52 protein-coding genes, 2 tRNA genes, 1 pseudogene and 1 riboswitch (2 of these 56 cut by a window edge) are annotated in these 57,001 nt (G+C 59.7%); of the genes and pseudogenes, 21 read left to right on the top strand and 34 right to left on the bottom strand.

The features are described from left to right. Nucleotides 1–645 carry the 5' portion of a mycothiol conjugate amidase Mca gene (gene mca, locus Q4D83_RS03895; protein ID WP_303173154.1) on the bottom strand. 237 nt of this gene lie to the left of the window's left edge, so 645 of the gene's 882 nt are visible here — the first part of the coding sequence; the start codon lies at nucleotides 643–645; its stop codon lies off the left edge, out of view. Between the two features lie 112 nt (nucleotides 646–757). Here mca and Q4D83_RS03890 point away from each other — a divergent pair, with 112 nt between their 5' ends. From Q4D83_RS03890 to Q4D83_RS03880, 3 genes are all read left to right on the top strand, one after another. Then, on the top strand, nucleotides 758–1,186 hold the full coding sequence (locus Q4D83_RS03890; protein ID WP_303173153.1) for a DUF4307 domain-containing protein: 429 nt from the start codon (nucleotides 758–760) through the stop codon (nucleotides 1,184–1,186). A 193-nt stretch (nucleotides 1,187–1,379) separates the two neighbouring features. Then, nucleotides 1,380–1,901, top strand: a complete 522-nt coding sequence (gene greA / locus Q4D83_RS03885) for a transcription elongation factor GreA (RefSeq protein ID WP_146325081.1) — start codon at nucleotides 1,380–1,382, stop codon at nucleotides 1,899–1,901. Between the two features lie 97 nt (nucleotides 1,902–1,998). Beyond that, nucleotides 1,999–2,580 (top strand): hypothetical protein, encoded by a 582-nt coding sequence (locus tag Q4D83_RS03880; protein ID WP_303173150.1) that lies wholly within the window; start codon nucleotides 1,999–2,001, stop codon nucleotides 2,578–2,580. Between the two features lie 112 nt (nucleotides 2,581–2,692). Here the strand turns inward: Q4D83_RS03880 and Q4D83_RS03875 are convergent, their stop codons facing one another. Further along, nucleotides 2,693–3,514 (bottom strand): Bax inhibitor-1/YccA family protein, encoded by an 822-nt coding sequence (locus Q4D83_RS03875; RefSeq protein WP_303173149.1) that lies wholly within the window; start codon nucleotides 3,512–3,514, stop codon nucleotides 2,693–2,695. Between the two features lie 87 nt (nucleotides 3,515–3,601). Beyond that, complete coding sequence (locus Q4D83_RS03870; protein ID WP_303173147.1) at nucleotides 3,602–4,696, bottom strand: AraC family transcriptional regulator; 1,095 nt, start codon at nucleotides 4,694–4,696, stop codon at nucleotides 3,602–3,604. A gap of 265 nt (nucleotides 4,697–4,961) precedes the next feature. On the opposite strand from Q4D83_RS03870, the gene Q4D83_RS03865 reads away from it, so the two are divergent. After that, a complete protein-coding gene (locus Q4D83_RS03865; protein WP_303173146.1) occupies nucleotides 4,962–6,647 on the top strand; it encodes an alpha/beta hydrolase in 1,686 nt (561 codons plus the stop codon). 615 nt (nucleotides 6,648–7,262) lie between these two features. Then, entirely contained in the window at nucleotides 7,263–8,249 is a 987-nt protein-coding gene (locus Q4D83_RS03860; RefSeq protein WP_303173144.1) for a hypothetical protein, read from the top strand. A 273-nt stretch (nucleotides 8,250–8,522) separates the two neighbouring features. Here the strand turns inward: Q4D83_RS03860 and Q4D83_RS03855 are convergent, their stop codons facing one another. The 3 genes from Q4D83_RS03855 to Q4D83_RS03845 form a co-directional block, all read right to left on the bottom strand. Then, a complete protein-coding gene (locus Q4D83_RS03855) occupies nucleotides 8,523–8,879 on the bottom strand; it encodes a hypothetical protein (protein ID WP_303173143.1) in 357 nt (118 codons plus the stop codon). A gap of 142 nt (nucleotides 8,880–9,021) precedes the next feature. Continuing rightward, a complete protein-coding gene (locus Q4D83_RS03850) occupies nucleotides 9,022–9,414 on the bottom strand; it encodes a hypothetical protein (RefSeq protein ID WP_303173142.1) in 393 nt (130 codons plus the stop codon). Next, complete coding sequence (locus Q4D83_RS03845) at nucleotides 9,404–10,225, bottom strand: hypothetical protein (protein WP_303173140.1); 822 nt, start codon at nucleotides 10,223–10,225, stop codon at nucleotides 9,404–9,406. Before Q4D83_RS03845 ends, Q4D83_RS03850 begins: the two co-directional genes overlap by 11 nt. Before the next feature lie 441 nt (nucleotides 10,226–10,666). On the opposite strand from Q4D83_RS03845, the pseudogene Q4D83_RS03840 reads away from it, so the two are divergent. Beyond that, a pseudogene (locus tag Q4D83_RS03840) lies at nucleotides 10,667–10,857 on the top strand (tyrosine-type recombinase/integrase); the annotation flags it as partial. Nucleotides 10,858–10,932: 75 nt separating this feature from the next. Here Q4D83_RS03840 and Q4D83_RS03835 read toward each other — a convergent pair. From Q4D83_RS03835 to Q4D83_RS03805, 7 genes are all read right to left on the bottom strand, one after another. Beyond that, a tRNA-Leu gene (locus Q4D83_RS03835) sits at nucleotides 10,933–11,006 on the bottom strand. Between the two features lie 24 nt (nucleotides 11,007–11,030). After that, entirely contained in the window at nucleotides 11,031–11,996 is a 966-nt protein-coding gene (locus Q4D83_RS03830) for a Ppx/GppA phosphatase family protein (protein WP_303173138.1), read from the bottom strand. Next, complete coding sequence (locus tag Q4D83_RS03825) at nucleotides 11,993–12,556, bottom strand: DUF501 domain-containing protein (RefSeq protein WP_303173136.1); 564 nt, start codon at nucleotides 12,554–12,556, stop codon at nucleotides 11,993–11,995. Before Q4D83_RS03825 ends, Q4D83_RS03830 begins: the two co-directional genes overlap by 4 nt. A gap of 66 nt (nucleotides 12,557–12,622) precedes the next feature. Continuing rightward, on the bottom strand, nucleotides 12,623–13,114 hold the full coding sequence (locus tag Q4D83_RS03820; RefSeq protein WP_303173135.1) for a septum formation initiator family protein: 492 nt from the start codon (nucleotides 13,112–13,114) through the stop codon (nucleotides 12,623–12,625). A gap of 304 nt (nucleotides 13,115–13,418) precedes the next feature. Further along, nucleotides 13,419–14,696: a phosphopyruvate hydratase gene (gene eno / locus Q4D83_RS03815; protein ID WP_303173133.1), complete on the bottom strand. Its 1,278-nt coding sequence runs from the start codon at nucleotides 14,694–14,696 to the stop codon at nucleotides 13,419–13,421. A 210-nt stretch (nucleotides 14,697–14,906) separates the two neighbouring features. After that, nucleotides 14,907–15,704: a lytic transglycosylase domain-containing protein gene (locus Q4D83_RS03810; protein WP_303173131.1), complete on the bottom strand. Its 798-nt coding sequence runs from the start codon at nucleotides 15,702–15,704 to the stop codon at nucleotides 14,907–14,909. After that, on the bottom strand, nucleotides 15,680–16,270 hold the full coding sequence (locus tag Q4D83_RS03805) for a MazG nucleotide pyrophosphohydrolase domain-containing protein (protein ID WP_303173129.1): 591 nt from the start codon (nucleotides 16,268–16,270) through the stop codon (nucleotides 15,680–15,682). Before Q4D83_RS03805 ends, Q4D83_RS03810 begins: the two co-directional genes overlap by 25 nt. Nucleotides 16,271–16,333: 63 nt before the next feature. Here Q4D83_RS03805 and Q4D83_RS03800 point away from each other — a divergent pair, with 63 nt between their 5' ends. Further along, nucleotides 16,334–17,809 (top strand): amino acid permease, encoded by a 1,476-nt coding sequence (locus Q4D83_RS03800; RefSeq protein ID WP_303173128.1) that lies wholly within the window; start codon nucleotides 16,334–16,336, stop codon nucleotides 17,807–17,809. A gap of 63 nt (nucleotides 17,810–17,872) precedes the next feature. Here the strand turns inward: Q4D83_RS03800 and mfd are convergent, their stop codons facing one another. Further along, entirely contained in the window at nucleotides 17,873–21,601 is a 3,729-nt protein-coding gene (gene mfd, locus Q4D83_RS03795) for a transcription-repair coupling factor (protein WP_303173583.1), read from the bottom strand. Nucleotides 21,602–21,622: 21 nt separating this feature from the next. Next, a complete protein-coding gene (locus Q4D83_RS03790; protein ID WP_303173126.1) occupies nucleotides 21,623–22,255 on the bottom strand; it encodes a TetR/AcrR family transcriptional regulator in 633 nt (210 codons plus the stop codon). Nucleotides 22,256–22,391: 136 nt separating this feature from the next. On the opposite strand from Q4D83_RS03790, the gene Q4D83_RS03785 reads away from it, so the two are divergent. Next, nucleotides 22,392–22,463, top strand: a tRNA-Gln gene (locus Q4D83_RS03785). 102 nt (nucleotides 22,464–22,565) lie between these two features. Here Q4D83_RS03785 and Q4D83_RS03780 read toward each other — a convergent pair. The 3 genes from Q4D83_RS03780 to Q4D83_RS03770 all read right to left on the bottom strand — a co-directional run bounded on the left by Q4D83_RS03780 (nucleotide 22,566) and on the right by Q4D83_RS03770 (nucleotide 26,552). Continuing rightward, nucleotides 22,566–24,104 carry a peptidoglycan DD-metalloendopeptidase family protein gene (locus Q4D83_RS03780; protein WP_303173124.1) on the bottom strand — a complete coding sequence of 513 codons (1,539 nt, stop codon included), beginning with the start codon at nucleotides 24,102–24,104 and terminating at the stop codon, nucleotides 22,566–22,568. 165 nt (nucleotides 24,105–24,269) lie between these two features. After that, the gene (locus Q4D83_RS03775; RefSeq protein ID WP_303173122.1) at nucleotides 24,270–24,515 is read right to left on the bottom strand and encodes a hypothetical protein; all 246 of its coding nucleotides are present in this window, start codon (nucleotides 24,513–24,515) and stop codon (nucleotides 24,270–24,272) included. Between the two features lie 9 nt (nucleotides 24,516–24,524). After that, nucleotides 24,525–26,552, bottom strand: a complete 2,028-nt coding sequence (locus Q4D83_RS03770) for a cation-translocating P-type ATPase (protein ID WP_303173120.1) — start codon at nucleotides 26,550–26,552, stop codon at nucleotides 24,525–24,527. 290 nt (nucleotides 26,553–26,842) lie between these two features. Between Q4D83_RS03770 and Q4D83_RS03765 the strand changes: the two genes are divergently transcribed. The 7 genes from Q4D83_RS03765 (at nucleotide 26,843) to Q4D83_RS03735 (ending at nucleotide 33,885) form a co-directional block, all read left to right on the top strand. Beyond that, nucleotides 26,843–27,181, top strand: coding sequence for a DUF5713 family protein (locus Q4D83_RS03765; protein WP_303173119.1), 339 nt, complete (start codon nucleotides 26,843–26,845; stop codon nucleotides 27,179–27,181). A gap of 83 nt (nucleotides 27,182–27,264) precedes the next feature. Further along, nucleotides 27,265–28,737 carry a bifunctional UDP-N-acetylglucosamine diphosphorylase/glucosamine-1-phosphate N-acetyltransferase GlmU gene (glmU, locus tag Q4D83_RS03760; RefSeq protein WP_303173117.1) on the top strand — a complete coding sequence of 491 codons (1,473 nt, stop codon included), beginning with the start codon at nucleotides 27,265–27,267 and terminating at the stop codon, nucleotides 28,735–28,737. Between the two features lie 12 nt (nucleotides 28,738–28,749). Beyond that, nucleotides 28,750–29,727, top strand: coding sequence for a ribose-phosphate diphosphokinase (locus Q4D83_RS03755; RefSeq protein WP_303173115.1), 978 nt, complete (start codon nucleotides 28,750–28,752; stop codon nucleotides 29,725–29,727). A 208-nt stretch (nucleotides 29,728–29,935) separates the two neighbouring features. Next, nucleotides 29,936–30,544: a 50S ribosomal protein L25/general stress protein Ctc gene (locus Q4D83_RS03750; protein ID WP_303173113.1), complete on the top strand. Its 609-nt coding sequence runs from the start codon at nucleotides 29,936–29,938 to the stop codon at nucleotides 30,542–30,544. A gap of 147 nt (nucleotides 30,545–30,691) precedes the next feature. Beyond that, entirely contained in the window at nucleotides 30,692–31,294 is a 603-nt protein-coding gene (gene pth / locus Q4D83_RS03745; protein WP_303173111.1) for an aminoacyl-tRNA hydrolase, read from the top strand. Nucleotides 31,295–31,602: 308 nt separating this feature from the next. After that, nucleotides 31,603–32,361 (top strand): cyclase family protein, encoded by a 759-nt coding sequence (locus tag Q4D83_RS03740; RefSeq protein ID WP_303173109.1) that lies wholly within the window; start codon nucleotides 31,603–31,605, stop codon nucleotides 32,359–32,361. Between the two features lie 51 nt (nucleotides 32,362–32,412). Continuing rightward, complete coding sequence (locus Q4D83_RS03735) at nucleotides 32,413–33,885, top strand: serine hydrolase (RefSeq protein WP_303173108.1); 1,473 nt, start codon at nucleotides 32,413–32,415, stop codon at nucleotides 33,883–33,885. A gap of 25 nt (nucleotides 33,886–33,910) precedes the next feature. Here the strand turns inward: Q4D83_RS03735 and Q4D83_RS03730 are convergent, their stop codons facing one another. Both Q4D83_RS03730 and Q4D83_RS03725 read right to left on the bottom strand, forming a co-directional pair. After that, nucleotides 33,911–35,353, bottom strand: coding sequence for a glyceraldehyde-3-phosphate dehydrogenase (locus Q4D83_RS03730; protein ID WP_303173107.1), 1,443 nt, complete (start codon nucleotides 35,351–35,353; stop codon nucleotides 33,911–33,913). A 179-nt stretch (nucleotides 35,354–35,532) separates the two neighbouring features. Further along, a complete protein-coding gene (locus tag Q4D83_RS03725; RefSeq protein ID WP_303173105.1) occupies nucleotides 35,533–36,540 on the bottom strand; it encodes a nitronate monooxygenase in 1,008 nt (335 codons plus the stop codon). Nucleotides 36,541–36,645: 105 nt separating this feature from the next. Between Q4D83_RS03725 and Q4D83_RS03720 the strand changes: the two genes are divergently transcribed. After that, nucleotides 36,646–38,280, top strand: a complete 1,635-nt coding sequence (locus tag Q4D83_RS03720) for a peptide chain release factor 3 (RefSeq protein WP_303173104.1) — start codon at nucleotides 36,646–36,648, stop codon at nucleotides 38,278–38,280. Here Q4D83_RS03720 and Q4D83_RS03715 read toward each other — a convergent pair. Next, entirely contained in the window at nucleotides 38,277–39,161 is an 885-nt protein-coding gene (locus tag Q4D83_RS03715; RefSeq protein ID WP_303173102.1) for an alpha/beta fold hydrolase, read from the bottom strand. The two genes, Q4D83_RS03720 and Q4D83_RS03715, sit on opposite strands and share 4 nt — an antisense overlap. Here Q4D83_RS03715 and Q4D83_RS03710 point away from each other — a divergent pair. The 4 genes from Q4D83_RS03710 to Q4D83_RS03695 all read left to right on the top strand — a co-directional run bounded on the left by Q4D83_RS03710 (nucleotide 39,160) and on the right by Q4D83_RS03695 (nucleotide 42,811). After that, a complete protein-coding gene (locus Q4D83_RS03710; RefSeq protein WP_303173100.1) occupies nucleotides 39,160–39,387 on the top strand; it encodes a hypothetical protein in 228 nt (75 codons plus the stop codon). The two genes, Q4D83_RS03715 and Q4D83_RS03710, sit on opposite strands and share 2 nt — an antisense overlap. Next, entirely contained in the window at nucleotides 39,330–40,022 is a 693-nt protein-coding gene (locus Q4D83_RS03705) for a DUF4253 domain-containing protein (RefSeq protein WP_303173099.1), read from the top strand. The genes Q4D83_RS03710 and Q4D83_RS03705 overlap by 58 nt, the downstream gene beginning before the upstream one ends. A gap of 552 nt (nucleotides 40,023–40,574) precedes the next feature. Further along, on the top strand, nucleotides 40,575–41,795 hold the full coding sequence (locus tag Q4D83_RS03700) for a DUF6882 domain-containing protein (protein ID WP_303173098.1): 1,221 nt from the start codon (nucleotides 40,575–40,577) through the stop codon (nucleotides 41,793–41,795). An 8-nt stretch (nucleotides 41,796–41,803) separates the two neighbouring features. After that, a riboswitch (FMN riboswitch) is annotated at nucleotides 41,804–41,973 on the top strand. 97 nt (nucleotides 41,974–42,070) lie between these two features. Continuing rightward, nucleotides 42,071–42,811 carry a nicotinamide riboside transporter PnuC gene (locus Q4D83_RS03695; protein ID WP_303173097.1) on the top strand — a complete coding sequence of 247 codons (741 nt, stop codon included), beginning with the start codon at nucleotides 42,071–42,073 and terminating at the stop codon, nucleotides 42,809–42,811. On the opposite strand, the gene Q4D83_RS03690 is transcribed toward Q4D83_RS03695, so the two are convergent. The 12 genes from Q4D83_RS03690 to Q4D83_RS03635 form a co-directional block, all read right to left on the bottom strand. Then, entirely contained in the window at nucleotides 42,808–43,860 is a 1,053-nt protein-coding gene (locus tag Q4D83_RS03690) for an enoyl-CoA hydratase/isomerase family protein (RefSeq protein WP_303173096.1), read from the bottom strand. The two genes, Q4D83_RS03695 and Q4D83_RS03690, sit on opposite strands and share 4 nt — an antisense overlap. A 101-nt stretch (nucleotides 43,861–43,961) precedes the next feature. Beyond that, nucleotides 43,962–44,873, bottom strand: a complete 912-nt coding sequence (ppk2, locus tag Q4D83_RS03685; protein ID WP_303173095.1) for a polyphosphate kinase 2 — start codon at nucleotides 44,871–44,873, stop codon at nucleotides 43,962–43,964. 27 nt (nucleotides 44,874–44,900) lie between these two features. Then, nucleotides 44,901–45,224 carry a putative quinol monooxygenase gene (locus tag Q4D83_RS03680; RefSeq protein ID WP_303173093.1) on the bottom strand — a complete coding sequence of 108 codons (324 nt, stop codon included), beginning with the start codon at nucleotides 45,222–45,224 and terminating at the stop codon, nucleotides 44,901–44,903. Nucleotides 45,225–45,284: 60 nt separating this feature from the next. Then, nucleotides 45,285–46,238, bottom strand: coding sequence for a zeta toxin family protein (locus Q4D83_RS03675; protein WP_303173091.1), 954 nt, complete (start codon nucleotides 46,236–46,238; stop codon nucleotides 45,285–45,287). Then, on the bottom strand, nucleotides 46,192–46,509 hold the full coding sequence (locus Q4D83_RS03670) for a hypothetical protein (RefSeq protein ID WP_303173089.1): 318 nt from the start codon (nucleotides 46,507–46,509) through the stop codon (nucleotides 46,192–46,194). The genes Q4D83_RS03675 and Q4D83_RS03670 overlap by 47 nt, the downstream gene beginning before the upstream one ends. Before the next feature lie 331 nt (nucleotides 46,510–46,840). Next, nucleotides 46,841–47,527: an alpha-ketoglutarate-dependent dioxygenase AlkB gene (locus Q4D83_RS03665; protein WP_303173087.1), complete on the bottom strand. Its 687-nt coding sequence runs from the start codon at nucleotides 47,525–47,527 to the stop codon at nucleotides 46,841–46,843. Nucleotides 47,528–47,536: 9 nt separating this feature from the next. Then, entirely contained in the window at nucleotides 47,537–49,333 is a 1,797-nt protein-coding gene (locus tag Q4D83_RS03660) for an ABC-F family ATP-binding cassette domain-containing protein (RefSeq protein ID WP_303173085.1), read from the bottom strand. 2 nt (nucleotides 49,334–49,335) lie between these two features. Continuing rightward, nucleotides 49,336–50,277 (bottom strand): 4-(cytidine 5'-diphospho)-2-C-methyl-D-erythritol kinase, encoded by a 942-nt coding sequence (locus tag Q4D83_RS03655; protein WP_303173083.1) that lies wholly within the window; start codon nucleotides 50,275–50,277, stop codon nucleotides 49,336–49,338. After that, nucleotides 50,274–51,146 carry a 16S rRNA (adenine(1518)-N(6)/adenine(1519)-N(6))-dimethyltransferase RsmA gene (rsmA, locus tag Q4D83_RS03650; protein ID WP_303173081.1) on the bottom strand — a complete coding sequence of 291 codons (873 nt, stop codon included), beginning with the start codon at nucleotides 51,144–51,146 and terminating at the stop codon, nucleotides 50,274–50,276. The genes Q4D83_RS03655 and rsmA overlap by 4 nt, the downstream gene beginning before the upstream one ends. A 36-nt stretch (nucleotides 51,147–51,182) precedes the next feature. After that, nucleotides 51,183–52,328, bottom strand: a complete 1,146-nt coding sequence (locus tag Q4D83_RS03645) for a resuscitation-promoting factor (protein ID WP_303173078.1) — start codon at nucleotides 52,326–52,328, stop codon at nucleotides 51,183–51,185. Nucleotides 52,329–52,572: 244 nt separating this feature from the next. Further along, nucleotides 52,573–53,412: a TatD family hydrolase gene (locus Q4D83_RS03640; protein ID WP_303173076.1), complete on the bottom strand. Its 840-nt coding sequence runs from the start codon at nucleotides 53,410–53,412 to the stop codon at nucleotides 52,573–52,575. A gap of 54 nt (nucleotides 53,413–53,466) precedes the next feature. Next, entirely contained in the window at nucleotides 53,467–54,933 is a 1,467-nt protein-coding gene (locus Q4D83_RS03635) for an aldehyde dehydrogenase (protein ID WP_303173074.1), read from the bottom strand. 380 nt (nucleotides 54,934–55,313) lie between these two features. Between Q4D83_RS03635 and Q4D83_RS03630 the strand changes: the two genes are divergently transcribed. After that, complete coding sequence (locus Q4D83_RS03630) at nucleotides 55,314–56,717, top strand: FAD-binding oxidoreductase (RefSeq protein WP_303173073.1); 1,404 nt, start codon at nucleotides 55,314–55,316, stop codon at nucleotides 56,715–56,717. Nucleotides 56,718–56,723: 6 nt separating this feature from the next. On the opposite strand, the gene Q4D83_RS03625 is transcribed toward Q4D83_RS03630, so the two are convergent. Next, on the bottom strand, nucleotides 56,724–57,001 hold the 3' end of the coding sequence (locus tag Q4D83_RS03625; protein ID WP_303173072.1) for a hypothetical protein. It continues 1,048 nt past the right edge of the window; the window shows 278 of its 1,326 coding nt (coding positions 1,049–1,326); its start codon lies beyond the right edge, outside the window; its stop codon occupies nucleotides 56,724–56,726.

The following is a 57,001-nucleotide window of genomic DNA, read 5'->3' as shown; positions in this document are numbered from 1 at the left end:
AATGTCCGCCCGATGCGCCTGCCAACGCTCCAACAGCGGACCGTACGGGCTGGGCTTGCCCTCACGCAACAGCACATCGTGGAACATTTGCATACGCTGGCGAATAAACCCATGCGTGTAATACAACTTCAACGGCGTCCACGCGGGCCCCACCTCCGGCGCGTACGCAGCATCGCCAGCGAGCTCCCAAGCCTTCATTGACACCGCATGCACCTTCAGGTGATCCGGATGGGGGTAGCCACCGTTCTCGTCGTAGGTCACAATCACGTGCGGACGGAACTCGCGGATAACCTGTACCACGTCGCGCACCACAGTCTCGTCGTCTTCCAGCGCGAAACATCCCGCAGGCAACGGGGGCAACGGGTCACCCTGCGGCAAACCGGAATCCACATAGCCCAACCAGCGGTGCTGCGCCCCCAACGCCGCAATCGCCGCAGCCATCTCCTCGCGCCGAATTTCTGTAATGCGCTCCGCAACTCCCGGATTATCCATCGCCGGGTTGAGAATGTCCCCCCGCTCGCCGCCAGTACAGGTCACGATCATCGCCTCGTGCCCCTCAGCAACATAGCGAGCTACAGTCGCAGCACCCTTACTGGACTCATCGTCAGGATGAGCATGGATCGCCATGAGGCGCAGACTGTTCACGAAAAGCACGCTCCTTACACGCCGTTGTTGGACCACTCCTAGACAATCCTAGGCCACGGGCGGGAGTTACTATATATACCGACTACTGGAACACGCACCCGAAGGAACGCCGATGTCCAACACCCGCCGCAGCGACCGCTACGCCACCGACCCCACCAAGGGAAACGTGAGCGGCAAAATCATCGCCGTTGGTTCCGTCATCTTCGTGATCCTAGCGATCATCGTGGCGTTCCAGTACTTCCAAAAAACGAACAGCGCTACCGTCTCCGCAACCCAAAGCGGGTTCGAACGCATCGACGATAATACGTTGCGCATTTCGGTGGATGTGACGCGGAAAAACACCGACGAGGCGACCTATTGCATCGTCACCGCACTCAACTACGACAAGGCGGAGGTAGGCAGGCGCGAGTTCCGCATCGAACCCGGCGGGGACCGCACCGAACGCTTCCAGGTGGAAATACCCACCCGCGACGTGCCCGTTGCCGGCACTGTGTACGGTTGCCACAACAATGTGCCGGCATATCTCACAGAAGGGTCTTAGCGCCCAATTGTGCTAAGATTCACGCGAAGAAGGCTGCCCCGCATGATGCCGTACACCTTTCCGCGCACGATGCGCGCAAATCGTGTGCTTAAAGCGTGCTTTCGGCGTGTGCTCGAAGCTTGCTTAGCAGTGCTCAGCGGGGCGTTGCACTGTGACACGACGGTTGCCAAACGAAAAGGTTTTTACACACACCATGGCTGAGATCCAGAAGCAATACATCACGCCGGAAACCAAGAAGAAGCTGGAAGAGGAGCTCAACGCGCTCATCGCCCACCGCCCGGTCGTTGCCGCTGAAATCAACGAGCGCCGTGAGGAAGGCGACCTCAAGGAAAACGCCGGCTATGATGCCGCCCGCGAGATGCAGGACCAAGAAGAAGCCCGCATCAAACAAATTTCCGAAATCTTGGCTAATTCCACCACGGAACGCGCCGGGCTGGAAGAAGGCGTCGCGCACGTCGGTTCCGTGGTGCACGTGTACTACAACGGTGATCAGAACCAGAAGGAAACCTTCCTGATTGGTACCCGCGCCGCCGCTTCCGACAACAAGGATTTGGAAACGTATTCGGAACACGCACCGCTGGGCGCCGCGATTCTGGGGGCACGCGAAGGTGACACCCGTGAGTACACCGCACCAAATGGCACGGTCATTTCCGTGACCATTGTGTCTGCGGAGCCTTACAATTCTGATAAGGCAGCAACTCTTCGCTCCAGCTAAGCTTTACCACAGTGTGAAGTGTCTGCCGTCCACCAGCGTGGGCGGCATTCTTTGTGCCTACTCATTTTCTGCCCAATTCCTAGGAACCGACATATCCATGCGTTTGTATGCCATCGCTCTCACCGCAGCTAGCCTCGCTTTCCTTAGCGCGTGTACGTCCCCACCCGGCGAAATTGACTCCGACCGCCGCATAGATACCGCCCCAGACGTCGCCGCGCCGACCTCCACGCAGAAGACACTCACCAGCCCAGCCAGCCGCGCCAGCACCGAAAGCTCCTTATCGACGTCCCCCACTACCGAATCAACCAGCAGCACCACCACGTCCGAAACCACTGCGTCAACCCCCACCTCCTACATGGTGCACGCCTCCCACGGCATCCCCGGCGTGATCGACTGCGTGGGTAGCCCCACGAAACGCCCCTCCTCACTGTCCTTGTCCTGCTCCCACACTGGGGATCGGCTCAAAGACATCACGTGGGAAACCTGGAACGAAACCTCCGCGCAGGGCACCGCCATCCGCGAAACCAAAATCTGCGGGGGCACCGTGTGCAAAACCAAGGACGCGAAGGGACAAACCTCCGAAACTGAAGTCAAGGTGGAACTTTCCGCACCCACCATGACCTCCCAAGGGCCCGCCTTCACCCTCATTACCGTCAACGGCGCCAGCATCGTCCTCTAAGTCCCGCCACGAGCGGAACAATCTCACAGCGCGCACGGACGCGCGAAAACGCCCCGCTTGCAAGATCCTCGCGGATCCTTGTCAAGCGGGGCGTTGCTGGCGTAACGGCCGGTTAGTTGCCGCGGAAATAGCTGAGCAGGCGGAGGATTTCGGTGTAGAGCCACACCAGGGTCACTGCGAGGCCAAGCGCCACGCCCCACGCCATCCGGGCCGGCGCGCCAGAGCGGACCAAGCGATCAGCAACATCAAAGTCCTGCAGGAAGCTAAACGCTGCGAGACCAATGCACACCAGAGAGAAGATGATTGCCAGCGGGCCGCCGTTGGTCAGCGGGTTCATCCCAGTGACAAAGAACAACATCATGTTGCCCAGCGCCAGCACCAGCACGCCGACCAAGGCGGCCGTCATAATGCGCTGGAAACGCGGCGTCACCTTCACCGCGCCGGTCTTGTACACGTACAACATGCCGAGGAACACGCCGACGGTGCCGATCACCGCCTGGCCGATCATCACGCCAGCGTCGGCGGATTTGCCAACGAGAACGCCGGAGAATACTAACGAAATGCCACCAACGAACAGGCCCTCAAAGAAAGCGTAGGTGAGGGTGATCGCTGCGGAACCGTACTTCTTACCGAACGTACCAATCAGCACCGTGATCAAACCGCCGATAGCGCCGACGATCGTGAGCAGCATCGCCAGCGGCGCGCTCACATACATAGCGATACCAAAGTTCAGCACTGCCATCACCACAATCACGGCGAGAGTGATGCCGGTCTTGGTGATGACATCATCAACAGTGATGGGGCGCTCAGCCGTGGCGGCGCCTGCGGAAGGGTACTGGGAGTATGGGTCCGCTGGGTAGCCCTGGAACGGATTCTGGACGGCCCGCTGCCTGGAGCCAACCAGCGAACTGAATACAGGGTTACTGCTACGCACTTGGAGTCCCTGTTCCTTTCTTGGGTCATGGGGAAAATGCTTACAACCCAATCAACGCACCAGCGACGAAATTAGTTCCCAACCGGGTTAGATTCCCCGCTGATACTCCCGCGGGGTAACCCCCTGAGCGTACTTAAATGCCCTGCTGAACGCGCTATGCGTGCCGTATCCAACGGCGATTCCAACATCTTTGGGGCGCTGCCCTCGACGCAATAAATCTCGCGCACGTTCCATCTTTTTCGCTAATACTTCTGAAGTTCCCAGGGTGCGATGCACCCGATAATCCACTGCAATAGCTCGAAGGCTCGGCTGGCTTACAAACATCTCCCCCTTCGGCAGTGGGAACAGGACTGAGCCGGAAGCGACGTCGATACGCGCGCTACTGTCGGCGGTCAGCGTGGCGGTGTCTCCAGCCGCCAAAAACCGGCAATAGCTGCCGTCGACTAACGTTGCGGTCCCGCGCTCTACCCACCACACAACATCGATATCGCTTGCGAATACGGTGTAGGACTCACAGGCGGGCGGGGAGCCAACATCCCCCATGCCAGCCGCGCCGGTGGTAAACGCAGACGGCGGACACCCAGTGTGCCGACGGAACGCGCGCGTAAGGCTGCTTGTTGCCGAAAACCCAACCAAGTTTGCTGCGACCGCTACGGAAAACCCCAAGGTCAACAGCTCCACGGCGGCAGATACCCGAACGCCTGCGCGCCACTCGCTAAAGGATAGTCCGGTGCCCGCAATAAACTGCCGCTGAATGGTACGGGAGCTTACGCGCAACTGCGCAGCGAAATCCTCAAGCGAAGTCTGATCAGCAACGTTTTCCGTCAACCACGTGGCTACCTGCCGCGCCTCCGCGGCAGCAGGCATGGGCGGCGACGCAGCTGGCACCTCACACACAGTGGCGATTTCAGCCGGGAGCACATACTCCGGATTCGAAACGGCGAGCGAGAATTCGCGGAGCATCACGGTCCCCCAGCCTGGGCCGAACACCACTCTGCGCGGCGCGAGCGAACGCACCGTATCAGCGGGCAGCGGCAGCACTATTCCCTGCTGCTCAACGATCGTAGCCGCGCTTGCATAAAGCCCAGTGCCCGCGCGTATCTCCATCACCTCAGCCCCCGTGCGAAGAGTCGCCGAACCCTCATGGCACCAAAACAGCGTGGGTTGCGGAAACGCAGACATAACCATCCTTTTGAATTAGGTAACGCTAACCTGAATAAGTATAGCGGACTAGGTTCCCACGAGCGCAACACCCAACCCACACACCACGCACCGCCAGCATAAATCCACCAACAATAAGAAATTTTGAATGGAACACAAAATTCTGCCGTTAATTTTGCGCAAATTTTAAATATGTTGCCAGGTCCGCATAATTGGGAATTGAGGGCCACTTACCGTGTATGCTGAACTGGTATTTTGTCACTTCTCCTGAATAGAGTTGTTGTCGATGTTTCACAACAAAGGTGCCTCACCACGCACCGCAATATTGCGAAAACTAGCTGCGCTTCCCTTGGCTGCCACGTTGTTGCTTGCCGGATGTGCCAGCGAGTCCACCATCGGCGGCAATGCCCCAACGTCTGCGATGGGTGCTGGCCCCGACGGCGGGCCATTGCGAATAATTTCCAATCCGGACCTCACTGCGGAATGGCAAGCCGAAAATTTCAAACGTAACTATGAACAAAATATTAAATGGCGCGAGTGCGGCCCCAAAGACGGCTTAATTCCCGAAGTTGAACAAGCCCTAGAAGCCGTAAATGTCAACACCAAGGAAGTGAAATGTGGCAGCATCGCCGCACCACTTGACTGGACGGACCCGGAAAACCTGCAATCCGTTGAACTTGCGGTAGTGCACATTCCATCCACAGGCGATAAGCCAAAAGGCACGCTGCTGGGCAACCCCGGAGGCCCCGGCGCCACCGGCCGCGATTTCATGATTGGCATGACAGTGTCGCCCGGCTTTGACAAGCTTCTTGCAGAATACGACCTGCTTGGTTTTGACCCGCGCGGCATCGGCGCCTCCCAGCCAATCCAATGCCAAGATTCGGAATATACAAACTCCACCCTGCGCATCGGCGATTGCATTGGCAAAAACCCACTCGCCCATTACATGGGCACCTCCTCAGTAGCGCGCGATATGGAATTAATGCGCGCACTCATGAAGGACGACAAACTCAACTACCTCGGCTATTCCTACGGCACAATGCTGGGCGCAACGTATGCCACCCTGTTCCAAGACAAAGTTGGCCGCATGGTGCTTGACTCAGCCGAAGATGCCGGCTGGGCGACCCCGATTCACCGCTTTGAACAACAAGTAGCCATCTCCCGCGCGATTGTGCACCTTGGGCAAACCTGCGAAGCGGAATACACCAAAGACGGCACCCTCAATACCTGCCCGTTCGTGGATGAGCAAAGCGTCGCCGACCTTATCAAAAAACTCGACGAGCAGCCGCTACACGGCGACGAAGGCGCCACTCTCACGGGACACGACGTGTACAGCTACCTAACAAGCACCTTGTACCGAAGCGCATTCGACCGGAAGATTTCCATAGCGGCGCTGAACTTAGCACTCGAAGGTGACGGCGAAACCATCAAACTCATCGCAGATTCGATCGCCTCCGGCGGCGCAGCCGTAGACACCTCCGGAACGATTGTTACCTGCCACTCCTTCCCCAACGATCCGGATATTCCGGGATTGTTGGAGCACGTCAACCGCATAGGCATGCCATTACTGCTGGGCGGCCCCGACATTGATGAGCAAAACCTCTCGGACCTTGCAGACCTCGGCTGCTTCGCCCTGCCGGAAAGCGGCCACGACATTTACGAGGAATTCCACGCACCCAACGCCGCCCCCATCCTGGTCATCGGCATCACCGGCGACCACACGACGCCGTTCCAATACGCGGAAGCGTTGAACAAACAACTGGAAACCTCCACCCTGCTGACCGTAGATGCCCAAGGCCACGCCGCATCATTTCAAGGACGCTCCAGCTGCGTGGACGACAAGGTAGTCACCTACTTCCTCGACGGCACACTCCCAGCAGCAGGAACCGTCTGCGAAGACGATCCCGTAGAAGAATCGGAGCAAAACACCGAAACTGAAACTGCGGAAACCCCAACCACCCCAAATTCATAGCCCGAGCCAAAACCTCAGCTCCCCGCATGTTGGATCGCCACCACAAGCATCCAGCGCGCGGGGAGCTTTATTATTCATCCCCTAATACCCCGCACCATCACCTCGCGCGACGACTCCCTCCAACGTGGTGCCCCCAGTCGGACTCGACCCAGCTGCTATTTTCAGCATAAATGGCGTTTGAACTGGGGGTTTGCCGTTTTCGCACCGGGTAGCGGGTTTTATGTTTTCCCAAGCAGTAGCCCCTAGGTTAGCTAGACTTCGCAACTTTCTCCGTCAAAACTCCGTCACGGAAACACCCCACTAAACCCGGGTCAACACCACCAAAACACCACGGCTACCCACCCAACGGCCGAGACACGACCCCCTATGCCCGCCTGCCCTCCAGGCGACCGTCTCACCGGTCAGCCCACTGGACAATCGAAGCTGAGAAAACGCTGATTTTGGCCCTATTGCCAGCGGAAATTAGTGGACAATGGAGTGGTCAATGAATACGACCATTCAGGGACGTCACCCGCAGACAGATGAACTGCGCACGTTCACCATCTTAAGGGGATGCGCTTTAGCCTAGACGCAAGAAAACCTACGCTTCCCCTTAGGTAAAATTAAGGAATGGTAATGAAGGAAGAACCAAGCACGGACTGGCGCATCCAAGATGTCATCTCCCTCCGATTTGACGGGGAGAACACAAACGGGACCGCAGTCCACGAACTCCGAGCAGAACACGTCGCACAAACTCTGCTCGGATTAACTGAACTCACCGAAGACTTCGAAAAAGCCGGCGTTTTCCACCCAGAAGGTCCTATAAAATCTGAAATACTCATTCGCCCAGCGAAAGAGGGATCTTTCATTATCGAAGCGATGAGATTCATAACAGAGAACCCTGAAACGGCAAAAGAAATCGCCTACACCGTTGTCGGCATCCCCACAGTCTCTCAACTCATTCAATGGTCCGTCAAAGCAACCAGTGACCAATTGGTCGATGCCAGCCCTCTTGACGACGGCAGCTACAAAGTGAAGTGGCGCAATGATTCGGTTGACATCATTCCCGCCAAAGCATTTATGGAACTGAATAAAAAGACGGTTCGACGCCGCAAACAGCTCCGAAAAATCATGGCACCACTTACCGACCCCCGAATCACTGAGCTCAACGTCACACCCGCGAAGGATAACCCTGACGTTAAGCGCGACGAGCACTACACGCTAACGAAGGCCGATTACATTCGTGTCAACCCCGAGGACGAAATTGAAGAATCATCCAACATCATCACTCACGAAGGCACTCTCGCAGTCGCGGACCTAGAAGGAGGCGGGGCCTGGTCTGTGCGCGTCGGGGACACCCGTAAGAAAGTCGAAATTAAAGATTCAGTGTTCCTAGAACAGGTCAGGCATGGAGAAAAAGTGAATAACGAAAATCTATACACGATGATGATCCAGGAAGATAGAGTAAAAAAGAACGGCAAGACCACGTCAACCAAGTGGACTATCTTGCACATCAAGCGGAAGGAGGCCCACGGTGACGACCCCAATCCCAATGGAGACAATCCGCACAACGATACAGAAAAACAATCAGACCTATCGCCGTCGGCTGACGATAACCAGTAGCTGGCTTCTCTTTGCAGGAACCGTCTCCCTCATCACAGCTGGTGTGCTTATCACGTTCACCCAAGTACCACTTTGGGTTGCCTTGCCCGCAGTAGTTGCAGCTTTTGAAGGCGCACGTGGCCTCCTACAAGTTCGACGCGCGAAAAGATTCCCGTAACCCACGCTCCAAAAGGCGCGCACAAAAAGATAGGGAACCCTCTCCACCGGCCACACAACCAGCAAAGAGAGTTCCCTCATGTTCATTCCTCCCCACGCCCCTCCCAACCAATCGCCTCAGCCACCTGCCCCGGAATCTTCGGCGCGCCCGGCGGCGGCGCGTTGGTGCTCCGCCTGCGTTGCGCGTTCCTCCGCTTTTTGCAGTTCGGTTTTGTTCGCATCCTCAAGCTTTTTCAGCGTTTCGGCGGCGGCTTGGTTGTCTTTGGCGCGGCGTTCCCATTTGCGGGTCTGCGCTTTCCAATGCTCCGCGGTGCTTTCCGCACCCTGCTCGGATTCAGCCCCAGAACTATCCGCATCCTGAGCCTGTGCAGCCCCAGAGCTGTCCGCACCCGCTGAAGTATCTGCCGAGGCTGGGGCCGCACCAGCGTTTTCGCCCTCAACCCGCCGAACCCACACCGGACCCCGTGTCTTCATAATTTCCTCCTATTTATTTCCCTTTTCGGCAAAACGCCCACCATTTCGGCCGGGCGCATAACAAAACCCCACAACCAAACCAGTTGTGGGGTTCTCGTGCGTTGCCGGGAATCGAACCCGGCGAAATCACCAAATCAACGCTTTAAGCCGCATCTATACCTTCGAACTGATCCTCATACGGGTCGAAAATTTCCGCAGACTCCGCTCCATCAGATCGACGCATATGCTCTAGCCCATCCACAAAGTCCTCCAGACCTCCCCAGAAGAGCTCTACATCCCAGTCCGTATCACGAACGAGTTCGTCAAAAACCAAGGAAAGTAGCTTTATCTCTCGATCCTCAGAAGATTTAGACCCGCTGACATAAAACTCTCCGTAAGCCCGCCTATCGTACTCCGGAACGTCAACAACGCATATGCAAAAAGGATCAAGGCCCGACGCTTCCGCTACACGACGCACTATATCCCGACCTAAGGATAAAGCAGCTTCCCGGTCACCGGAGAACCTACGAATAATCACACAAGGATCAACGGACATCTGACTCTCCTTCCCAGAAAAACACGCGTTCTTTACCTACAGCTACAGTTCTAGCAATTTTGTGACCATCATTTAAAGCAGATTTGCGGACAGCCTGAAAAACTTGGGCATCATCAACATCAACACCACGGTAATCAATGATCACCGTGCCCGCCTGCAACGCGCCAGACCTTACGTTTGCCTCGAACTTTTTGAAACTACGTAAAACCTTCACATCAGCAGTCAAATACCCATCGATAAGAAAATCAGGTGTAGAAAGCTTACCCGTGGCTTTTAACAACTTATCGTGTATTGCCGCGCTTTGGCTCGCTGGAGTAACGAAATCTACAGTTCTAGCACCGTTCGCTAGCCGCCAGTCACGGACTTTGGCTTCTCTATCTACAGAAACTGAGTTAACCAAATCGCGAGGATCCGTCAGCAAACCCAAGCTCTTGATCTGATCTGCCGATAACGCCTCACTAGACTTCACCGCATCCAAAGGAGATGCGATAACCCTGAAAGCATCCCCCGGGATCCACCCCGGTGTCCCCAACTTTCGCCGAAGTTCAGCCTCTTCACCCGAAATGCCACGTGACTCATTAACAGTTTTAGCAACTGTGAACTTATGAGCTGCTTCAACAGACTCCATGTGCTCTCGGTGTTCACGATTACCACGCTCGCTAACTCTAGACCTCCGCTCCTGCACCGCCGCCGCAAACGCCGCCTGCTGCGCCTTCGGCCCCTCAACCCCCGCCGTCGCAGCCTTCCACAACTGCTCCAACTGCCGATTAATCACCGGCAAATCCGCCGTAGACTGCACCTCAATCGCCAAACACGAACAATTATCGTGATATGACCCGCCCCGCGCCCGCTGCACCACCGTCTGCTCTGAATACACAGCCCCACGCGACGCCAACATCAAACAAAACACACACGCCCCCGGCGACGGCACCCTCGCAAACCGGGTGCCCGCCACCCTCGTCGTCAACGCCACAGTCTCACGAGCCGGCTGCAACACCAACCGATTCAACACCCCAGCCAACTTCCGCCGCGCCAACCCCACATCCAACACCCCACCCTCCCGCGACGTGCGCAACGCCCACCCAAACGACGCCTCCGCCTGCTCCAACCCCGCAGGATCCGCCACCACCGGATAATCCAACCCCGCCAACACATCATCCAACTGCCGCGACCGAAAGAAATAATCCGCCGCCGCATACCCAGCCTGCTCCCCATACACCCGGGCGTGTTGGGGGTTCCTGAGGTGCTGCCAGTGACGCCGCATGGTTTGCGGCATGTGGCGGCGGAGTTACTGATGTCCGCGGGGTAAATGTGAAGGTAGTGCAGACTCAGTTGGGGCACAAGTCGGCGGCGATGACGTTGGATGTGTATGCGGAGTTGTTTGATGAGGATTTGGATGCGGTGGCTTCGGTGTTGGATGGGTTGTGTCGGGCTGTTTCGTAATTTTTCTCCGTCAAAACTCCGTCACGGCGGTGGTTTTTCGGGACTGAAACCCGTTCTGACCTGCAAATTCTTGAGTGCCCCCAGTCGGACTCGAACCGACACTGGGCGGATTTTAAGTCCGCTGCCTCTGCCAATTGGGCTATAGGGGCTTGGGTGAATCACCCGTGAGTAGTTTAGCGCATGATGGCCGCGCCGTCCGAAAGCCCTGCAATCATGCCGTCAAGAATGTCTTTTTCGCTGACCAATAGCGAGGAAACACCCGCGTGTTCTTCGGCCATGGTGAGAATTCCCTGCACGATAATGCTGCCGCCGGCGATCACATCCGCACGCCCAGGATGAATCACCGGGTTGGCGGCGCGCTGCTGGGTGGATTCGGCGATGAGGCGTTGCACAAGGATACGCAGGGCGTCGAAACGTAGTTCGGATCCGTGGATGGCGGTGGCGTCGTACTCCTCCAACCCCAGGGCAAGTGCGGCGAGCGTGGTAAAGGTACCGGCGCAACCAACGAAGGTGCGCGCCTGGTCGATGGGCACGTGCTGGCGCACTTCTTCGAGGCACGTGGTGACGTACTCGGTGGCAATCTCTACCTCCGCCTCACACGGCGGGTCACTACCGAGCAATCGTTCGGTAAGGCGAACGCAGCCGAGTTGTGCACTTAACGCCCCGTGGATCGTGCCGTCATAATCGCCGACGATGCATTCGGTTGAGCCACCGCCAAGATCAATGACGCAAAACGGCCCCGACGCCGGATCCAAGTCCGCCACTGCGCCGCGGAACGACAACGCCGCCTCCTCATCGCCGGAAATCACTTCCGCGCAATATCCTGGGCGGAATCTTCCGAGAATCTCCGCTGTCATGCGGAAGAACGCTTCCTTGTTGGCCGCATCTCGAGTCGCGGACGTGGCTACCATGCGCACATCGCTCACCCGGTATTCCACCATGAGATCGGCATATGTTTCTAGCACTGCACGCGTGCGCGCTAACGCGGCGTCGCTGAGCCGCCCAGTGGCATCCACACCCTCGCCCAAACGAACGATTTCCATGGTGCGCACCAGTTCGGTGGTGGTGCCGTTCAGCACCTCCGCAATCAGCAAACGCAGTGAATTCGTGCCGCAGTCGATCGCTCCGTATCGAGTCATGGGCGCACCTCCGCATTGCTGAAATCAAACTCATCTAAGCTCACGCCAAGCTCCTCGCAGGTCGGCCAATCAGCGGGCACCGCAGTCCCCCGCAACTGCGCGTGTTCGGCCGCCAGTGCGACTGCCTCCGTGCCCAGCCGCACCCGCTCCGGTCCGGCCGCCAAAGCGTAGGCGATCAGCACGTGCAGGCACTTCACGCGGTCCGGCATGCCGCCACCGGAAAAGTCCGTGCCCAAATCCTCGTACGCATTACGTTCCTGCAAGTACAGCTCGTGGGCGCGCTGATAATCGGCCTTCAGTTCGGCGTCTCGTTCCAGCCGCTCCGTCATCCACTTCATCACGTGCGCCACCTCTAACCGGGAAGCTTCCGCCGTCAACCGGGGATCCGTGAGGTAATACAGCGTTGGAAAGGGCGTACCATCGTCAAGCCGGGGCGCGGTTTTCACCACGCCGGGCGCACCGTCTGGGCAACGGTAGGCAATTTCCAATACGCCGCGAGGGGGGCGGCCAAGCTGCTGCGCCACGGCCGCAATGTCGGCGGGATCTACATGTGCACTCATTATCGTTTCTCCATCGTAAAAAATAATGAGTGTAATGCATACGCGCGAATGCGCGAATCCGGCAAGCTATGGCACCTCTGCTGGCGGCGGAGGTTGCGTCGGCGAAATGGGCAAGCGCCCAACCTCGCTCGGCGGCGTTTCAGCTTGCTCTTCTCCCCCGATGCGCACAACGGAATCCTCGGTAGCGATGGCGTCCCACAACAGGTCGTACCATACCTGCTGATCGTCGGCCCGTTCGCTCGTTTGACCGGTCGAAGACTCAGCCTCCAACTCCGGGCTAATAATGCGAAAAGCTGTTTCACCAGGCTCGATGACGCCGAGGCGGACGCGCGCTTGCTCCTTCACAAACGCTTCCGACTCATACTTTTCCAGCTCCCCCAACAACCGCTGCTTTTCCTCTTCCTTCGCCGTAATGCTGGCGTTCACGCGTGCGATATCGCTCCGTTGCTGGAAGTAGTTGCGCAGCGGCATGCCAATCATCACGAGCACCACGATGGTTACCCCTACCAGCACCCCTATTTCCATGGCGCCCAACCGAAGCCGGCGTGGGCGTCCCACGCGCCCCCCGCCTCTCGACGCCCGCCGTTGTTCAGGCGTGCCCGACAACCTCGGCGGACGCGGCCGACGCTCATTGGTTCGTGTTCCAGTTCGACGGTAGGTCACTGGTTGCACTCGGCGGTGTGCTGTTGATTCCATAGCACCCCAATCCTAGCCACTCGCCACCGGAATAACGGGGAGCCACACGAAGCGCGCGGCACAACGAGCACGAAGGCAAAGAATATCCCGGCAGGGATTACTCCTGCCGGGATATCTACCTTCAAACGGGCACTCCCACGCCCTCGGTGCCTACTAGCCTAGGCGGTTAGTTGGCAAAGCGTGGGAAGGCGTCGCGGCCAGCGTAAACCGCGGCGTCGCCAAGCATCTGCTCGATGCGCAGCAGCTGGTTGTACTTTGCCACGCGCTCGGAGCGGGCGGGCGCGCCGGTCTTGATCTGGCCGCAGTTCAACGCAACCGCGAGGTCCGCAATGGTGGTGTCTTCGGTCTCGCCGGAGCGGTGGGACATCATGCAGCGGTAACCGTTACGGTGTGCGAGCTCCACGGCGTCGAACGTTTCGGTGAGAGTACCAATCTGGTTCACCTTCACCAGCAGCGCGTTCGCGGCCTTCTTGGCAATGCCCTGCTTGAGGCGCTCGGGGTTGGTCACAAAGAAGTCGTCACCAACGATCTGGACCTTCTCGCCGATGGCTTCCGTCAATGCGGTGTAGCCCTCCCAATCGTCTTCCTGCAACGGGTCCTCGATGGACACGATCGGGTATTCCTCGATGAGCTTCTTGTACACCTCGATCATTTCTTCGGCAGTGTGCTCGCCGCCCTCGAAGTGATACTTGCCATCCTTGTAGAACTCGGAGGATGCGACGTCAAGCGCCAAGGCGATATCGTCGCCCAGTTTGTAGCCTGACTTCGCCACGGCCTCGACGATGAGGTCCAAGGCGGCCTTCGTGGATTCGACGGAAGGTGCGAACCCACCCTCGTCACCCAGGCCGGTGGACAGGCCCTTATCTTTGATCACGGACTTGAGGGTGTGGTACACCTCGGCACCCATGCGCAGCGCCTCGGCGAAGCTTTCGGCACCGATCGGGGCGATCATGAATTCCTGCACGTCCACGCCGGAATCCGCGTGGGCGCCACCGTTCACGATGTTCATCATCGGCACTGGCAGCAGGTGGGCGTTCGGGCCGCCGATGTAACGGAACAGCTCGAGGTCGGCAGCATCAGCGGCGGCCTTGGCGGCGGCCATGGACACACCGAGGATGGCGTTTGCGCCGAGGCGAGCTTTGTTCGGGGTGCCGTCAAGTTCGATCATCTTTTGGTCGATCATGCGCTGGTCGTCGGCATCGTAGCCAGCCAGCGCGTCGGCGATTTCTTCGTTGACGTTTTCTACCGCCTTCAGCACCCCTTTGCCCAAGTAGCGGTCACCACCGTCGCGGAGTTCGTGAGCCTCGTGCACACCGGTGGATGCGCCGGAGGGCACACCGGCCGCACCGTGGCTGCCGTCATCAAGGAACACCTCGCACTCGACCGTTGGGTTGCCGCGGGAATCCATAATCTCTCGAGCAAAAACGTGCATGATTTCAGCCACAGTGGCCTCCTATGTCAATGGACAATGATGTGAATTTGTCTGTGCGGATGTCGCCGACTCCAACCTCAAGTGTCCCACCTATGATGCCCGATCGGAACCAAACGGACATGAGATAGTTGCCACACTTTTGAGCGGAAAACCGGTACGGCCGCACCTACCTACCAATTGTGGCATGAAATCGCCGCGCGTGACGGGCCTGCGTGAGGCCACTCACACCGGGGGTTGCCGTAGCGCATATGCTGCGGCAGCGTCCCGCACATTAATCAAATACTCTTGCGAAAAGTTGTAGGACCGGATCGCGTCGGCCCACCCCTCGGGCGTCGCCAAATCGCGCCCATTGGCGCACAACAGATTCGCGGAGCCGAGTGCGGCGTCATCAATCTGGTGCGGGTCTGGGGAGCCGTCACCGTTGGCGTCTCGCCCGTACCGCTTCCACGACTCCGGAATAAACTGCATCGGACCGACAGCGCGATCAAATTGCGCATCGTTGTCGAGGGCACCATCATCCGTATCCGCAACTTCCGCAAACCCTGGCGAACCGTCGAGCGGCACACCGATAATCGGGGGCACCGCAACGCCCTGCTCGTCCAAGTGACTACCGCCAAACAGGTTGCCGGAGTAGGTGCCGTGCCGCGTCTCCACAAACCCAATACCCGCAAGAGTGTTCCAACGAAGATGGCAGTCGGGCCAGCTCTCTGCCGCGATCAATTCAGCATTGCCGTACGCCTGCAACGCCTGGGTAGAAATGCCCGTATCAGCCGCCAAAGGTTCCGCCCAAAAGGCCAGCTTTTCGGAGGTTCTGCCGTCAGCGTGCACGTCCACGGCGGGCACTTCTACGCCGCCGGCAGGCGGGACGTCGGCAGGCACGGGTTGCAGCTGCCGGATCGGCGCGGAACCCTGCAAAAACGTGAGCGACCAGCCCACGAACGAAATCACCATCACCATAGCGAGGATCGCGGCGCAACCCCAACCAACCGCTCGATTCACTGAACTTTGCCCGCTTCCCATGCGTCCGTTTGCACCGCAAGCGGAACGATACCAGTGGAACCATCAAACAAATACGGCGCGCGGGCACGCATTTTCCGCACAAACGCCGCCGCCACATCATCGAACTCGAAACTCGAAGCGATTTCCGCATGAAACAGTACCTGTAGCAGGACATCGGAAAGCTCATCGCAAACTTGTTCGGGCGTGCCGTGGCGTACGGCCTGGTCAAACTCCGCGACCTCCTCGTGCAGGTACGGCAGCAGCGTGACGTGGGTTTGCGCCCGTTCCCACTCCCCCCGCGCCACCGCCGCGCCCATGACCTGTTGCGCCACACTTATCGACGCCCCGGCCGCCACCACCTGCTCCCCTGCGGCGATCCGCGCCGCAACGAGCGGCTCCGCCGCATCAACAGCCACCAATAGCTCCGCCTGGTTCCTGTCATTTGCACTGCTTGCACCCAGTTTCGACAACGCCTGCTGGACCTCTCCTGGCACCGCGTCCGTGTACGCAATACTCGGCTGGTGGTGCACCACCACGTCCAGCGGCACACACAACGGATGCCTCGAATCCAAGAGGAGAATCGACATGCGGCGATTGTACATGGATTCACACTTGGGAAATGAGTAGACAAACACCTAGGGTTACTCAACGTGACTACTACAACAGGCGACAACAAAGTGCGCGTTTGGACGCTCGTGTCCCTCATCATCGGCTCCACCATCGGAACCGGCATCTTCGCACTCCCCCAAAACGCAAGCTCCGTGGCCGGGCCCGGAGCAATGCTCATCGGCTGGTGCATCGCCGGGGTGGGCATGCTCTCCATCGCATTCGTCTTCCAGATCCTCGCTGTTCGTAAACCCAACCTCGACTCCGGCGTCTACTCCTACGTACGCGCCGGCCTTGGCGACTTCGTCGGCTTCGCATCCGCTTGGGGTTATTGGCTGGGCAGTGTCATCGCCCAAGTCGGCTACGCCACCTTATTTTTCTCCACACTGGGCTACTACCTGCCCGTATTTTCTGCGGAGAACCGCTGGACATCCGCCATCGCCGTGTCCCTCCTTACTTGGGCCATTTTTGCCGGACTCACCCGCGGCATCCGGGAAGCGGCGATTATGAACCTCGTGACCACCGTGGCAAAGATCCTGCCCATCTTGGTGTTCGTGGTACTCGTCGCCTTCCTCGGGTTCAGCTGGGACCGCTTCACCTTCGATCTTTGGGCCGCGGATGGCTCCGTGGGCAGCGTCACCGACCAGGTGAAAGGCATGATGCTGTTTACCGTATGGGCCTTTATCGGCGTCGAGGGCGCCAGCGTGTACTCCAAACAAGCCCGCACCCGGAAAGACGTGGGACGCGCCACCGTCATTGGCTTCAGCATGGTTCTCGCCCTGTTAGTCACCGTAGCCACACTCTCGTACGGCGTGCTCACCCGCGAAGAACTCGCCGCGCTCCCAGACAACTCCATGGCCGGCGTCCTCGAGGCCGTGGTCGGCCCCTGGGGCGGCGCACTGATTTCCTTCGGTTTGTGCCTGTCCGTACTGGGCGCCTATGTGTCTTGGCAGATGCTCTGCGCCGAACCCATCGCGCTGATGGCTTACGACGGCCTGCTTCCCAAACGCCTCGGCAAAACCAACGCCGCCGGCGCACCGTACTACGCGCAGCTAGTCTCCACAATAGTGATCCAGATTTCCGTGATCATTTTCTTTGTCAACGAGACCACGTACGTATCCATGGTGCAGCTTGCCACCATGATGTACCTGCTGCCGTATATCTTCTCCGCCTTCTACCTCGTGCTGCTGGCCACCCGTGGGCGCGGTGTCACCCACCCCCACGCCGGCGACCGCTTCGACGACTCCGGCCCGGAAATCCCCGCCGGCGAGAATCGCCGGCACTTCCTCGTGGGCGCCATCGCCACCGTGTACTCCGTTTGGTTGTTCTACGCTGCGGACCCCACCTACCTGCTCTTCGGCGCGCTGCTGGTCATTCCCGGCTTCGTCCCGTACATCTGGACCCGCGTCCGCGCCGGCGAAAAGATCTTCAACGCCTTCGAATGGATCATCGTCGCACTCGTAGTCATCGGCGCGGTCTTTGCAATCTATGGCCTCAGCGCAGGAACGCTCAGCCTGTAACGCGCACCGTACCATCACCAAAACTGGTGATGGTACGACTCAGGCACTCGCCCACCGGCTCCGTTAACGGAGCCGGTACTTTTTTCGCCGTGCCGCGCGGCGATCGTCTTCGTCTTCCTCGTCGCGGCGCCTCGTCGATCGCATGGCCGCGAGGGGATCTCGATCCTCCACGGCAACCGGCGCCGCCGCCGGAGTCTCACGCGGAGTCCCGTCCACATTCACCGGGTCAAGTTCAAACATCGTGGCAATAAAATCGGCGACCCATTGCACGAGTTCCACGTCTCGAAGCTGCGGGTCGGTAACATTGCGCCCCGCCTTCGGAAACGGCAGCTGCACGGCGCGGGCGGCGGCGCGATACGTCGCGCCGGGAAACATTCGTTTGAGCCGAACTTGCTTGGAGTCAGGCAAATCCACGGGGTGCACCTTGATGCGAGTGCCTTGTACACCGACATCTTCCAACTTGGCCGCCCGCATCAGGTGCCGCAGCCGCGCCACCGCCAACATACGTTCGACCTCGACCGGGATCGGGCCGTAACGGTCAACCATTTCCTCGACCACGCGCCGCAACTCAGCATCATCGGTAGACGCAGCGATCTTGCGGTAAATCTCCAGCCGTAACCGCTCCGCATTAATGTACGATTCCGGGATGTGCGCGTCCACGGTAAGATCCACCCGGATTTCCTTGGGCTCTTTGTCCGTGGCGTCGATGACTTTGCCGTCCGCCAGCGCGCGGAACGCTTCCACGGCCTCGCCGACGAGCCTCACATACAGGTCAAACCCCACTCCTGCGATGTGGCCGGATTGTTCGGCGCCGAGCACATTGCCCGCGCCGCGCATTTCCAAGTCTTTCATCGCCACCGCCATACCCGCGCCAAGGTCGTTATTTTGTGCGATAGTCGCGAGGCGGTCGTATGAAGTTTCGGTAAGCGTGGCGCCCTTCGGATAGAGGAAGTAAGCGTAGCCGCGTTCCCGCGAACGCCCCACCCTGCCGCGCAATTGATGCAACTGGGACAGCCCCATGTGGTGCGCGTTTTCCACGATCAACGTGTTCGCGTTAGCGATATCCAACCCAGTTTCCACAATGGTGGTGCACACTAAAACGTCGTATTCGCGGTCCCAAAAACCCTGCACAGTTTGCTCAAGAATGTCTTCGCTCATTTGCCCGTGCGCCACCACAATGCGGGCTTCCGGCACCAGTTCACGCAACTCACGCGCGCGTTTCTCAATCGACGCCACCTTATTGTGCACGTAAAACACCTGTCCGTCGCGCAGCAATTCCCTACGAATAGCGGCCGCAATGTGTTTGTCCTCCTGCGCGCCGACATAGGTAAGCACCGGGTGCCGATCCTCCGGCGGCGTCAAAATCGTGGACATTTCGCGGATGCCGGCCATGGACATTTCCAAGGTTCGTGGAATCGGCGTGGCCGACATGGTAAGCACGTCCACGTGCGTGCGCAGTGCCTTGATGTGCTCCTTATGCTCGACGCCGAAGCGCTGCTCCTCGTCCACGACCACCAGACCAAGGTTTTTCCACTGAACGCCCGTTTGAATCAAGCGATGCGTGCCAATCACCACATCCACGGAACCGTCCGCCAAACCCGCCAAAATCTCCTTCGCCTCTTTGTTTGGCGTAAATCGCGATAGTCCGCGAATAGTTACGGGAAAACCATCCATACGCTGCTGGAATGTTGCAAGGTGCTGTTGCGCCAACAGTGTCGTGGGAACCAGTACGGCCACTTGTTTGCCATCTTGCACGGCTTTGAACGCGGCACGCACGGCAACCTCGGTTTTTCCATACCCAACATCACCAACGACCACCCGATCCATTGGCACCGGGCGTTCCATGTCAGCCTTAACCGCTTCGATCGCGGACATTTGGTCTTCGGTTTCCACGAACGGAAAATTATCTTCCATTTCTCGCTGCCACGGATTATCTGCCGAAAATGCGTGCCCCGGCGCCGATTGCCGCTTCGCGTACAGCTCGATAAGCTCGCCGGCGATCTCCCGCACCGCCGAACGCGCCTTACGCTTGGTGTTTTTCCAATCCGAGCCGCCCATTTTGCTCAAGCTCGGCTTTTCCCCACCCACATACCGCGACAGGAGGTCCAAGCTTTCCATGGGAACAAAGAGTTGATCGCAGGGTTGACCGCGTTTCGACGCCGCGTACTCCAGCACCACATACTCCCGCCGGGAAGTGCCGTCCCCAGTATTGATGGTGCGTTCCATCATTTTAAGGAATCGGCCGATGCCGTGGGTCTCATGCACCACCAAATCCCCCGGGTTGAGCGCCAGCGGATCCACCTTGTGGCGGCGACGCGCGGGCCGGCGCTTTGCGCCAGCGATATCGCCAACGCGATTCCCGGTCAGATCGGTTTCGGTGATCACGATCAGCGGCAAAGCCTGCGCATCCCGATGCTTCCGCACCTTCGGGAAAACCAAACCAGCGTGCGACATCGCCTGGTAGAGCGTAACCTCCCCTGGGCTGGGTTCCCACCCCGGCGTGGCCACCTTTGTGGGAATCCCCTGCTCCGCGAACCGATCAACCATTCGCTTAATCGCGCCGGCGGCGGGTGCGATAAACGCCGCCCGACCCCCGTCACGCGTGTGATCAATCAGCGTATTCATCATCGCGTCGATCTTGGCCAGCTCACCGCGCGGGGTGGGCCCCAGCTCAAAGTTCAACGGCAGCGTGTCCGCCTCGTCCGCTTCCAACATGCCCGGCGGGGCGAACGTCCACCACGATTGCCCGGCCCGTTCGGCAGAAACCCGCAGCGACTCAAAAGATCGGTAGCTGCTTGCCGATAAATCTAACCCCTCCGCAGCCAGCGGTCCGCTGGCCCCCATAGCGGCAGCCTCCCAACCGGCCGCAAGGAATTCCGCGTCGGTTGCCTCAAGGTCTGCGATGCGCCGCCGGATCTTCTCCGGATCGAACAACAAGACGTGCGTGTCGCGCGGAAACAATTCGGAAACGGCCACGAGCGGGGCGTCGATAAGCGCGGGGATGAGCGCCTCCATGCCGTCGGCGGGGGTACCGTCCGCGAGTTTGGACAGCAGTTCGACCAACGCCGGATTGCCCGGGTGCCGCACCGCCAACTCCGCAGCCCGCTGCGCCACCGCCTGGTCCACCAACAACTCGCGGCAGGAATACACATCGACGAAGTCCAACTCAAAATCAGGGATGGTTCGCTGGTCGGCAACGGAAAACGGCCGGATATCGGAGATCTCGTCGCCCCAAAATTCCACGCGCACCGGCAGCTCCGCGGTGGTTGGGAAAATGTCAACAATCCCGCCGCGAGTAGCAAACTCCCCGCGCTTTGCCACCATATCCACGTGCCCGTATCCCCGGAACACCAGTTCGTGAATGAGCTCCGCGAAATCGTACTCCGCGCCCTGTCGCAGCGACATTGGTGCGCGCGGCTGCTCCACCAATGGCTGGCAAAACGCACGCGCCGCCATCACAACCACACGCAAATTCGAAAGGTTGGCGAGCACTTCGGCGCGGCGGCCGACCGTATCCACGCCAGGACTCATGCGTTCATGCGGCAGCGTTTCCCACGACGGGAACCACGCAACCTTATCCCCCAACATTGCCTTCAACTCAGCCGTCAAATCCTCCGCCTCGCGGCCAGTCGCAGTCACCACCAAAACCGGCGCATGCTGCGCCAACACCCCCACCGTCCACGGGCGCGCCTGATCCACACCAGAAAGATGGAGCATCGGCTCGCGCACATGGCTCACCAAGCCCCGAAATTTCGGATCCGTCCCCGCAACCTTCAACAACCCCGCCAACATGGGGGTCGAAACGCCTACCACCTAACTCTCCTCCGAAACCTTCAAGGTATCCAACTTCGGGTCCGCCTTCATGCCCGCCAAACCATGCCAACTCAAATTCACAATATGCGCCGCGACCTCCTCCTTCGAAGGCGTCCGCTCATCCAGCCACCACTGTGCCGTCATGGACACCATGCCCACCAGTGCCTGCGCATACAATCCAGCGAACGCTGGATCCAAGCCGGAACGCGCGAACGCCTGGCCTAAAATATAGGAAACCTGGGCGACGGCATCGTTCAGCATCGTGGAGTAGCTATGCTCCGTGCCAGGCGCACCGGGAGTGACATCGCGCACAAGGATTTGGAAACCGTCCGTATGTTCCTCCACGTACGTCAACAGCGCCAGCACCGCCCGCTCGACCCTGTGCCGAGAACTCCCCTGCGCCAGGGACTCCGTAATAACCCCCTCAAGGCGGACCATTTCCCGGTCCACCACCACCGCGTACAGCCCTTCCTTACCGCCGAAATGCTCATACACCACCGGCTTGCTCACACCCGCCCGCGCTGCGATCTCCTCAACACTTGCGCCCTCGAAACCGCGTTCCGCAAACACCGATCGCCCGATACTAATGAGCTGCTCACGGCGTTGCTTGCCAGTCATGCGCTGTTTACCCATGCGTACAACACTAGAGCACCCACCCCGGTCCCGGCATATGCGGGCCAACCAGCCAATATGCGAAAAGCAAACAATAAGGTATAGTAGTCACCCGAACCGCGCAACGCTTCAACGAGCCGTTGCGGCATCGGTGAAATGCCCCATGGTGTAATTGGCAACACTCTGGTTTTTGGTACCAGCTTTCTAGGTTCGAGTCCTGGTGGGGCAGCAACAAAAGCACAACCGCCCGACCATGTAATAAACATGCGGGCGGTTTCTTGCATGTAGGGGTGACTTGTTAAGCGGCGGGCACGATTCTCCGCTCCCCTTGCTACCGGATCACTGCGTCGGTGCCGCCATGTTGCGTGTCCGGAGAAGTTCCGTTCGTGGCCTTCAGCTGGGCTTCAATGCGTTCCAACCGGGCCGGAATGTCGGCGACGGACTTGGCCATTTCGAGCAGGAGTTGTTCGGTCCGGTCGAGTTTTCCGGGCAGCTCGGCAACGGATTTCGCCATGTCCGGGATGAGCTTGAGTTTGCTCACCACGTAGTCGACAAAAGTCTGGCCTTCGGTTTGCGCCCAACCGCTGAATTTGGGTTTGCCGCCCGACCATTCTGGGCCTACGAATTGGTCGAGTATCCAGCGGGTCATTTTTTCCACGCGGTTTCCCTCCTCGGGCGATTCGGACCCGGTGCCGGATCCATAAAACAGGGCTTTGAGTTGTTCGCGGGTTCCGCGGAAGGCGTTGATATCCACGCCTGATGTTCCGCCCCGCCACGTGCCGAACCTGGCTTCGGAGCTGTATTGCCACAGCACTGGCGTCTGCCCGCCCAGCGGATATGTCCATTGGCGGTGCCCATTACCTGGGTAGATGGCGGCTGGGGCGCCAGGCGCGTTGCGGCCGTAGGCGGCCACCCAGAACGCGCCGAATTCGTGGCTGTCGGGTTCGCTCGGTGCAATCTTGTGCTCCCAATAAGGCACATACGAGTAGCAACCAATCACCCGCACCCCCGCTTCCTCAAAAAGCCTCTTGCATTCACGAATGTGATTAACGTGAATGCCGGCAGGGGTTTCCACGTCGATCCAGATGGGGCGTCGATAATCGCCCATCACGTCGAGCGACGCTTGTACCTGCGCGGCAATCGGGCGCCCTTCGCTGGGGTTGCGCAGGTAATGGTAGGCGGCGGTGATCAGGCCCGCGCGCTCCGCGTCCTCCATATGGGAGCGGTAAATAAGGTCGCGGTGGGTGCCGTCGGTGGTACGGATGATGGCAAAGTCCAATCCGGCTTCCGCGGCCGCCATCCCAAGGTTCATCCCACTTTGATGCTCGGACACGTCCACCCCAAACAACGTCGCGGTGCTGGCGCCTTCATTCGGCCCACCCCCAGCACCTGCATTCGGCTCGCCGCCCCCGGCGCCGGGCTCAACGGGGACGTCGCCGACGGAGCCGGGTTCACCGGGATGTGGGCTGCCTGCGAGCCATTGCGCGGGGTCGATTCGTTTGCCGCCGTAGCCACGTTCCCACACGGTGAGGTGGAGGTGTGGGCCGGTCGAGGTGCCGTTGCTGCCCACGTATCCGATGAGCTGACCCCTGCGGACTCGGGCACCGACGCTGAGACCGGTGGCGAACGCGTTCCACATGTGCCCGTATTCGGTGCAGCCGCCACCGACGCTGGCGGGGTGGTCGATAACGATCCATTGCCCGTACCCCTGTGCGGGCCCGATAAATTGCACGGTGCCGTCGGCGCAAGCATAGAACGGGGTTCCGTCTGCTGCGGCGAAGTCGAGGCCGTAGTGGAAGCCTCCGGATCGAGGCCCCCACCCGGAAGAGATGGTGTAGGTTTCTTTTTTCATTGGGTACTGTCGCGCCACAGGCAACTCCTTCCGTCGCGTGAACTGCGCATGTGTGCGTGTGCGTTGTCGGGATTGTGTGGGTCAGGCTGGGCGTTTCCGCCGGCGTTTGGGAACGCCTAGGTTCCTATGGTGGCAGCTGGGCATATGAGCACACTAGACGCGTCATAGTGTTTCCATATCAATTCAGCGCCATACGTTTAGGAGCAACCAGGCCTGTTCCCAGGCATCAACAACCACTCCGTTAACATCCGCCCCGCCTATCGACGCCGCGCGCGAGCTCAACGCGAGGCAGCCGCGGCGTCGATAGAGGCAATAGATATGTTCGATCTCCGCGGGTGTATCGGTACAGCGTCCGGCGAGAAAATCGAACGTGCGGTCCCGCTCATCACACTGCGCATTCGGAGAACGCCACGAGCCCAAGGCAGCCACAAGGCCCCGTTAAGCTTCAGTCGCGGACCCCGCGATAATCGCCGCACGCATCCCATTCGCAATAATGATCACCTCGGCAACCTCGTGGATAAACACCACCGCCGCCAACCCCAACACCCCAGACAATGCCAGCGGAAACAGGCCAATCACCACCGCAAGCGCGAGGCAAATATTGGCCACCATAATCCTTCTCCCGCGCCGAGCATGGCCGAACACGCGCGGCAATTGGCGCAGGTCATGGCCCATAAACGCAATATCGGCCGACGCAATCGCCGCAGCGGAAGACGATGCACCCATGGCAATGCCAACGTGGGCGTAGGCGAGCGCGGGGGCGTCATTGGTGCCGTCGCCAACCATGGCGGTAGGCTGCACGGCGCACAAATCCACCACACGGCGTGCCTTATCCGCCGGCAATTGCCCCGCAAACACCTGTGAAATCCCAGCCTGCTCGGCCAACACACGCGCCGTCTCCTCGCGGTCCCCTGTGATCATCACACACCCGATCCCCTGACCACGCAATTGCGCCACCGTTTCCGGAACCTCCACGCGCAACTCGTCGCGAATCCCAAGCAAACCCGCCAGATCACCGTCAACCTCCACCGCAATAACACTCATCCCTTGATTCGCCAAAGCTTTCGCGTCGTCGGCCAAGCTCGACGGGCGCCCAGCAAATTCTGGTTGAGGTGCAGCAAAATCCGATTCGAGCGCGGCGCGATCGAATTGCGGCACGTCCAGCCAGGCAACATTGCCCACCCGAACTCGGTGCGCACCAACGGTGCCTTGCATTCCAACCCCAGGAGTCTCGGAGACATCCGTTGCGGTGACATCGGTTACGGCAGACACTTCCGCCGCCTTAGCAACCACCGCAGCGGCAAGCGGATGCTGACTTTGCCGTTCCAACGCCGCCGCCATTTCACAAACGTATTCCTCCGAATATCCGGGGTACGTATGTACGTGCACAACAATGGGACGGTTGCGAGTCAAGGTGCCGGTTTTATCAAAAGCCACCACGCGAACCGTACCCAATTCTTCAAACGCAGCCCCCGTTTTAATCACCACCCCAAGCTTGCTGGCCGCGCCGATCGCGGAAATTACAGTGACGGGCACCGCGATGGCAAGCGCGCACGGAGAAGCAGCCACAAGCACCACCAACGCGCGTTCGATCCACACATCCGCTTGCCCGATAGCCACACCGTAAATGGCGATCACCGCCGCTACCACCAGCACCAACGGCACAAGCGGCCGAGCGATCCTGTCGGCGAGGCGCGCTCGCTGCCCTTTCACCGCGTGCGCCTGCTGCACCAGGCCGACAATCTGGGTGAGAGAATTATCGGTACCGTCCGCTGTTGCACGCAATCTAATCACTCCAGTGCCGTTCACCGCACCGGCTAGCACTGCGTCACCCACCGTGATTTCAGCAGGTATCGATTCGCCCGTCATTGCGGAAGAATCCACCCACGACACACCCTCCACCACCACGCCATCGGTAGGGACCCGCTCGCCAGCCAAGATCACTAACGTATCGCCTACCACGACATCGGCTACGGCTATTTCCTCCGGCTCGCCATGGCGCACCACGCGCGCCGTGTCCGGTATGAGATTCAGCAAGGCATGCAGTCCGCGCCGAGCACGACGCATAGCCTTGTCCTCCAGCGTTTCCGAAATTGCGAACAAAAATGCGAGCGCTGCGGCTTCGCCAACGTGGCCGAGCAACACGGATCCGATCGCTGCGATAGTCATAAGCAAACCGACGCCAAGACGGTTTCTGCCGCGCTGACGCACCAGCTTCCGCAACGTGGGAGGAACAAACGTCACGGCCCCACTGAGTAGCGCAAGCGCGTACACGGACAGTGCGATTGCCTCAACACCCAACCATTCGCATATAAGTCCGACGACCCATCCCAGGCCCGCAGCGATCGCACAGGCGAGATTACGGTCCCGCCACCACGGAGTATGCTCCGCAGCCAACGCAACCACCTGTGAGCTCGCCGTAGCTCCCTCAGGTTCGCTTGCGCCACAACCGCAACACTCGCTCATCGTCTTCTCCTTCATCAAGGTGGGCGCTCTCCGCAGGCCACCTCACCGCACGCGACGTTAGGATTACCATAGCTACCTTGACTACCCCCAGCCGAATGCGGCACCCAGCACATCCCTAACGTGCGGCCCGAGCTGCGCGCGAACCACCCACACCGTACTTACGGGTCGCACGCAATCACATTTTGCGCATTTTAAAACTCAGGTTCTACCGATGAATACTTCTTCATTTTAAGGAAATACTTGGCGGCAATGTCCGAACTATTGGCGTTTTTCCAACTATCCTTTTGCCTATGGCAATAACCAACGAGGCAATCTTGTCGTACACGTTCCTAGCGGAGATGGCCGACGATCCGTATTTTCCAGCGCCGCTGGTTCGCAAAGGTCAGCAGCTACTTTTGGATACTTGTGCCACGATTGAAACAACGCAGCCGAAAACTCTGCCAGCGTTGTATGCAATCACGCATAACACGACGGAACGTTTCAATGAACTCGATGTTGAACTCAATGAAAACGATAGTGAAATTGAAACTGTCGCCCGAGAAAACATCGCCGAGGATATGGATTTTATCGCCCGCGCGTACGGTTTCGACGCTGACGTCGAAGAGTTGATTGCCCCACGCGACTGGTAGCCCCTGGGCGGAACACCCCCTTACGGATTCCGCGTGCACACACATCCCCCCCCATAACGTTGCTGAAGAACTGGAGTACTTGAATGTCGAACTCAGATACCGCCGTAATTATTTTGGCGGCTGGCGCCGGGACGCGCATGAAGTCCGCGCTGCCGAAGATGCTGCATAGCGTGGTCGGGCGCACCATGTTAGGTCACGCATTGCACGCCGCGGCTGGGGTGCAGCCTGCGCATCTGATCGCGGTGGTGGGCCACGGCCGCGACCAGGTGATTCCCGCGATCGAGGCGGAGGACCTGTCCGCCGCGGGAGTAACCAAGGTGGGCATTGCGGTGCAGGAAGAGCAGCATGGCACGGGCCATGCGGTGGCGTGCGGTTTAGAGCAGATTCCGGCGGATTTTGCGGGCACGGTGCTGGTGACCACTTCGGATATTCCCATGTTGAATGCGTCCACTTTGGAGGCATTACTCGCGGAGCACGATACGAAGCCGCGCGCCGCAGTGACGGTACTTACGGCGGGCGTCGAAAATCCGTCCGGCTATGGGCGCATCGTACGTAACGCCGACGGCGAGGTATTGCGCATCGTTGAGGAAAAGGACGCGACCGACCAAGAGCGCGCCATCACCGAAATTAACTCCGGCGTATACGCGTTCGACGCGGAGCTGTTGCGCCATGCGGTGACACAATTGGACACGGATAACGCCCAGGGCGAGTTTTACCTCACGGACGTTGTTGGCATCGCGCGCGACCACGACCGCAGCGTACGCGGACATAAGCTTGACGACGCCGCGCTCGTCGCCGGCGTGAACGACCGCGTGCAGCTCGCCATGCTCAACGCCGAAATGAATCGGCGGATCTGCGAGGAGCACATGCGGAACGGGGCGACGATCGTGGACCCGAAGTCCACGTTTATTGACGTGCAGGTGAGTATCGGCAGGGACGTCACCATTCACCCCGGTACCCAATTGCAGGGCGCGACCGTAATTGGCGATAATTGCGAGATCGGCCCAGACAGCACCTTGACGGATGTCACGGTCGCGGAGCACGCCCGAGTGATCCGCACCCACGCAATCGAATCGGTGATCGGTAAGAACGCCGAGGTTGGCCCGTTTACCTATATCCGCCCAGGCACAACTGTGGGCGAACACGGCAAGCTTGGCGGCTTCGTCGAGGCGAAGAATGCCACGATTGGGTACGGCTCAAAAGTCCCCCACCTCACCTATGTGGGGGATGCAACGATTGGGGAGCATTCCAACATCGGCGCATCGTCCGTTTTCGTCAACTACGACGGTGTTCATAAGCATCACACAACCATTGGCAGTCATGTTCGAACTGGTTCAGACACGATGTTTATTGCGCCAGTGACAGTCGGTGATGGTGCATACTCCGGAGCGGGTACAGTAATCAGGGAAGATGTTCCCCCCGGAGCGCTCGTTGTCTCCGGAGGACAACAGCGCAACATTGAAGGCTGGGTCCAGCGCAAGCGCCCCGGAACTCCAGCCGCCGAAGCAGCAGCCCGTGCCCTGGGTGCAGCGGAGGCAACGAACACGGAAGGTTAGAGCAGACCGAACATGACTGCCAACTGGATTGATAACCAAAAGAACCTCATGCTGTTTTCGGGTCGCGCACACCCCGAACTCGGCGAGGCGGTAGCCCAAGAACTTGGTATTGACCTCACCCCCATGACCGCTCGGGACTTCGCCAACGGGGAAATCTTCGTTCGCTTCGAAGAATCCGTACGTGGTTGCGATGCATTCGTGCTCCAATCGCACACCCAGCCATTGAACAAATGGTTGGTTGAACAATTGCTCATGATTGACGCCTTGAAGCGCGGTTCCGCCAAGCGCATCACCGCGATCTTGCCGTTCTACCCGTACGCCCGTCAGGATAAGAAGCACCGCGGCCGTGAGCCAATCTCCGCTCGCCTGGTTGCGGACATGCTCTACACGGCTGGCGCAGACCGTATCGTTTCCGTGGATCTGCACACCGATCAGATTCAGGGCTTTTTCGACGGTCCGGTGGACCACATGCACGCCATGCCGATCCTCACCGACTACATCAAGTCCAAGTACGAACTGGACAATATTTGCGTGGTTTCCCCCGATGCCGGCCGCGTCAAAGTCGCCGAAAAGTGGGCAAACACGCTTGGCGACGCCCCGCTCGCCTTCGTGCACAAGACCCGCAGCGTCGACGTGGCCAACGAGATCGTTGCCAATCGCGTCGTGGGCGATGTTTCCGGACGTACCTGCGTGCTTCTCGATGACATGATCGACACCGGCGGCACCATCGCCGGCGCCGTCGGCGTACTTCGAGATGCCGGCGCAACCGACGTCATCATCGCCTGCACCCATGGTGTGTTCTCTGGGCCAGCCCGCGAACGCCTGTCCGGCTGCGGCGCACGCGAAGTGATCACCACGAATACCCTGCCGCAATCCACCGAGGGTTGGGAAAACCTGACGGTACTTTCCATTGCGCCGCTATTGGCCAAGACCATCCACGAAATCTTCGCCAATGGTTCGGTCACTGACCTGTTCGAAGGCCAGGCGTAACGCCTGAACGCCCTCGCTGAACTTCCTCCCCCGCTTGGGGTTGTGTTAGTATTTTCGAAGTCTCGGCGAGGGCCAAACGGGCCGTTATCGACGCGATTGTTTTCTTCACCTGCGAAGACTCGACCAAGACCATCGAGTTCTGCCGCAGGTTTTTCTGTGGCTACTCCAAAGTTTGTTGCTTATACCACTGATCAAAGGAGAACACCGCATGTCTGATGCGCTGAAGCTTTCCGCCACCCGCCGTACCGAACTGGGCAAAGGCCCGTCCCGCCGCGCGCGCCGCGCCGGCCTCGTGCCCGCCGTGATCTACGGCAAGGGCTTCGACCCCGAGCACGTTACCGTCGACCGCTTGGAATTCACCGCTATCGTGCGCCGAAACGGCCTGAACGCCGTGATCAACTTGGACATTGAGGGCACCAAGCAGCTCGCCATGATTAAGAGCGTGGACCAGAACGTCCTCACCCTCGAGATCGACCACGCTGACTTGCTTGCCATCCACCGTGGCGAAAAGGTCGAGGTTGAGGTTCCGGTCGTCTACACCGGCGAGTCCGCCCCCGGCACCATGGTTATCCAAGACACCGACACCATCCGCGTGGAAGCCGACGTGCTCAGCATCCCCGAGGAAATCTCCGTGTCCGTGGAAGGCCTCGAGGTCGGTTCCCAGATCACCGCCGCCGACGTCCCGCTGCCCGAAGATGTCACCCTCGTCGATGATGCCGAACTGCTGCTCATCAACGTGGTCTACCCCGAAACTGCCGACGAGCCGGTAGAATCTGAAGAGACTGCGGAAGGCACCGAAGAAGCCTCCGAGTCTTAAATCTCTCTCCTCGCCTCCCCTTGGCCGCACACCACTAACGCGACCAAGGGGAGGTCTTTTGCCTTCACAGCGTCCCGATACGCCGTGGCAATCCCCCACCGGGCCCTTTCCGTGGCGGGCTAAGAGCGTTGTGGGACAATATCCTGCGTGACTGAAGCAGATGCAACGAATTCGCCGTTTTTGGTGGTGGGCCTTGGCAATCCAGGGCCACGATACGAAACTACTCGTCATAATGTGGGCCACATGGTGCTTGATGAGCTAGCTGAACGCACCACCCCGATGCCGTCTGCGTTTTCCACCCATAAAAAATCGAACACGGACACGATTGAAACTCGGTGGGGCGACACAAAGGTGATCCTGGCCAAGCCTCGGAGCTTTATGAATACTTCCGGTGGCCCGATCAAAGCGCTGGCGAAGTTTTTTCACGTCCCGGCTGATCGGATCGTGGTGGTCCACGACGAGTTGGATTTGGATTTCGGGACGGTGCGGCTCAAGTTCGGTGGCGGCGAAAACGGGCACAATGGTCTGAAATCAACGTCATCGGCCTTAGGTACACGCGATTACGTGCGCGTGCGCATCGGCGTGGGTCGCCCGCCGGGCCGCCAAGACCCTGCGGATTATGTACTGCGCCCGTTCTCCCACCAGGAGGCGGCAGATTTGGGTGCGATTTGCGCCCAGGCCGCGGATGGCATCGAATTGCTGGTCAGCCGCGGTTTGGCGTACGCGCAAAACGAAATTCACTCGCGCTAGGTTCGATACCACCACACACTTGTCACCATTTGCGCGCTTTGTTGAGGGCTTTGGCTAAGGCTTTGTCGTCGAGTTTCAAGGCCCCACTTTTACGCAGTCGGTGAAGTACCACGGGGCAGGTTTTGCAGCGTTTTTTGGAGCGGCAACATTTTTTCTTACCGCCTTGCTCGGCTCGTTTCCGCAACTTCACCATGTTCATGAGCAAAGCCTAACCTGACACTTTTGTACGTGTCGAATCGCGGCACTAAAGGTACCCTCACCCGGGCAAAAACTAGTCAGTTTGCAGGATGTAGACTAAGCTGTCTGCCATGACGAATCTTTGGGACCTCGCCTCCACCCTCCGCACCAAACACCGCTATGTGGATCTCACCCACGCATTCCACGCCGGACAACCCCGTTTCCACCTCCTCCCCGACGAAGAACGCACCACACTATTCACTGTGGAGCAACATGGCTTCGCCATCACGAAGTACAGCTTTGTGGGCCAGTGGGGCACCCATGTCGACCCACCCGTGCATTTCGTGGCCGGCGCGCGCACGCTCGACGATATCGGCGTCGAGCAAATGATCTTGCCGCTCGTAGTGCTGGATTACTCCGCTGAAGCTGCCGCGGACGCGGATTTCACGCCGTCGATAGGCGACATTGAAGCGTGGGAAGCCAGCCACGAACGAATCCCCGAAGGCGCATTTGTGGCATTGCGCACCGACTGGTCTGAACGCTGGCCGAACCCAGCAGCAATGGCCAACCAAGACGCGGACGGCGTGGCGCACTACCCCGGGTGGAACGTTGAAGTGGTGGAATGGCTGATCACGCAGCGCAACATTACCGCTATCGGGCACGAAACCACCGACACGGATCAGGGGTTCGTCGTCTCTGACGGCGCACTGCCCACCGAACTGTTGTTGCTGCAGCACGACCGGTGGCAGATCGAACTTTTAACTAACCTGCGGGAGGTGCCTGCCACGGGAGCCCTCATCGTTGCCACCTGGCCGAAACCTCAGGCCGGCACTGGTTTCCCAGCACGCGCCTTTGCTATCCTGCCGGAAGACTCCCACCCGCCACACTAATCAGGGAAATCCCCGATGCCCGTGTACCGGGCGAGTATTACACTGCTCGGTATGGCGCGTCGGCTTGTGCATACGTTTCCCAGCGTACTTGCAGTCCTTGGCGGTTTGTTGTTCCTCCTAGCGCCGCCCGCCGCCGCTCTTGATTACAAATCCATGTACGAGCGTATCGGGGCACATGGCGTCGCAATTATCGAATTCACAGACGAGGGTATCGTCGGCGAACACTATTTCGGCACCGACGGGGACGGTGCGCAGATCAACCGAGACACCCTCACCCCCTGGGGCTCCATTTCCGCATCGGTGACCGCAGCCACCACCCTGCAACTCGCCAGCGACGGCCTCCTTGACTTGTCCGCCCCGATTAGCACATACCTCCCGCAGCTTCGGGGCAGCGCATTGGATCAGAACCGCACAACCGTGCTGGACCTGATCCACCACACCTCCGGTCTTCCCGCAAACCTGGAAACTGGTGAGCATTCCACCGCCGGGGTGGTGGCCGCGGCCGCCAAGCTCACCGAACTACCCCACGCTGGCACGCACAGCTATTCGAATGTTGGTTATTCGTTACTACAGGCGATTATTCAGGAGATTAGCGCCGCCCCCATCGATGCCACAATCAACAATACAGTCAGCACCGTTAGCGGCACGGGCCCACTGATTGCAGACACCAAATCCTTCCGCAAACGCGTCCCCCACGGCTACCAACCGCTCTTTCACACCAGTATCCCAGTGACGGTGGACCCTTGGGAAAGCGCCATCGGCGCCGCGTTTGTCGCCGGCTCCAACGAGCAATTGGCCACCTACGCCGCGTGGCAGTTGCGCCAGCATCGCGCTCACCTGTCCCCCGGCGATCTACCGCGAACCAAGGTCTCGGATGTGTTGTCCTACGGGGCGGGGTTGTATTACGAAACCATGCAACGCCGCCGCGGAAAGGAAATCGAGTTTGTTTTCCATACGGGCAGCACTTGGGGTTATAGTTCGTACCTCGGGTTTACGCCTGAGGATAATCGCGGTTTGCTCATTCTCACCAACGAGTTCGGCTTACGCACCCAGTACGACCAACAACGCCGCAGCAATATTCGCACGTTTATTCATGACTACTTCCATTTCGCGCACGTCGATCCCCCGTCGATGTTCCCCACCGACATCGTGGTACTCGCCGTCGAGGCCCTCATAGCGGCCGCATTAGCCGCGGCAATTGTGCGCAGCTGCCTGAAGTGGCGCCACCCCAATCCGCCTGCCGACGCCCGCGCCGCGTTCCGCCGCACCACAATTCCACTCTTGCTGGGCACCGGTGCCGCACTGGCAGTCTATTATGGCCTCCCCTTAGCCACCTCCTATGAGGGCTATCAACTCCACATTGGAGCACCCGATATTTCCGCCCTGTTTTGGGCAATCTTAGTGGAAATTCACGTCCTCACTGGCGTGGTTGTGCTACGGGAAATCACTTGGGCGCGGGCGACCCAACCCGGGACTCTGCCGCAGGCAAGGCTGGGCACAGGGCAGCGTCGACGCGAGACGTAATTGCGCCGACGCCGCTCGGCCACGGTTACAGCTCGCCCAGTTCTTTGCGCTGCGGAATCACCGTCGGCCGAGCACCGGCCATTTCCTCCACGATGCGGATGACCTGATTGGAGTACCCGAACTCGTTGTCATACCACACGTAAAGCACGAGGTGCTTGCCTTGGGCAATGGTTGCCAAACCGTCGACAATGCCGGCGCGGGTGGTGCCCACGAAGTCGGTGGAAACTACCTCTGGCGAATGGATGTAATCGATCTGCTGCCGCAACACGGAGTTCAGCGACACTTCACGCAGGTAAGCGTTGACCTCATCCCGTGTTACTTCCTTTTCTAGGGTGAGGTTCAACACCGCCATGGACACATCCGGGGTGGGTACGCGGATCGCGTTGCCCGTAAGCTTGCCTTCAAACTCTGGCAACGCCTTCGACACTGCTTTCGCCGCGCCGGTTTCGGTGAGCACCATGTTCAGCGTGGCCGCTCGGCCGCGGCGTTGCCCCTTGTGGAAATTGTCAATGAGGTTCTGGTCATTGGTGAAGGAGTGCACGGTTTCCACGTGCCCAAATTCCACGCCCCACCGATCGTTGATTGCCTTCAACACCGGCGTGATGGCATTGGTGGTGCACGAGGCTGCGCTTAAGATTTGGTCACTATCCTCAATCACCCCGTGGTTGATCCCGTACACAATGTTCTTGAGGTCGCCCTTGCCCGGTGCGGTCAGCAGCACCCTGGCCACGCCCTTGGATTTCAGGTGTTGTTCCAGCCCTGCGCGATCCCGCCAACGGCCGGTGTTGTCTACCACGATGGCGTCATTGATGCCGTATGCGGTGTAATCCACGGTGGCCGGGTCGGAAGAGTAAATCACCTGGATGGGCGTGCCATTGGCCCAAATGATGTCGTTGTCGCGGTCGACGCTAATGGTGCCGCGGAACGCGCCGTGAACGGAATCGCGGCGCAGCAGCGAGGCGCGTTTCACAATATCGTCGTCGCCGTTTTTCCGCACCACTACGGCACGCAGGCGGCAGCCAGTATCCACAGACTGGTGTTCGATAAGAATGCGGGCGAGCAAACGTCCGATACGGCCGAAACCATAGAGCACCACATCCGTGCGTTTCGTTTCGCTCGCCGTGCCGATCACCGAGGCCAGCTCACGCTCCAAAAACGCCCGCAGCTCACCGCCTTCTTCGTCGAAGCGCGCGGCAAGCTGCCCCAAGTCGATCGATGCCGTACCCAACTCCATCTGGACCAATTCCTGCAGGATGGGCAGGGTTTTAGACAGCGGCAGTTCTTGGTCCGTGATGCGGCGGGCGTAACGGTGGGACTTGATCACATCAATGTCGGTGCAGTTCACCAGCAAGCGACCGTACACGGAGGTGACCACGTTGTTGTGCCGGTGCAGCTTGCCAATCAGCGGGAGCATTTGTTCGGCAAGCGCGATCCGCTCGTTCCAATCATTGGTTACCGGGGTAGTCATGGGTGTGGTTTCCTCCGTATAAGAATGGGTGGTTCCGGGCCGCGCATTGACGGCCCACAGATAAAGCTACCCACCAGACGTTGGTTTCGCTGGAGTTTCCCACCCCCGACAGGATTCCCACCACATTCGCCGGAAGCGGCAGTATAAACACCAAAAGAACCCACCCAGCCGGGGGTAAATTAGCGTTGCGTGGGTTGTGACTTCCATTCCCGCATCAACCGCTCCACGATTACCGCCGCCGGCGCCTGCACCAGGCTTTCGACGCCCGTCCCAGCCCACGCCGCTACATACTCCGGCGCCGCCTTCCGCAACGGTCCCATCATCGAATTCACGTGCGGATACACGGCGGGGGCGTCCGGGTGCTCCACCATAAAGTTGGTTGCCACCCCGCGCGCAACCCGGCCGGAAAACGCGCGGGTCGTTGCGGTTGCCTGGGCACTTCGAAGCAACTCACGCTGCATGAGGCCGGTACCGGCCTCATCCGCAAGCAGAAACGCCGTCCCGCACGCGATGGCGCGCACCCCAGGCAAGCGCAACGGTGCACAGTCCGTGATCCCGCCCGCGGCCACCAATGGCACCTCTGGCATCTGCGCGATTAACTCCGGTAACGGCAGATCAGAAGGTGTTTCCGCAACGTTGAACGTGGCGCGATGCCCGCCCGCCTCGGGCCCCTGCACCACTAGGACGTCCACCCCACGGCGCACTGCTTCCGCAGCCTCCGCCGCCGTGGTTACACTGCCCCACACCTCCCCGCCCGCCTCATGCGCGCGCCGAATCTCCGCCGCATCCGGCAGCCCAAACGTGGTGGACAGCACCGCCGGCCCCCACCCTTGTGTCATGGCGCGGCAGACAAGATCGAACTTCTCCTGCCAACCATCGGTGGAATCAACTGTGTGAAAGTCTCCTGGCTGCACCCCAGCGCGCGCGAACTCATCGGCGAGCCTTGACGCGTACGCTGAAACCTCCCGCAGATCCGCAGGTGCCGGCTGCGGCGCAAACAAATTCACCCCGTAGGGCTGGCGCGTGGCACGCATGTCCCGCTCCAGCTCCGCCACGGTCAGATACCCCGCGGCGAGGAAACCAAACCCGCCCGCAGCCGCAACCGCGTTCACCAGCGCTGGGGTCGAAGGCCCACCAGCCATCGGCGCAACAATTAGTGGAACATCCAGCCCATCGACGACGCTCATTCCACGTGTATACCAAAAAATCGCACATAGGCATCGCCGGTACCGCGTTCGTGCCCGCGCAGCCTCGTCGCCTATTGTTAGAGGGATTGTCATGGAAGGAAGCTGATGTCCACTCTTGCTGCTGAGGCGAATCGTCGCCGTACCTTTGCTGTGATTGCGCACCCAGATGCTGGTAAGTCGACGCTCACGGAAGCGTTGGCACTGCATGCGCACGTGATTGCGGAGGCCGGCGCCGTGCACGGTAAGGCGGGCCGTAAAGCTACGGTGTCGGACTGGATGGAGATGGAAAAGGACCGCGGTATTTCCATCGCATCATCCGCGCTTCAGTTCGAGTACGCACCGGAAGGGCATACGGGCGAACCGTTCATGATTAACTTGGTGGATACCCCCGGCCACGCGGACTTTTCGGAGGATACCTACCGCGTGCTCACTGCCGTGGACGCCGCCGTCATGCTTATCGACGGCGCGAAAGGTTTGGAGCCGCAGACGCTGAAGCTCTTTCGGGTGTGTAAGGCGCGTGGGTTGCCGATTATCACGGTGGTCAATAAGTGGGACCGCCCCGGCAAAGCACCGTTAGAACTTGTGGACGAGATCGTGCAGGAAATTGGGTTGCAGCCCACCCCGCTGTTTTGGCCGGTCGGTGAGGCCGGGGATTTCCGCGGCTTGGCCCGACTGGACGCCAACGGCGAGGCAGCCGAGTACATCCATTTCATCCGCACCGCTGGCGGTTCCACCATCGCCCCGGAAGAGCACTACACCCCCGATGAGGCGCTCACCAAGGAGGATGGCGCTTGGGAAACCGCCGTAGAGGAGGCGGAACTTTTGGCCGCCGATGGCGCATTACACGATCAGGACCTGTTTTTGGAATGCACCACCTCGCCGCTGATTTTCGCCTCCGCGATGCTGAATTTTGGTGTGCACCAGATTTTGGACACCCTGTGCGCCCTTGCCCCGGCGCCCGCCGCACGTGAAGGTGATGCTGCGGTGGTCGCGGCGTCGACAAGCGCCATTGATTCAGTACGCACCCCGGCGGACGAGTTTTCGGGCGTGGTGTTTAAAGTGCAGGCCGGCATGGACAAAAACCATCGCGATTCGCTGGCCTTTATGCGCATCGTGTCGGGGGAATTCGACCGTGGCATGCAGGTCACCCACGCCCAATCCGGACGTACGTTCTCCACAAAATACGCGCTGACGGTGTTCGGCCGCACACGCTCCACGGTGGAAACCGCCTACCCCGGCGACATCGTAGGCCTCGTCAACGCGGGTTCGCTGGCGCCCGGCGACACCATCTACGCGGGCAAAAAAATCCAGTATGCACCGATGCCGCAATTCGCCCCAGAGCATTTCCGCACACTGCGCGCGAAAAGCCTGGGCAAATACAAGCAATTCCGCAAGGCGCTGGAACAGCTCGCGGCGGAAGGCGTCGTACAAATACTGAAAAACGACGCCCGTGGCGACGCCGCACCCGTCATGGCCGCCGTCGGCCCCATGCAGTTTGAGGTCATGATGGCCCGCATGGAAAACGAATACAACGTCGAAACTATAAGCGAACCGGTGCCGTATTCCGTGGCGCGTCGCACCACCAGCGCCACCGCTGCCGAACTGGCAAAACAGCGCGGCGTGGAAATTTTCACCCGCACCGATGGCGAACTTATCGCGCTGTTCGGAGACAAGTGGCGCCTCCAATTCATCGAAAAGGAACACCCCGAGTTCGAACTGGAGCCGCTGGTAGCGGACTAGAGCCTACTGTCCAACCACCGCCCCAAGTCTTCGAATACCTCATCGCGGTTGGTTTCGTTAAAGATTTCGTGCCGGGCACCAGGGTAAATGTGGGTGACTACGTCGAGCCCGCGACGTCGATACGCGGCGGCGACTTCGTTCACAGCGTTCATGCCGCCCACGGGGTCCAACTCCCCCGACGCAATGTACAGCGGCACAGCGTGCGGAAGATCGAACATGTGCTCAGTGTTTTTCACGCCGGCGATGAAATCTGCGAAAAACCGGTTCGTCGCGGTATAACCGCAATCTGGATCCGCCATGTACGCGTCAACCTCGGCGGTATCGCGACTCAACCAATCGAAATCAGTGCGCCCCTCAAACCCCTTGTTAAAGCCGGTAAACATCAACGTTTGCAAAAGCTTGCCGGGTTCTTTCGGGGACTTCAAACTCAACAAATTAGCCAAGTTCAGGCCCACCTGGCCGGCGAGCCCAGACCACGTACCAGTACCTATGATCGCTGCACCCCGCAGCTCTTCCCCGTGGTGAAAAACGTATTCGCGCGTAAGGAAGCTGCCCATGGAATGCCCCACCAAAAACTGCGGCACACCTGGGTAATCTCCGGCCGCCTGCTGGCCCACCACAGCAATATCGTCGAGCACCGCCGCCCAACCGTTCTCGTCTGCGAAATAGCCGCGCGGCACCCCCGAGGTATTGCCATGCCCGCGATGGTCGTGGGCGTACACGGCGTACCCACGGCTGTTGAGGTACGCGGCTAGCGACTGGTACCTGCGCCCGTGCTCCACCATGCCGTGCGCAATGCGCACCACGCCACGCGGCTGCTCGACGGGCCACCGGTACACGCAGAGTTGCACCTCGCCGTTAGGGATGTGGATTGTCTCCATGGGTCCTCCTACTATCGAATTTGCCACCAGCCTACCTATGCTCGCCGCCCGCGCCACCAGCATCGGCATGGTCAGCGACAGCACACATGCGCACTGCGAGCTCGCCGCAGCCTGCGCCGACTGGCCGCACCATGGCCCGAAAACTCAGCGTTTTGCTATTTTTGGGGCATGTTCGACGCGCGCACCACAATCCACGCAAAACACCCCGGCAACCTGGGCCTTTTAACAACCTGGGGGTTACCGCACACCATCGTTACCGCCGGCTGCGGCACGCCTATCGCCGCGCTTATTACGGAAGGCAACCTGGCGGAACTCTACCCAAAGTTCCTCCAGGATTTTCATACCACCGGCCTGTGGCCAATACTGACCAACGATGTGGAACGCCCCTGGCTAAGCAGAGAATTTCTCCTTGGCCCGCTGGCGCCGACGCCGCCACCATTCGCGGGTCGCTTTCGGGCCAGACCCGATGCCCACGTCCACGAGGTATTGTTGTGTCCCGGACTAGCCCCGCCCACGGCACTGGTGTTGGTACCCACGCAACGCCCAGCGGACGTACCCGCCGCCCTCGGCTGGTTAGGTTCCGGCGGCCTGACCGGCAACGATATCGCCGGATGCTTGCGCAGCTGGGAAGACCGCTACGGAGCAATTCTCATGACCATTGGCCACGACAACCTTGAACTTTTAGTAACCTCACCGCCGCAAACCCCGGCGCAAGTGCGCGAACTCGCCGAAGAAATCGCACTGGTGTGCCCTGGGATCATCAACCCGAGCGCGGAGGCACTCGCCCCTGGCAGCGATGGGATGGAACTGCTCCAAGGGCTCATCGAAGACTCCGATACCTGGTACTTCTGGTGGGACTAATCCCAGCCAGATCCCAACCATGGCACGCCCCAATCTCGCGCGCACGAAACAATGTATTTCCGCGTACTTTCGTTGGCTACGGTAACCGTCAAATCACACACAACAAAACCAACGACAGAAACTTCCATTTACGCAATCTCGTCTGCGAGATGAATGCAGACACTCCGCCATCCTTGGGATTGCAACAAGCATCGCTGTGTAATATCGCTGCAAATTAAGCGCGCAGGCAAATGTAAACGTTGGGCACGCTCACTCGCCTCCGATGATCTTGCCACTAAAAGCGCAAGTAAATTGCGGCCTAAGAATCCGCTCAACCTCCGCTTACCGCACGAAAACTCAAGGTAGTGGCCATAATACGGGTGTTTCTATGCCCACATGACACCGGCAGCAAAGGAATGGTGTTTGTGCGTTCGGATTAGAAAATTGGCATATTTTCCGGCGCTCGCGCAGAGCGTATCGCATTGTGAGCTGGGGATAGGGTGAGCCAACGCGAAGAATTAACACCGGTAAGTTGCGCCATATTCATTATGTTTCCGAGTAGTATGGATAACTGTGCAGCATTCAAATCCAACGAACATCACAGAAGTAGCCCAAGATGGTCTCATTGCCCAGGCGGGCATGGATCACGCTTTTATGCAGATGCTTGGGCAGCGGCGAAGCGCCGACTTCGATGCTGACGGCGCCGCGACTGGGGTACCGGAGGCCACTCACCGGGTCCGCTATTTTGGTACCGGCCCGGAGCTTATTTTGCCCGCCAAGCAGATCGCTACGGTGCGAGATGGCACGTGGATGTGGCTGGATCCGGAGGCCGAGGAGTTCGGCGAAGAATTCGGTATTCCGGAGTTTACTAGCGCGCAGCCAGACTCATTGTTGGTGGAGCGGGCTGCACGCACCCTTCACAATAATGCGCCGCTGGTGCGGGCTCCAAGGGCGGATCATTCCACCGATATTTTGATCCTGTTGGGCGAGCTACCGGTTCCGGAAGCCCAACAGAGTATCCGTGCCGCTATTCCCATGCTGACACCCGATCAGGATGTCCGACGCGCCCTGGTTGGATTTGCTGCGATGCGCGGGCTACCCATTTCCATTACGGAATGGGACGCGGAGATTGCGGGCGTAAAGATGGTGCTGCGCGACGGGTTGCTGATTGATGTGGTCTCGGAAATCAGCATTGATGATATCCGCGCCGACGCTATCTTTTTGTCTGCGGAAAACCAGCTCCGGGCGCATTCGCTTTTCCCGGAATGCCAAGGAGAGTTGAAGCCTGACGGCAATTCCGCAATCCTGCGGGCCGCGAATGACACCACATTGATGGTGCAGGCAATCCCGATTGCTGTGATGACGGAGTCGGAGTGGACGTGGGCGTGGGCGGACCCGATCAGCGGGAATAATCCGGCCAGCCAGCGGCTGCGGGATTTTGGCGCGCGGCATGGTATTCCCGCATTAGTGCAGCCGCGGCTGCCTATCACTACGGCATGGCAGTTGAACCTGCCGGAGGTGTGCAAACCGATTCTCGGGTCATGGGTGCACATCGTGGTGCCCTACGGTCCGAACAAGTGGGCAATGATCTTGGTGTCGGCGCCGCCCCTGGAGTTACCGCCGCCGACGAAGGCAAGCATTGAGGGGGTGTTGCGCACCAAGATTGATCCGGTGTTGGATCGCACTCGGTGTGCCACGGCGTACGCTTCGGCGCGGGGTTTGCATCACACCACGAATGATTTCAAAGTTATTTTCCACACCCCCGATGCTGACGTGGAGTGGAGCCGGTACTAGACTGGGGAGCACGTTCTCAGGGCGGGGTGAAATTCCCCACCGGCGGTAATGTCGCTTCGTTCATGTCGAATGAGGTGGCGAGCCCGCGAGCGCCACCTGCGGTTTGCCGTGGTGGGTCTAGCAGATTGTGGTGAGATTCCACAGCCGACGGTCACAGTCCGGATGAAAGAGAACTGCTGGCCGTGCCTGCGTCATGTTTGTCGCGCGTATGTCCAGCTAGTTTGCAGCCCCGAGGATTCTTCTGTCCGTTTCTTCCTCTTCAAGGAGATTCCCCAGTGAATCCTTTCACCCAATTACTTGACGCCACATTGCTGATCGGCGGGGTGCCGATCCTATGGCGCGAAATCATCGGAAATTTGTTCGGCTTGGCGTCTGCCGTTGGGGGCATGCGGCGCGTGGTGTGGGCATGGCCAGTTGGCATCATCGGCAACTTATTGCTGTTTACGGTGTTCCTCGGCGGGGTATTCCACACTCCCCAGAATTTGGATTTGTATGGCCAAGCCGGCCGCCAGGTCATGTTTTTGATTGTGAGCTGCTATGGCTGGGTGACGTGGGCCGCCGCTCAGCGTCGGGGCGTTCGGGAACCGTCGGATACGGATCCGTCGCGCTCGATTATTAGCGAGCCGCAGGAGGATTTGGCTGCGGTGCAGCCGCGTTGGGCAACCACCCGGGAGCGTATTGGCATGGTGTTGTTTGCGGTTGCGTGCACAGCGTTGTGCGCGTGGTTGTTTGCGGCGCTTGGTTCGTGGGGCCCGCTTGCAGACGCCTGGATTTTCACCGGTTCCATCCTCGCCACCTATGGTATGGCCCGCGGCTGGACGGAGTTTTGGCTGGTGTGGATCGGCGTCGATATCGTCGGTGTTCCGCTTCTGCTTTCGGCTGGCTACTACCCTTCCGCAATGCTGTATCTCATCTACGGCGCATTTGTGGTGTGGGGCTTTACGGTGTGGCTGCGGGTGCAGCGCCAACAACCGCGTGTCGACGCCGCGTCCCACCAACCCACCGCAGTGGGTTAACCGCCCAGTAATTCCCTAAAGTACGTCGCGTCAACCTCCGCATAGGTTGCGGGGTGAAATGCGGCGTCGCGGGTTTTATCGACGAGTACCGCCCGCACCCCTTCCGCAAAGTTGGGGTCGCGGCGCAGTACGTTACCCACCACAAATTCATTGTCGAGCCCTTTGCGCACCGTGGGGGCGTGAAGGTTCGCGGCAAACAATTCTACGGCGGCAACCACGGATGTGGGGTTGGCGTCTTTCATAAGTTCCCGCACCTTGGCAACGAATTCTTTATTCTCACACACATGAAGCGCGCGGTCGATTTCGTCCCAAGTTTTGAATCCGAAACAGGCTTCAATTTCCTCAATATAGCCCGCGAGTTCGGATTCACCGTCGACTTCGGTGGTGTAGCGTTCCAACGCCTCATCGAGGGATTCCGCCACCGCCATATCAATAAAGTCCTGCACATCGGAGCTTTCAATGTAATCGGTGGCCATGCCGGACCATATCATGTCCGCTGGGCTGAGCCTCCAACCGGTCACCCCGAGGAAGGTTGCTAACGCCGGGCTCGGCCGCCCGAGGGCCGTGACCATGCGTTGCATCATCCAGCTAATGCCCACATCGGGAATGAACCCGATGACCATTTCCGGCATGGCGGCAAACGCGCGCTCCGTGACCACGCGGTGAGAGCCATGGAGGGATACGCCCAGCCCGCCGCCCATTGCCACGCCGTCAATCACCGCAACGTAGGGCTTCGGAAAGTTTGCGATGTCATTGTTCATTTCGTATTCGGCGTTAAAAAACTGATCGCCCGAATCGTGATTGCCGCTCGCGGCTTCCTCCCGAACAATGCGCACATCCCCGCCGGCACAAAACGCGCGGTCACTGGCGGAATACACGATCACGCGGTGAACCGATTCATCATCGATCCACCGGTCGAGGGCCACGGTAATGATATCCACCATTTCGCGGTCCAGTGAGTTCAAAGCCCGCGGTCGGTTCAGCTCCAACATGCCGGTGGAATTTCGAACAAACGCATTGACAACGTTGTCAGTTGGTCGATTACTCATGGGCCCAGTGTCCCACAACACACCGAAGCCCGCTAGCGGGTATACCTCACATCTACGTTCGGCTACCCCCTTGCGGGCGGGCTAACTCCACAACTGAAGCGTTACTTCTTTTTGGTTTTCTTGTCCTTGTTCGATTTATCTTTCGACTTATCTTTGGACTTCGACTTCGCTTTCGCCTTGTCCCGCTCAGAAGGCTTCACCAAATGCTCTGCCACATCCGGCACGTAGCGGAAATCCGAACGCGGCGGGCGTTCATAGTCATGCGTGGACTTCGGCCGCTGCGGAATCTCGGGCAACGGACGGTCGATTTTCTCATACGGAATCGTGGACAGCAGGTGGCTGATCACGTTCACCCGAGAGCGTTTCTTATCCTCGGATTCCACCGTGTACCACGGCGACGACGGAATATCCGTGTGGATAAACATTTCATCCTTGGCGCGGGAGTAGTCCTCCCACCGGGTGATGGACTGCAAGTCCATGGGAGAAAGTTTCCACCGCCGCAATGGATCCTCAAGACGGGAATGAAACCGCCGCACCTGCTCCTCGTCGGACACGGAGAACCAGTATTTGCGCAGTAGAATGCCGTCTTCTACGAGTAACCGCTCAAAGATCGGCGCCTGGTGCAAAAATCGCCGGTATTCCTGCGAAGTGCAAAAGCCCATCACGCGTTCCACACCGGCACGGTTGTACCAGGAGCGATCAAAAATCACGATCTCACCAGCTGTGGGGAGTTTCTCCACGTAACGCTGAAAATACCACTGCCCACGTTCCCGGGATGTTGGCGCCGGCAACGCCTCGATACGGCAGGTGCGCGGATTGAGGTATTGGGTGATCCGTTTGATTGCGGATCCTTTGCCCGCCGCGTCGCGGCCCTCCATCACGATGACAATGCGGGCACCGGTCTCCACTACCCACTGCTGCATTTCCACCAGCTCCGCTTGCAAGCGCTTAAGCTCGGCTTCGTACGCAGTCTTCGAAAGCTTCGGCAGCTTATGAGAGTCCTTGTTACTCATGGGTCCAAGCCTACTATTCTTGCCAACTCACTCGACGCGGAATTCCGCCATACGATCCCACTCCACCTTGCCGGGGATCAGCGTATTAATAATCGTCGGGGTTTCCACCAACAGCTTCGGCATGTCAATGCAGGCCTGCTGGAAATGCTCGGAGCTCACGTGCGCCTCCGCGGCATCATCCTGGAAGCCCTCCACCAACACAAACACGTCGTCTTCGTCGGTGGAACGGTACCACTCAAAGAACAGGCAGCCGGGCTCCGCGCGGGTGGCTTCCGTAAATTCGGCGACCTGGGAGCGGAACGATTCCACGTACTCGGGCCGGACATGAAATTTCACGTTAATCAGAATCATGGGTCACAGCCTACCCAAGTTCCGGCGACGCACCAGCGGCTGCCCACCCGCCCGGTGCGCTCAGGATTCGCGGAGGGCTTGGCTCACGCGGTGTCGAAACTCAGTGTGACAACCCGGCAGATGCAGCCCAAGCGGTCGGAGCGCCTCCGCATCCCACGCAAGGTTATACAGCAAGCGGGCGGTGTAATTGGTCACCAAGCCACGGTCCAGCAAAAACGTTACGCACGCACCGTAGCTTTCCTGCCATTGCTGCACGGATTGCAGCTCGGCAAAAAATGCGTCACGCACCTCTTGGAGCGTGTCCGCCACGTCGCATGCCTGTGTGATTCGGTGGCGGTGGGCGAGGTTACGGTCGGTCACCACCACCCCGCCAAGTTGCGCGCCCACAAATTGCTGCACGGAAGCGTTCAGCCCCGTCAGCGCCGCACTGTGGGAGGTTTCGGTGGTCCACCGCGGCATGCTTCCGCCGACTCGCGCCGCCTGCCGGAAGCGGTTGACAATGCCAAGGCGGGACACGCTGGACGGTACCGCAAGGCACAGAAACCCCACCATGTAGCCGGCCTCGGCGAAGCGTTGTGCCTCCCCCAGCACGGTCGCCGGGTTAGCGAATGTATTTTCAATAATGACGTTGCAGCGCCGGTGGCGCGCACTCTCGATGATGCGGTTGCACCAGTCACCCACCGGACCATTCGTGAGGACGTCGAAACGCAGCGGCGCGGCTTCCGCGATGTCGAGAATCGCGGGGTGCAACTGCCGCACAACGTCGGAGTCCACCACCACGGCCCCACCGAGCGCGCGCCGATAATGCTCTACGAGCATACTTTTTCCAGACCCCGGTTGCCCGCCGATAAACACGACGCTAGGATGCGACACCCGAGGTTGATTGTGCACAAAGTATCGAATGAGCGTTTCCCCGATGTGGGCCATATCCGCCTCACTTACGGGGAAATCCGCCGCGGTGAGGTCGCTAGCGGGCTTCGCCACCGCCCAATCCCCCGATCGACGTGAGTTCATCGTTTGCTCGACGCGCCACGGCAATCAACCCCTCTACGTCCGCCAAGTCCACGCCGCGTTGCACCCGCTCAAGGTGCTCGAGCCGCGCCTGGCAGTGTTGCTGCGCGCTTGGGCTTGCAGCGTGCAGGAGCCTCCGCAAATACGCCGCTTTGAGCGTTGCAAGCGCGTCGTGCATCGCGTCGTAGGCAGCGTAGGCGTCGATCCCCGGCGACACCAACTCAAGGGCATCTAACGCCTCACTTGGGCAAGTCTTCTGCAATGTTTGGGGCATACTATTCCTCCCCGTAGCTTGAGGTTAACGTTGAACAACTACTGCTTGCACTATCTCCGGCATAGTACCGCGCCCCGACACCGGTTTCCACCCCGCTCACGGACCCATGGCGGCGTTCACAGACGGCACACAGCTCCATCACCATCCACACACCGCCACTTATATTGCACACAGCTCGTTTGCGTGTGTGCAGGCACCCAGATCCCCCTAGCTGCACATTTGCCCCTCACCCACCCTGCTTCACGACGTCGCGCCCACCCCATCGTCCACACCACCCAAACGCCCACCGCAACCCGGTTTCTTGCAATCCGATAACATTTTGTGCTGCGGGTTATTCGGGGTGCTGGTCCCACAGCCCGGTCTCCCGCAATGTGATATTGATGCGCCCGTGCGTCAGCCCGCAACCCGGCGGCGCGGTGTTCGGATACAGCTTCATCACCCCGTGGTAGGCCAACCGGGAGGGCCCACCGAAAACAAACAGATCCCCGGATGATAGATCAATGTCCTGGTACGGCTTCGAACGATTGCTCGTATTTCCGAATCGGAAACGGCAGGCATCCCCGATCGATACCGAAACCACCGGGGCCGCCGCGCGCTCATCGGCGTCCTGGTGCATGCCCATGCGCGCGGTGTTGTTGTAAAAGTTCACCAGCGCGGCATCGGGGGTGTATGCGGCGGCCGCCTGCTCGTCGCCGGTGGCGGCAAGGAGCGCTTTGCGCCCCAACCGCACCAACCACTCCGGAACCTCGAGCACCCGCCGGCCATTCACATCCACCGCTTCCCGGGTGTACGCCCAAGGGCGCCAATGCCACCCCAAGCACAGGGTTTGCACACTCATTTCGTGCCCACGGATCTTCGCCGACCTCGGCGGGACCGGGCCCGCCGCCCACTGCCGACACTGCCGCACCAACCAATGTTGCTGCTCCAAGGTGAGCCACCCCGGCACGTGGTAGGCGCCGTCGGGCAGTCGCGACCTGGGCGCGGGCGGGACGTCGAAAAGCGCTTCCGAATCGCACATGAATTCGCGCTATTCTTCAAGCTGTTCGGCGAGCTCCATCCACTGCAACTCATACGCCTCAATATCCTCCCGAATCAGGGAGCTTTCAGTCCCCAGTTCGGTGAGTTGCTGCGGGTCGGTCGCCACCTCAGCCATCCGGTTGTGCAGCTCAGCCATGCGCTCGCGCATGTTTTCCATCTTGCGTTCCAGCGACCGCATTTCCTTCTCCACGCGGCGTCGGGCGGCAGCTTCCATCTTCTTCGCCTGCCGCTGCTCGGCGGAATCCTTACGCTCCCCAAGGTCAAGCACGCCGCGCTCCCCAGACGCCAACTCGCCGCGGCGGCGCAAGTATTCCTCAATACCACCCGGCAGGTGCGTCAACGTACCATCGCCAAACAGCGCCCACGTAGAATCGCAAACACGTTCAATAAGGTATCGGTCGTGGGAAATCACCACGAGCGTTCCCGGCCACGAATCCAGCAGGGATTCCAACTCCTGCAACGTATCAATATCAAGGTCGTTGGTGGGCTCGTCCAGCAACAACACGTTCGGCTCCGCCATGAGCACGCGGGTCAATTGCAGCCGGCGCCGCTCCCCGCCTGAGAGGTCCCCAACCGGAGTGCGCTGACGCTTAGCGCTGAAGCCTAGCCGCTCCGCAAGCTGCGAAGCGCTAAGTTCTTTCGTGCCAAAATGCACATAATTGGCCACGGATTCCACCGCGTCAAGCAACCGCATATTCGGGTCAAGATCGTCCAACTCTTGGCGCAACCAGCCCAACACCACGGTTTTGCCCTCAATGCGACGGCCACTAGCCAAGGGATGCTCCCCCGCCAAGGTGCGCAGCAACGTGGTTTTGCCGGACCCGTTGACACCAACCAAGCCAATGCGTTCGCCGGGGGCAAGCCGCCAGGTTAAGTCACGCACCAACTCCCGTCCGTCCGGGGTGTTGATTGTCGCGTCTTCAAGTTCGATCACCACTTTGCCTTGGCGGCGCTTGGAAAACGCCATCAATTCCACGCTGTCGCGCGGAGCAGGCACGTTCGCGATCAGCGCCTCCGCCGCCTCGATGCGATACCGCGGCTTCGAGGTTCTGGCCGGCGCACCCCGACGCAACCAGGCAAGCTCCTTGCGCGCCAGATTCTGCCGCCGCTGCTCCATCGCATCCGCCTGGCGGGCGCGTTCAGCACGGGCAAACGTCCAGTCGTTGTAGCCACCCGTGTACGCATCCACCCGGCCGTCATGCACCTCCCACGTGGAAGTAGCCACCGTGTCCAGAAACCAACGGTCGTGGGTGACCACAATGAGCGCAGCCTTGTGGGACAGCAAGTACTCCGCCAACCATTGCACGCCCTCCACGTCGAGGTGGTTGGTCGGCTCATCCAAGATCAATACGTCAAGATCCTGCACCAACGCCGCGGCAAGGTTAATGCGGCGCCGTTCCCCGCCAGACAACTCACCCACCACCGTGTCCAACCCAAGGCCAACGATGCCCAAACCACCCAATACGCGGCGCACCTTCGGGTTGGAGGCCCATTCGTAGGTGTGCACCCCAAGCGGGGCGAGCACCACATCCGAGATGGTGGCGGCGGGATCCAGCTCAGCGGCTTGGGTGACCACTGCCAGCCGCAAACCACCCATGTGGGATACCCGGCCGGAGTCTGGCGGTTCCGCACCGGAAAGCACTTTCAGCAGGGTGCTTTTCCCGCCACCATTGAGTCCGACGACCCCGATTCGGTCACCCGTTTGCACGCCCAGGCTGACATCATCCAGTAGCGTTTTCAAGCCGAACGCCTTGGATACATGTTCGAGGTTGATCAAGTTTGCCATGTCTATCCCTTTACATAAGCGCCAACAGCCGGGCCCGTGGCGGTAGTCACAGCCGAAGTTACCCCATGATCGATCAGGGCGTCGGACACCTCGAGTGCGGCCTGCGCATCCGCGCATAAAAACGCACACGTCGGCCCCGATCCGGAAACCATCCCGGCCAACGCCCCCGCCTCCGTGCCCGCCGCGAGCGTGCGGCGCAGCTGCGGCAGCAAGCTGATCGCGGGCGCCTGCAAATCATTGGCAAGCGTGCCCGCCAACGCGGCAACGTCACCGGCGGCGAGCGCGCGCAACAACTCGTCAGCGGAACCCGCGCGGACCAGCTCACGTTGCGCCCGCATCTCATCCAACTTGCCGAACACCACTGGGGTGGATAACCCTTGGGAATTCATGGCCAGCACCCAGTGGTAGGTGCCGCGGGAAATTACTGGCACGAGTTGCTCACCGCGTCCGGTACCGATCATGGTGCCGCCAGCCAGCGTGAAGGGCACATCGGATCCGAGTTGGCAGGCAAACCGGTACAACGCGCCATCATCAAGGTTGCCAAACTTCGGCGCCAGCAGCGCTTGGGTAGCTACCAGCGCGGCGGCAGCGTCGGCGGATCCGCCCGCCATACCACCAGCAACGGGGATGCCTTTTCGAATATGAATATCCACGGCGGGCAAATCCTCGTGTCCGCGATTGGCGTAATCACGCATGACCAACTCCACCGCCCGCCAGGCCAGGTTCGTGTGATCGGTGGGTACGCCGCTGGCACCCGCAACGGTGAGCGTGCGGACTCCAGCGCCTGCGCCGATCGGCGTGAGGGTGACTTCATCGTGCAGGGACAATGATTGAAACACGCTCACCAGTTCGTGGTAGCCGTCGGGGCGCGCGTCCCCCACACCGAGGTGCAGGTTCACCTTCCCGTGCGCAACTGCGATCACAGGTTCGATTACGTGATTCATGGTGTCACTCCCCCTTGAACCTCAGCGAGGCGCACAAAATCCGCGATACTCAACTTCTCACCACGCAGCCCGGGATCAATGCCCGCCGCCCGCAACGCCTCCTCCGCCGCCACGGACGAACCGAACGTCCCAGCGAGTGCGGCGCGGAGGGTTTTGCGGCGTTGGGCGAACGCGGCGTCGACAAGCGGGAACACGCGAGCACGTAATGCCGCCGGGTACGGGTCGGTGCGGTCGATCGCCACCAGCCCCGACTCAATCTTCGGGGCAGGCCAAAACACGTTTTTACCGATCGCCCCAGCGCGTTTCACGGGCCCATAAAACGCCGCCTTCACGCTCGGAACACCGTAGGTTTTGGAACCGGGTTGGGCGGCCAGACGGTCAGCGACCTCCGCCTGCACCATCACCAACACACGGCGAATCGTGGGAAATTCCTCCAGCATGTGCAACAGCACAGGCACCGACACATTGTATGGCAAGTTTGCCACCAACGCCGTGGGTTGCACTGGCAAGTCCCGCTCACGCACCTCCAATGCGTCACAGCGCACCACGTGCAGGCGGTCTTGCAGCGCGGGCGCGCGCCACGCCACAGTGGCGGGAAGTTCCGCGGCGAGGCGCGGGTCAATTTCCACAGCCGTCACATCCGCGACGCTATCCAGCAAAGCGAGGGTCAACGAACCCAAGCCGGGGCCCACCTCAACCACATGGTCGTCGCTGGTCACCTCCGCTGCGGCCACGATGCGGCGCACCGTATTGGGATCGTGGACAAAATTCTGCCCGAGTTTTTTGGTTGGGGTCACCCCAAGGCGCTCCGCCAACTGCCGGATTTCTACCGGCCCCAGCAGCTCGGCCCGCGTATGTTCATCGTGCATAGTGCCTACGAATCTACCGCAGGCACCGCCACACCGTTAACGCAGGCCAAGCTTTGCGGTGCACGCGGGCCACGCGCCCCAACCCTGCATTTGCTGCAGCTTCGAGGCCACAGCAATCTGCTCCTCGCGGGATGCCTGGTATGCCATCGGCGCATATTGCCCGCCGCCGGCCGCCAGCCACGAACTCGGCGTAAATTGCAAGCCGCCGGAGAAGCCATTGCCACTGTTGATGTGCCAATTGCCGCCCGCCTCACATTGCGCAAGCGCGTCCCACACAGAGTCGCCCGCAACGCTCGGAGCGGAAGGCTTCGGCTTCGTGCCCCGCTTGATGGTTGCCGGGGTAGATGGGGCGAGTTCCTTTTCCTCCACCACATCGTCGCCCACGCGCTGGCCGTTCACAAAGCGCAGGTTGCGGGTCACTTCCTTTTCGCCGACAGTGGCGGCGGTGACCACCTGCTCTTCGCCTTGGAAGGTGTTGGCATCGTCGATGTAGGTTGCCGGGGCCTCAAAGGTCACCTTTTCCGTGACGCGTTCAAAGCGCACGCGGTCCACGCGGATATCCATGCCCACGGTAACCGGGGTGTCTACCGACGGCGTGACCACGTCGTCCTTCCCCAGGTCGACCCCGCGCCGCTTCAGCACATCCCCCACCGTGTTGGCGGCGATATTGGTGTAGGTGCGGGCGCCTTCCCCGTCCGTCACGGTGATGATCTTCGGCTTGGTCACGCCCAGCTTCAGACCCTCGTTGGGGATTTTCTTCTTCCGGTCAAACGACAAGAGGTCAGCGTCTGAAACGTCGCCAATTTCCTTGACCAGCTCATCCACCGTCAGCGCGGTGGAGTGAATGGTTTGGGTTTTACCTTCAATGGTGATCGCGATTGGCTTCGCAGTGCGAACCACGATCTGCTGGCCATCGCGCAGTTTTTGATCAGGCTTCGGCTGGATAAGATCCTCGGAGCCATACTCCACGCCTGCCTTACTCAGCGCCTCGCCAACGGTTTCCGACATGGTGGCGAGCGATACGCTCTCCCCATTGACATCAACGCTGACGTCCTTCTTTTCGATGACGGCCAACCCGCCACTCACCAGAAGGGTCGCGAGCATACCGCCAGTGGCGACGCGGAGCGGTACCGAGTGTGCCGAATTAATGCGGTGCAAAGCCGACTGTTGAGAGGTTTTCACGAAAATACCTTAAGTCTAGGTGTGTCGATCAAGAAGTCCGATGAAAGTCACAGTACGATAACTTTGCATTGTTGTCGAGGTAAATAGCAAACTACATAACTCATTAGCCACAAGAGTTTACTCGGATTAACACGGGCCCCATATTTCCGTGAGCCCAGTCACACCCTAAAGAGTGTATCGCATCGACTACATGCCGTTTCGCACACCGCGAAAGATTGCGCCCCACCCAAGCACAACCTTATTATTAGCAAAGAATACCATAAACCTCGTCGAAGGTTTTGTGAAGCTCCGCGGCGAACTCCGCCGGGTCCTGCCCCCGCGCCTGCGCCACACAATACGCCGTGTGCCCCACGATCGCAGGTTCGTTGCGGCCCCCGCGAAACGGCTCCGGCGTCATATACGGCGCATCCGTTTCAATCAACAGTTGACCCGCTGGCGCAATGCGCGCCGCCTGCCGCAATTGCTCGTTGCGACGAAACGTCACATTGCCCGCGAACGACAGCACATAACCCCGCGCCAGGGCCTCCTCCGCCACCGCCAGCGGCGAAGAAAAACAGTGCAGGATCGTCTTCCGCGGCGTCGGCGCATCCGCCAACACCCGCATCAACTCCGCATCAGCGTCCCGATTATGAATCATCAGCGCCTTACCGCTAGCCACCGCCAGATCGATGTGCCAACGCAACGCCTCCTCCTGCACATCCAACGGCGCACACGTATCCGATTTACCGATCCAATACATGTCCAAGCCAGTTTCGCCCACCGCAACACACCGGGGGTCCGCAGCCAGCTCCGTGACGCGGGCGCGGGCGGCGTCATCAAGCTCAAGGGCGCGCGTCGGATGCACCGCGCACGCAGCAAACACGCGTTCATTGGCGTGAGCGGCGGCAAGTGCCAATTCCGCCTCCGCCAAACCATCCCCCACAGTGCACAGCTTTTCGACGCCCGCAGCTACCGCACGCTCCACAATCGCCGCCACCTCTTCTGGGGTGCGCGCACCACAGGAGGCGAGATGCGTGTGCGCGTCCACAATCCCGGCAAGCGTGGGGGCGGGCACGGGAACCGGGCGAGACTTCTTCTTAGCCATGCGCCCGGATTGTACCCGCCTCCCGCAACGACAGTCGCCGCGGAAGCCGAACACCTAATCTAGGTGCAACACGCCGGTGCGGAGATCACACATATCAATCAACGTGTGCTTGCCGCCGATACGCCCCCAACCAGTGCGAGTGCCGCCCACGCCACCGAACGGCATATTGATATCCCAAAACTCGTTCGTATCGTTCACAATCACCTGGCCGGTGCGCAGGTGCTCCACGAAGCGGTACGCCCGCGACATATCCTTGGTAAACACGGCGCCCTGCAGGCCCAGCGCATCCTGATTTGCCAGCCGCAGCAAATCATCATCGTCTTTCCCCACAATCACCGGCACCACCGGACCAAACGTTTCATCGGTGCTGAGCAAACTGTCTTCCGCAACGTTATCCACCACCGTGAACTCGTAATACAAGTCCGTGGGATAGTCCTTGCTGCGGCCCCCACCCAGCACAATGTCAAAGCCGCGTTCGCGCGCCTGGTCGAGATGAATATCCACCTTCTCGGCGGTCCGCGCGTTATTCATCGGTCCGAGCGTCGTCTTTTCATCGAATGGATCGCCTAACACAGCGTCTTTCGCGGCGGCGCGCAGCGCATCCACAAATTGCTCATGCACCGCCTCATGCACCAATACCCGACCCGTGGCACAACACACCTGACCAGCGTTGTAGTAGGCGCCCTGGACGGCTGCGCGGGCGGCGGCGTCGAGGTCCGCGTCGTCGAGAACCACCACCGGGCCGTTGCCCGAAGCCTCAATCACCGAACGCTTCAACCCTGCGGTGCTCACAATCTTCTCCGCAGTCGCCGACGAACCAATAAACCCAATCGCGTCGATGCCGGGGTGAGCCACCAACGATGCGCCGAAATCACCCTCACCAGGCAGAATATTCACCAGCCCCGGCGGCAAACCCGCCTCAGCCATAACCTCCATGGTGGCCAACAGCGTCAACGCCGTGTGCGTCGGCGGCTTCACCACCAGCGCGTTGCCCGTCACCAAACCAGGGGCGCCGAACTCCGAAAACATCAGTACGGGGAAATTCCACGGAATGACAATCGCCCACGTACCCACCGGCTGATAGAAGGTCCACATCCGCTTATTCGGGTCGTTCGAAGGCAACGTTTCCCCATGCAGCCGCACCGCATCCTCCGCGTGAAGGTGGAACAGCTTTGCGGTCTCGTCGATGTCGGCGTAAGACTCGGCCAGCGGCTTGCCTTGCTCCAAGGTCAAAAGGTGGGAAAGCTCATCGCGGCGCTCGCTAATCAAATCCCCAATCCTGTGCATCACTTCAGCTCGCTGCCACACGCCAACCTCGCGCCACTGCTGCTGGGCGGCGCGCGCCGCCTGCACCGCCGCATCGAGATCCGCTTTGGTGGGCACCGAAATATTCGCAATTACCTCACCCGTGACGGGACTCACAACCGCGGTGGTGGCGCCATCCGACGAAGCCGCAAATTCGCCGTTGATATAGAGCTGCGTGCGGGGAGGTACGATTTCGCGGGGCAATTGAATACTCATTATTGCGCTCCTGTCCAATGGTAGGAAACACACCAGGAAAGCCGTACCTCACGGATGCCCTCAACGCTCGCGGAAACCCGGTTGACGTGGCCTAACCTGACGATACTTTTTGCCCACCCTATATAAATAGCAACTAGTTTCGCCACCACTTTAAGGCCTTTTAAGCAAAAACATGACAAACATTAACACGGCGAAATAGTAGGAATATCAGTAATTTCCCTACGCGTGTGATGTGCGAGATCACAACTACAAGCCACCGCCTTTATTGCCGCCCCGAAACACCTGCGCGTTTGCTATGTTCTGGTGGTGAAGGCAAGTCCCTCTAGGCGGGCGCACCACGGCGTGTGACGTTGGGACTGTTCGGCAAGGAGGTTTGGTTGATGCAAGCGTACGGTCACAAATTGCGGCACGACCGCGCATTGTTGGAGCGCTCACTGCGCGACGCTTCCCCAACACCGTTTTGGCTGGATCACCCGGATCGCCCGGCGCCACGCCCCGCGTTGCAGGGCGACAACACTGCGGACTTATTGGTGGTCGGCGGCGGTTTCTGCGGCTTGTGGACGGCACTCATTGCCAAGCAACGCCACCCAGAGCGGCGGGTTATACTCCTCGAACAACAACGCATTGGGTGGGCGGCCAGCGGCCGCAACGGCGGGTTTTGTGAATCCAGCTTGACCCACGGCGAGGAAAACGGACGGCTGCATTTTCCAGACGAATTGGACACCATCCACCGTCTTGCGGACCAGAATTTCGCCGAGCTGCAGCGCACCATCGAGGAATTCAATATTGATGCCGAGTGGCACAATTCAGGAATTATGGTGGTGGCAACAGAGCCACACCAGGTTGCCGGGTTACTTGCCGAACCTGACGCCGAGGTGCTGGACATGTCTACCCCACACGGGCACGGTGCCTCCCCCGTCTACCGCGCCGGCGTGTTCAAACGCAAAGGCTATTCATACGTGCACCCGGCAAAACTCACCTGGGGTTTGGCGCGCGCCGCCGAGGAGCTCGGCGTGGAAATTTTCGAAAACACCGAAGTCACCGAACTTGTCGACGCCGCAGATGGCGTCACCGCCCACACTGCCGAAGGCCGGGTCCACGCCAAGCAGGCAGCGTTAGCCACAAACGTGTTCCCCTCCCTGTTGCGGCGGCTACGGCTATTTACCGTGCCGATCTATGACTACGCCTTAGTGACGGAACCGTTAAGCGATGAACAACTCGCAGCGATCGGGTGGACGCATCACAACGGAATCACCGACTCGGGGCGGGAGTTTCATTACTACCGAAAAACCAGCGACAACCGGATCCTGTTCGGCGGTTTCGACGCGGTGTACCACCGCGGCCGGAAGGTCACCGCCTCACAGGATCAACGCCCGGAGACATTCCTCCTACTTGCAGACCATTTCTACACCACGTTCCCGCATTTACGTGACGTGAAATTCACCCACGCTTGGGGCGGTGCGATTGATATGTCTACGCAGCTCACGGCGTTCCACGGCGTCACCCGCAACGGCAATATCGCCTATAGCGCCGGTTACACCGGCCTCGGCGTGGGTGCCACCCGCTTCGGCGCGCAGGTAATGCTTGACCTTTTGGAGGGACGCGACACCGAACGCACAAGGCTGAAGATGGCACGACGGCTTCCCATCCCGATCCCGCCGGAGCCACTGGCCTTCCCACTCATCCGCATCGTGCGCAAGGCAGTGGAACGATCGGACCGCACCGGTAAGGACGGGTTGCTGCTCAAACTCATGAGCGTGTTCAAAGTTGGATTCGACTCGTAGTTTGCATCACGGGGCGAGGTGGAGCACCACCGGCCAGTTCGTCCCGCGTCCCGGCTTTGCATGATCCCAATGATTCGTGTTAATCCAAGCCCCATCGTGCAGGTGCTGCGCCTGGGATTCAGTGAACGCGGCGGGCCACGCAACATCATAGGCCGAACCGTTGCTATGGTCACCGATCTTCCATTGGCTTTCCCCCAGCGCGCGGAACTCTAGATCGTATTGATCGCCGGCGGGCAACTCCACGCGCTCGGGCAGTGCGACGTCGTACCACGTGTAGGAACCGA

The sequence above is a fragment of the Corynebacterium sp. genome (assembly GCF_030532715.1).
Taxonomy (GTDB): Bacteria; Actinomycetota; Actinomycetes; order Mycobacteriales; family Mycobacteriaceae; genus Corynebacterium.
The sequence above is the reverse complement of the archived record's forward strand: the minus strand, read 5'-3'. Positions and strand labels throughout refer to the sequence as shown.

What these genes read in the sequence shown, in the direction of transcription:
- Q4D83_RS03890 (WP_303173153.1), top strand. Translation starts at nt 758, where the DNA reads ATGTCCAACACCCGCCGCAGCGACCGCTACGCCACCGACCCCACCAAG.
- greA (WP_146325081.1), top strand. Translation starts at nt 1,380, where the DNA reads ATGGCTGAGATCCAGAAGCAATACATCACGCCGGAAACCAAGAAGAAG.
- Q4D83_RS03880 (WP_303173150.1), top strand. Translation starts at nt 1,999, where the DNA reads ATGCGTTTGTATGCCATCGCTCTCACCGCAGCTAGCCTCGCTTTCCTT.
- Q4D83_RS03870 (WP_303173147.1), bottom strand. Translation starts at nt 4,696, where the DNA reads ATGTCTGCGTTTCCGCAACCCACGCTGTTTTGGTGCCATGAGGGTTCG.
- Q4D83_RS03865 (WP_303173146.1), top strand. Translation starts at nt 4,962, where the DNA reads ATGTTTCACAACAAAGGTGCCTCACCACGCACCGCAATATTGCGAAAA.
- Q4D83_RS03860 (WP_303173144.1), top strand. Translation starts at nt 7,263, where the DNA reads ATGAAGGAAGAACCAAGCACGGACTGGCGCATCCAAGATGTCATCTCC.
- Q4D83_RS03855 (WP_303173143.1), bottom strand. Translation starts at nt 8,879, where the DNA reads ATGAAGACACGGGGTCCGGTGTGGGTTCGGCGGGTTGAGGGCGAAAAC.
- Q4D83_RS03850 (WP_303173142.1), bottom strand. Translation starts at nt 9,414, where the DNA reads ATGTCCGTTGATCCTTGTGTGATTATTCGTAGGTTCTCCGGTGACCGG.
- Q4D83_RS03830 (WP_303173138.1), bottom strand. Translation starts at nt 11,996, where the DNA reads ATGACTCGATACGGAGCGATCGACTGCGGCACGAATTCACTGCGTTTG.
- Q4D83_RS03825 (WP_303173136.1), bottom strand. Translation starts at nt 12,556, where the DNA reads ATGAGTGCACATGTAGATCCCGCCGACATTGCGGCCGTGGCGCAGCAG.
- Q4D83_RS03810 (WP_303173131.1), bottom strand. Translation starts at nt 15,704, where the DNA reads ATGGGAAGCGGGCAAAGTTCAGTGAATCGAGCGGTTGGTTGGGGTTGC.
- Q4D83_RS03805 (WP_303173129.1), bottom strand. Translation starts at nt 16,270, where the DNA reads ATGTCGATTCTCCTCTTGGATTCGAGGCATCCGTTGTGTGTGCCGCTG.
- mfd (WP_303173583.1), bottom strand. Translation starts at nt 21,601, where the DNA reads ATGTTGGCGGGGTTGTTGAAGGTTGCGGGGACGGATCCGAAATTTCGG.
- Q4D83_RS03790 (WP_303173126.1), bottom strand. Translation starts at nt 22,255, where the DNA reads ATGGGTAAACAGCGCATGACTGGCAAGCAACGCCGTGAGCAGCTCATT.
- Q4D83_RS03770 (WP_303173120.1), bottom strand. Translation starts at nt 26,552, where the DNA reads ATGAGCGAGTGTTGCGGTTGTGGCGCAAGCGAACCTGAGGGAGCTACG.
- Q4D83_RS03765 (WP_303173119.1), top strand. Translation starts at nt 26,843, where the DNA reads ATGGCAATAACCAACGAGGCAATCTTGTCGTACACGTTCCTAGCGGAG.
- glmU (WP_303173117.1), top strand. Translation starts at nt 27,265, where the DNA reads ATGTCGAACTCAGATACCGCCGTAATTATTTTGGCGGCTGGCGCCGGG.
- Q4D83_RS03755 (WP_303173115.1), top strand. Translation starts at nt 28,750, where the DNA reads ATGACTGCCAACTGGATTGATAACCAAAAGAACCTCATGCTGTTTTCG.
- Q4D83_RS03750 (WP_303173113.1), top strand. Translation starts at nt 29,936, where the DNA reads ATGTCTGATGCGCTGAAGCTTTCCGCCACCCGCCGTACCGAACTGGGC.
- Q4D83_RS03740 (WP_303173109.1), top strand. Translation starts at nt 31,603, where the DNA reads ATGACGAATCTTTGGGACCTCGCCTCCACCCTCCGCACCAAACACCGC.
- Q4D83_RS03735 (WP_303173108.1), top strand. Translation starts at nt 32,413, where the DNA reads ATGGCGCGTCGGCTTGTGCATACGTTTCCCAGCGTACTTGCAGTCCTT.
- Q4D83_RS03730 (WP_303173107.1), bottom strand. Translation starts at nt 35,353, where the DNA reads ATGACTACCCCGGTAACCAATGATTGGAACGAGCGGATCGCGCTTGCC.
- Q4D83_RS03725 (WP_303173105.1), bottom strand. Translation starts at nt 36,540, where the DNA reads ATGAGCGTCGTCGATGGGCTGGATGTTCCACTAATTGTTGCGCCGATG.
- Q4D83_RS03720 (WP_303173104.1), top strand. Translation starts at nt 36,646, where the DNA reads ATGTCCACTCTTGCTGCTGAGGCGAATCGTCGCCGTACCTTTGCTGTG.
- Q4D83_RS03710 (WP_303173100.1), top strand. Translation starts at nt 39,160, where the DNA reads ATGGGTCCTCCTACTATCGAATTTGCCACCAGCCTACCTATGCTCGCC.
- Q4D83_RS03715 (WP_303173102.1), bottom strand. Translation starts at nt 39,161, where the DNA reads ATGGAGACAATCCACATCCCTAACGGCGAGGTGCAACTCTGCGTGTAC.
- Q4D83_RS03705 (WP_303173099.1), top strand. Translation starts at nt 39,330, where the DNA reads ATGTTCGACGCGCGCACCACAATCCACGCAAAACACCCCGGCAACCTG.
- Q4D83_RS03690 (WP_303173096.1), bottom strand. Translation starts at nt 43,860, where the DNA reads ATGAGTAATCGACCAACTGACAACGTTGTCAATGCGTTTGTTCGAAAT.
- ppk2 (WP_303173095.1), bottom strand. Translation starts at nt 44,873, where the DNA reads ATGAGTAACAAGGACTCTCATAAGCTGCCGAAGCTTTCGAAGACTGCG.
- Q4D83_RS03680 (WP_303173093.1), bottom strand. Translation starts at nt 45,224, where the DNA reads ATGATTCTGATTAACGTGAAATTTCATGTCCGGCCCGAGTACGTGGAA.
- Q4D83_RS03675 (WP_303173091.1), bottom strand. Translation starts at nt 46,238, where the DNA reads ATGAACTCACGTCGATCGGGGGATTGGGCGGTGGCGAAGCCCGCTAGC.
- Q4D83_RS03670 (WP_303173089.1), bottom strand. Translation starts at nt 46,509, where the DNA reads ATGCCCCAAACATTGCAGAAGACTTGCCCAAGTGAGGCGTTAGATGCC.
- Q4D83_RS03665 (WP_303173087.1), bottom strand. Translation starts at nt 47,527, where the DNA reads ATGTGCGATTCGGAAGCGCTTTTCGACGTCCCGCCCGCGCCCAGGTCG.
- Q4D83_RS03660 (WP_303173085.1), bottom strand. Translation starts at nt 49,333, where the DNA reads ATGGCAAACTTGATCAACCTCGAACATGTATCCAAGGCGTTCGGCTTG.
- Q4D83_RS03655 (WP_303173083.1), bottom strand. Translation starts at nt 50,277, where the DNA reads ATGAATCACGTAATCGAACCTGTGATCGCAGTTGCGCACGGGAAGGTG.
- rsmA (WP_303173081.1), bottom strand. Translation starts at nt 51,146, where the DNA reads ATGCACGATGAACATACGCGGGCCGAGCTGCTGGGGCCGGTAGAAATC.
- Q4D83_RS03640 (WP_303173076.1), bottom strand. Translation starts at nt 53,412, where the DNA reads ATGGCTAAGAAGAAGTCTCGCCCGGTTCCCGTGCCCGCCCCCACGCTT.
- Q4D83_RS03635 (WP_303173074.1), bottom strand. Translation starts at nt 54,933, where the DNA reads ATGAGTATTCAATTGCCCCGCGAAATCGTACCTCCCCGCACGCAGCTC.
- Q4D83_RS03630 (WP_303173073.1), top strand. Translation starts at nt 55,314, where the DNA reads ATGCAAGCGTACGGTCACAAATTGCGGCACGACCGCGCATTGTTGGAG.